The sequence below is a fragment of the Amaricoccus macauensis genome, assembly GCF_014201905.1.
In the GTDB taxonomy this organism is placed as follows: Bacteria; Pseudomonadota; Alphaproteobacteria; order Rhodobacterales; family Rhodobacteraceae; genus Amaricoccus; species Amaricoccus macauensis.
In genome coordinates this window covers 56142-113145 of record NZ_JACHFM010000006.1, presented here as the reverse complement: position 1 = coordinate 113145, position 57004 = coordinate 56142, and the positions used below count along the sequence as shown (strand labels likewise).

Here is a 57004-nt window from a genome sequence, read left to right as displayed (position 1 = left end):
GCGCACCGGGTTCCAGTGGATATCGTAGTTGATCAGGAAATCGCAGTCCTGAAGGTTCTGGCCTTCCGAGATGCAGTCGGTGCCGATGAGGATGTCCAGCTCTCCTGGCTCGTTCGGAAGGACGATGGCCTTCTCCTTCGACCGCGGGGAGAACAGCGTCAGAACGCTTTGGAAATCGTAGGACTTCTTGAGCGTCGTCTTGGGTGCGTCTGATCCCGTGACCTTGCCGACATGCAGACCGAGCTGTGCGGCGAAGGGTGCCAGGTTGTCGAAGAGGTAGTTGGCTGTATCGGCGAAGGCCGTGAAGACCAGAACCTTCCTGTTTCCGGGGTTCAGCGGCTCATCGACCTTCTGCCTGATGAGGGCAAGCAGGTGCTGGAGCTTGGCGTCGTCCGCCGGTTTGACCTTGTCCATCGAGGCGATCAGATCTTCGATTAGGACGAGGTCCGCAGCCAGGTCGTGTTTCCACGACGGCAGATCCATGTCGCCGAGGCTGATCTGGACCTTTTTCCCGACCGTGAATTCGTCGAGGCCGGAGAGGTCATCGTCCTCCGGATCGAAGTCGCTCACGTCTGCAAGGTAGTCACTGACGCTGTCGCCACGTCCAGTTTTCTCGAATTCGTCGATCGCATCGAGGGTGCGCGAGATGTTGGCGCCGAGAGACCGAAGCGTGAGCCGGAACGCGGCGACCGAGCTCTCCAGGCGTTTCAGGAGGTTGGTCGTCATGAGCGCCTGAAGGCTGCGCTCACGATCGGCCTGTCTAAGCTTGCCGCGTCCGCCTTCGACCTGCGTGTCGTAGATTTCCTCATACTTCCGCAGGCGGCTGGGCAGGATGTAGCTGATCGGGGCGTAGACCGCGAGCTTCAGCACCGAAAGCTGCGTGAAGATATCGTTGAACCCCATCACGTCCGACCGCTCGGTGATCGGGCGGTGATAAGAGAGCGGCTTGCGCCTCTGGGGGAACTTCCCGATGTCCTTCGTGTCGTAGAAGGTCTCGATGTGCTTTCGTGACCGGGCGATAGTGACGGCGTCGAGAAGCTCGAAAAAATCGAAGTCGAGTGCCTTCAGGATCGACGCGGCGGTCCTCTCCTCTGGCGGCAGAGACGACCATTCATTGAAGGCCTTCTGGGCACGGCGGAAAATCTCTTCGACACTGGCCTGGGTCTTCAGGTTCTTGCTGAGCGCTTCCGACTGCCCTTCATAGGCAAGAGCCAGCTGGTTCCGAAGATCGTTGAACCTGTTGTTCACCGGGGTCGCGGAAAGCATCAGGACCTTGGTCTTCACGCCGGCGCGGATGACCTTGTTCATCAGTTTCTGGTAGCGAGTCTCGCGGTCCTTGTAGACATCGTTGTTCCGGAAGTTGTGCGACTCGTCGATCACGACCAGATCGTAATTGCCCCAGTTCACTCGATTGAGGGGGATGCCGAATGACTCGCCGGAGGTGCGGGAGAGGTCGGTGTGGCAGAGGACGTCATAGTTGAACCGGTCCCTGGCGAAAATATTGGTGGTCAAGTTCGTGTTGTAGTTCCGCCAGTTGTCCGCGAGCTTTTTTGGACAAAGAACGAGAACGGAGCGGTTCCGCAACTCATAATATTTGACCACCGCCAAGGCGGTGAATGTTTTCCCGAGACCAACCGAGTCCGCGAGAATGCACCCATTGTAGGTCTCGAGCTTGTTGATGATGCCCGTTGCGGCGTCTTTCTGGTAGTTGAAGAGTTTGTTCCAGACCACGCTCTCCTGGTAGCCTGTCAGATCGTTTGGCAGGACGTCTTCGTCGACCTCGTCGAGGAAGTCGTGAAAGATGTTGTAGAGCATCATGAAATAGATGCGCTCGGGGGAGTTCTCTTGGTAGACAGACTCGATGTGTTCGCAAATGGCGGCGGTGACATCCTTTACTTTGTCCGGGTCCGACCAAATCTGATCAAATAGCTGAAGGTACACCTTGGCGTGCGCGGGATCGTCGAAGCGGGTCACGAAGTTGGAGACCGCATCGCCCTTCTGGTAGCCAAGATCCACGGCTGTGAAGCCGCTGATTGGCATGTAAGCCACTTCGCCTTCGGACCCGGCCAGATGCATGAATTGCTGCATCGGAGCCTTAGTCGTGTTGGAACGAAATCTCGCCTTCTTGCGGATCCAGTCAGCACACTCGCGAGCGACGGCGCGTTGAGTGAGCTTATTTCGCAGTTGGATCTCGAACTCGGTGCCGTAAAGACCGCTTTCCCGTCGCGCCTTGGGAATGAAAAACTCGCGACGTTCCTTCCGGAGGCGGTCGGTCACCTCGGTCGGCACAAACGTAGGAGCGGTGAAGATGAACTGCAGGCTGTCGATCTTCGAGAGCTCGGATTTCAGGGCTTCGAATGCGTAGATCGAGAAGCACGACGCCGCGATCCGCAGACGCGTCCCGCGGCCAACCGAAGCTTTGAGGTCATCTCCTAAAAGCTGGGAGGTGTTATCGATGATCTGCATCGATAGCCTCCCTGTTCAGAAGCACGATCTGTTGATCCTGCGGTCTCCTGGCGGCGGGGTCCGTGTCGAGCCCGAGCCGCCTGAGCGCGTAGTAGAGGAGCGCGCGTCGAACCTTGATCTTCGCCTTGCCGCCTCGCATCCCGTAGTCGAGCGCGATGACCTTTGCCTGAGTTTCCGACAGGGCGGGGTGGGGCCCGACCTCCAGCGTGACCTCGGAATGCCAGTCGCGATCATCGTCGGCTGACGCTTCGCTCTCACGCGATCCTCGAATCTCCAGCACCCGCGAGAGCAGGAAGTCCTTGAAGCAGTCATCGGTCAGGCAGAACGCCCGGGTGTGCCAGCGGAACCCGTTGAAAGCGATGGCGTGAGGCGCGATCCAGCGCCAGCGCGGCTCGGGGCTGGACAGGGACTGGTACTTCACCTCGATCGCCTCGGACCGGCGGATGGCGCCGACGACCGAGCGGAGCGTCACCGGATCGATGCCGCGCACAGGCGTCGGGGCGGATGCGTTGGGTGGCAGGTCAGGGATCCAGCAATCTTCGCGCTCCAGCACATCGTCGGCAACCAGGCGGATTTGGGCGAGGTAGTGCGCTGCGTCTGGCGGGCGGAACTTGCAGTCGAAGTCCGGGCCGCGGACGTAGGTCCGCGCGCTCTTGTCGTAGACCATGTTGTCCGGTGCCAGCGCGATGTAGCGGTTCAGGTCCGAGGATGCCTGGTTCACCGAGACGCCGAACTGCTGCATCACGTCGATACGATTGACGTGTCCCTCCCAGAACAGACGGAACTCGATGAACTCGAGGCGCTGCTCAATCCCCCAGCGAAGTTCGGCCTTGTCCCGGTCCACGTTGCGCTCCCACCCGGCCCTGCGCGCACGCGAACTGTGCGCGCCCAATTTCTGGGCTTTCTTGGAGGGTAGCCGCGCGGAACTGCGCGATCAATCGAAAAGGGACGTGGCGGGGCGCGATTATCCCAAGGATTGCCTGAGGTTCTGCGCCACCGCATCGGCAGCCATCCGCACCGGCTCGGCCGCCAGATGGGCGTAGCGCGCCGTGGTCTGGACCTGCGTGTGGCCAAGGAGCTTGCCGATCATGGGCAGACCCTGACCCGAGGCGACGGCGGTCGACGCGAAGGTGTGGCGCAGGTCGTGGATGCGGACGTCCTTGACGCCGGCGCGGGCACGGACGCGCTGCCAGAAGGGCTGCAGATCGCTCAGGCGCTTGCCCGGCAGGGTGCCGGTGATGACCCACGGGTTCTCGTCGATGCGCTGAGCGTCGCGGAGCAGATCGACGACGGGCTGGCCGAGATGGATGACCTTGGCGCCGGACTTGGAATCCGGCAGGCGCAGGACGCGCTCGGCCAGATCGACGTGGGTCCACTTCAACGTCATGATCTCGTTCAGGCGGCAGCCGGTCAGGATCAGCAGGCGCGCCGCGAGAATGGCCGAGGGCAGTTCGATCCCCTCCGCCTCCATCTCGCGCAGCACCTCGCCGATGCGGCGCAGTTCCGCCGCGCTGAGGAACCGCTCGCGCTTCTCTTCGGGATACTTCCGGATGTGCTTTCGCGGATTTGTGCCGTCCGGACGCAGCCCCCACATCTCGGCGAGGCTGAACATCTTCGAGACCACTTCGAGGCAGCGGTTCGCCTGATAAGGGATGTGACGCATGTCGTGATGGAACTTCGCCACGTCCGCCCGGGTGATGCCCGTGACCGTCAGCTGCCCGAGCGCGGGCAGGATGAAGCGTTCGAGGTTCCGGCGATATTCCTTGGCCGTGCTCGCCTTCACGCGGATCGCGATGTGCTCCTTGTCGAACCGCTCGGCCAGCTCCTTCACCGTGATCGCCCTGCGCCCCGCGTCCCGCTCGGCGGCGGGGTCCGCGCCATTGCGCGCGGCGGCGACAATGGAGATGGCGCGGTTGCGGGCCTGCTCGCAGGTCAGGACCGTGCTGGGCCCGAGGCTGATCCGCCGGGATCGGCGTCCGGCGCGATACTGGACCACGTAGCCCTTGCGCCCGCTCGGCAGCACGCGCAGCCCGAAGCCGGGGATCTCGCTGTCCCAGACGAAGTATTCGGCTTGGCGGGCTTCTGCGGCGTCGACGAGGCGTTTGGTGATCCTAGGCATGGCGCTCTTCGGTGGTTCTTTCGCCCTTCCACAGTGCTGAAGCGCGGGCGACAGTCAACGAACACATTGAAATCGCGAAGAAAAAGGAACTGGCACGCGTTTCCGCGCAAGGCGTTTCGGCGCGATGGTGCGGGAAATCGACGAGCCGCGCGAATCAGAACGCAGGTTCCGGTGCCCGCGGGCTGCTGTTAGGCTCAGGGAAAAGAAACTGGCGATCCGATGGCGTCGAAGACCACCCTCAATGCGAAGAACCTCGAAGCGCTGGGCGCAGAGCGCCTGGCGCAATTGCTGATCGAGGTCAGCACCGGCAACGCGGCCGCCAAGCGCAAGCTGCGGCTCGCGCTGGCCGGGGCCCAGAGCCCGAGGGAGGCGGCGCGGGAGATCACCAAGCGGCTGACCAGCATCGCCCGCGCCCGCAGCTTCATCACCTGGAAGAATCGCAAGGCGCTGGTCACGGATCTCGAAACCCAGCGGCGCGCCATCGTCGAGCAGATCGCGCCGGCCGATACTGACGAGGCGCTGGCGCTCATGTGGCGGTTCATGGCGCTCGCCACGCCCGTCTTCGAGCGCTGCGACGACTCCAGCGGCACGGTCATCGGCATCTTCCACCAGGCCTGCGCCGATCTGGGCCAGCTCGCCGCAAAGGTCCGACCGGTCCCGCAGGCGCTCGCCGGCACTGTCCTCGATGCGGTGCAGGACAACGGCTATGGCCAGTATGATGGCCTGATCGGCATCATGGCCCCGGCGCTCGGCGACGAGGGGTTGGCGGCCCTGAAATCGATGGCCGAGGACCTCGGTCGCTCGCCCGTGCCAGTGCCGCCGAAGGACCAATGGAAGGCCGTGGGCTGGGGCCCGGGTGGCACGACCTACGAGCACGAGATGCGGGCGCGCGAGCGCACGAGCACGGTCGCCATGGCGCTCAAGGACATCGCGGACGCGCAAGGCGACGTCGACGGCTTCATCGCCCAGTACGATCCGAAGACCCGCAAGGTGCCGCAGATCGCGGCCGAGATCGCGCAGCGTCTGCTCGCGGCCGGCAGGGCGGGTGAGGCGCTGGGGTTCCTCGAGCGCGCGGAGCTCGGCGACGGCTTGCGGGTTCCGCTGGCCTGGCAGGACGTTCGCCTGCAGACGCTGGAGGCGCTGGGTCGCGGCGAGGAGGCGCAGGCGTTCCGGTGGGACTGCTTCGAGCGCACGCTCTCAGGCAGCTACCTGCGGGCCTATCTCAAGCGGCTTCCCGACTTCGACGACATCGAGGCCGAGGAGCGGGCAATGGCGCACGCCATGGCCTATCCGAGCCTTCTTCACGCCCTGCAGTTCTTTCTCGACTGGCCGGCGCTGGATCGCGCCGCAGAACTCCTGGTAGCCCGGCACGACGAGATCGACGGCGACCACTACGAGTATCTCGCGCCCGCTGCGGAGGCCCTGTCAGAACGTCATCCGCTGGCCGCGACGCTGGTGTTCCGCGCGATGATCGACTTCACGCTCACCAGGTCGCGGGCGAAGCGGTATCGCTATGCCGCCGAGCACCTGGTCTCATGCTCCCGGCTCGCTCGCGACATCCTGGACTTCGGTGCGTTCGAGACGCACGACGCCTACGTCCCCCGGCTCAAGGAGGAGCACGGCAGGAAGTTCGGCTTCTGGTCGCTCACCGCCGCCTGATGGTCGTGCTACCGGAAAATCAGGTCTCGGCCCCTTGGAAGCATTGTGGAAGCACGCGGCCGAAAAACGCTGCGCAATCCTCACAGGTCGCGCGAGGCCGGGCCGCTTCGCCGGGACCGGCAAGTGTCGGAAACTGCGCAAGAACTCGCGGTTCCGAGCGATTGTTCATGGTTCGTTCGACACGACTCATAACCTGAAGGCCGCAGGTTCAAATCCTGCCCCCGCAACCACCGATAACGACAAACCCGTCGCGCCAGCGGCAGGTTTTGTCGTTTTGGCAGTCTTTCCAATGGCTTGACGATCCGTCCATTCGAGGATCGTCGCAAGATCGCCATGCAGGCGGGCGAAAATCTCGCCCCGCTCCGGGCCGGGAGTCAGCACGATCTTCTCGATCAGGGCGCGCAAATCCTGCGAGGCTTCCTGCCGATCTTCCTTGCGGTTCAGGGCCTTTGTGAGCGCCACGACCTTCTTCGCGTAGATGGCCGAAGCACTCGGCAGAATGTCCGGCGTGTCCGCCGGAGCATCGGCGAGCAGAGCCGTCAGCTCTCCTTTGCGCGCTTCCAGCCCGGTCATCTTCTCCTTCATCGACGGATGATACATGCCGTCCGCAATGGCCTCGACGATCTGCGCGATCTGCTTCTCGACTTTCACCAGTTCGGCTTTCCAGGAATCGCCGTTCGAGCGGCGTTCCCGGTTCAGCCGGTTCGTCTCTTCCGCATAGGCGCGCATGGCGTCCTCGACGATCTCCGGCGCCATCATCCGGTCCTTCAATCCGGCAAGCACACGCCGCTCCAAATCTTCGCGCGCAATGCCGCGGCTGTTGGAGCAGGAACCCTTGCTGATATGGTTGGAGCAGGCAAAGCGGTCTGCGCCGCGCAGCGAGTAGGGACCGCCGCAGCAGCCGCAGAACACCAGCCCCGACAGAAGCGACTTCGGACGCCGCGCGCCGTTCAGCCGGTTCTTCTTGTGATGCGCGCGCACGGCCTCGGTGACATTGGCGAACTTCTCGGCGATCTCGCCCTGACGCTCACGGACGGCCTTCCAGAGTTCGTCGTCGACGATCCGCAGATCGGGAACGTCCTTCACGATCCATTCCGATTCCGGGTTCAGCCGCGAGACGCGCTTTCCCGTCGACGGGTCTTTGAGATAGCGCAGCCGGTTCCAGATCAGGCGGCCGATATAGAGTTCGTTGTTCACGAGGCCCGTGCCGCGCTTCACATGGCCGCGAATGGTGGTGTCGCTCCAGAGCCGTCCTTCGGGGCCGGGGACGCCTTCTTCGTTCAATGTGCGGGCAATGGTGCGCGGGCCGATGCCCGCGGCAAACTCGCGGAAGATGCGCCGCACGACATTGGCCTCGGCTGCGTCGATCTCGCGGTCGCCCCGGATCGGGTCGCCGCGCGCATCGAGTTGCTTCACGACCTTGTAGCCATAGCACAGCCCGCCGCCCGACTTGCCATCCTCGACGCGGCCACGGATGCCGCGATGCGTCTTGGCCGCGAGGTCTTTGAGGAACAGCGCGTTCATCGTGCCCTTGAGGCCGACATGAAGCTCGCTGATCTCGCCCTCGGCGAGCGTGACGATAGGAACGCCGGCGAATTTGAGGTGCTTGAACAGCGTCGCCACATCGGCCTGATCGCGCGAGATGCGGTCCAACGCCTCGGCCAGCACAATGTCAAACTGGCCCGCCTGCGCGTCCTGCAACAGCATCTGGACGCCGGGCCGCAGGATCATGCTTGCGCCCGAAATCCCCGCATCCTTGTAGGTGCCGACGATCTTCCACTTCTCGCGCTTCGCCTGTTCGCGGCAGATGCGGAACTGGTCCTCAATGGACGCCTCGCGCTGGTTGTCAGAAGAATAACGGGCGTAGAGGGCAACGCGGGTCATCGGCCAGTCCTTTCAAAACTCCATGGTCAGCGGCGCACGGCGCCGCTCTTCTTCGCGCGGGCCAGTTCGAGGAAGCTGGCCCTGATCTTCGCAAACAGCCCTGGCGGAATGAAGCCATAGGCAAACGCGCCCCGCTTGCCGGGAACCGGCGACAGCCCGCCATTGGGCCATTCGTCGATATTATGCTCCGACACGATCACCCAGCTCGGCGCATCGTCGAGGCCGATGGCTTGCTTCACCTTCGCCGGGATCTCGATGCCGACCGTTTCGCCGGAGGGCGGCGTGTGGGTGATCGGCAGCAGCACCACATGGCGGGGGCGGACAAGCGCATCGGTCGCGGCGACGAGGCAGGCCGGGCGGTCCTTGCCCTGATCCTGGCCGGCGGCAGCCTCGTGCGTCCAGAGGTAATCGTAGCGGAGGACGAGGCCGGGCTTGGGTTCAGGGATCGCCACGTCGCCCGCCTCACTTCAGCAGATCGTCGAGGTGGGCGTGTTCGGGGTCCATCTCGGCCCGCTCCACGGCGTCGATCACCACATCGGCGGCATCCGCCGTGCGATGCGTCCGCTGCGCGGCGGCGCGGAGCCAGTCGTAGTGGTCGGCGGACATCAGCACGAACTCGCGGCGACCGTGCCGGGTGATCTCCACCGGCTCGCGCTGCGCCTGGTGCTGGAACTCGCCGAACTTGCGCTGGAATTCGAGGGAACCGACTGTCGGCATGGCAGGCATCCTTTCGGTTGGGATGCCTGAATTATACGTGTAATTCGTGTTTTTGCAAGGCTGGAGTTACGCATCCTCGCCTGCCGGACGCTTCTTCTGCGCCCTGCGTTCCAGCGCGATCTTGCGCTCGAACTGCTCACGGGCGATCTGGCGACCGATCAACCGGGCGAGGGATCGGATGGCTGCATCGGCACGCGCGGGATCGTTCCGCGCCGGTTCCGGCGCGGCCGAAGGTCCAAAGACCTCGATGTTGATCCTGTCGCGTTTGAGTGCCATCGTCTCCAGAAATCCCATGCCCGAAAGGGGCAGGGACCATCAAAGAACCGTCCGGCAGCAGAAGGAAAGACCCGCATCGTAGCCGTGCGGCATATGGGATACTGCAGAGTAAAAAGGGGTTGGTCTGCGATGGGGAGGGGCATCGCGCGTTCGAGGCCGTCAAGGTCATGATCGGCGACATGATTCTCGCCCTGCCGAGACGACTGCCCACAGCATGTCCGAGGTGGAAACAATGTTGCCGGGCACTTTGACGACTTGCGACAAAGACACTCGCCTCATCCTTCAACGGGATAAACGGTCGATCTGGTGAGTAAGGTTTGCTTGGGCGGCATCGGCAGTCATCTGACCGACAAGCACGGCCGTACCGAAGCCGTGTAGCAGACCGAGAAGAATGGCAGCTTCCGCCTCAACGTTCAGTTCCGGGCAAAACTCGCCATCGTCTTTTCCTTGAGCCAGTATTGCGGCGATGCGCTGGCGGATACGATTGGGGCCGTCGATCAGTGTACCGCCCGAGATTCCGGGGTCTGTCTGCGCTAAGATGACGTAGGAAACCCAGAGCAAATGAAATTCGCGGCTCGCTTCATCGGTCGGCAACGCTTCCTCGAATAGCGCGCGCAGGGTCAAACGTGCCGTAGGCGGTCGTGGTAATTCTGCGATACGGTTTGCCCATCGCCTATTGCTCTCCCTTTCCAGAGACATGAAACCGGACTGCATAAGACCGGCCTTCGTCTCGAAATAATATTGCACCAGACGCAGCGATATCCCGGCTTCCGCCGCCACTGCACGTAGAGAAACAGAGGCCAGACCCTCACGTGCCGCCACGCGCACGAAAGCCGCCAAGATCGAGGCGCGACGTTCTTCATGATTGGCGGTTCTTGGCATCGAAGGACTATCCCGAACTGTTGCAAGATGTTATGATACAACTGTACCATAACATCAATCTGGAATCATGTCGTCATCCGCTCCACCTATTCCTCTGCGCCTTTGGGCCGTGGCTGCGATCACGGGTTCCGGTGCGTTCATGGCGATGGCGGATTCTACGGTCGCCAATCTTGCCCTTGAAACGATCCGCATCGACCTCGGCGCTTCGCTTGCTAGCGTTCAATGGGTAGCGACCGGATATTTGATCGCTCTGGCTGTGTCGCTGCCTTTGACTGGATGGCTCGGCCGGCGCTTCGGTCAATCCCGGTTGTGGATTCTCACCACGCTCATCTTCATTGTGGCTTCGATCCTTTGCGCCCTGTCGAGTGAGCTATGGCAGCTCGTCGTTGCGCGCTGCCTACAAGGATTAGCGGCCGGACTAATGGTGCCGGTCGGACAGGCGTTGCTCTCGGCGCTCGCCGATCGCCGGCAACTCGGCCGACTAATGGGAACCGTGGGATTCGCTGTTGCGCTCGGACCTGCTCTCGGCCCCGGCTTTGGCGGGATGCTGATTGACGCGCTTTCATGGCGCTGGCTGTTCTGGATCAATATTCCTGTCGGGGTTCTGGCCCTGATTGCGGCTCGGACGATGTTGCCGCCCGATGAAGCCTCAAGAGAAAGCCCGCTGGATGGCCGGGGGCTGGTAGTGATGGGGTTCGGCCTGCCGCTCCTGCTCTATGGTGCCGCCGAAATCGGCGCATCTGGGTTGAGCTCGACCGCGCTCGTAGCTTTCGCGCTTGGCATGGTGTTGACGGCGATATTCATCCGTCATGCGAGGAAATCCACCGAGCCGTTGATCGACATGCGGCTGTTGGGCCGGCCGGGTTTCACGATGGCCGTGGTGACGGCCGGGCTGACAGGCGCGGCTATGTATGGCGGGCTGCTGTTCTTTCCTCTCTACTTTCAGGACGCATTGCAACAGACGCCTACGGAAGCCGGCCTGATGCTGCTCGTCATGGGGTTGGGGTCGGCCTTGGCGCTTCCATTCGCTGGTGCTCTGACCGACCAGCGAGGGCCTGCCCTCATATGCCTCGCCGGAAGCGCGCTTCTCGTGATCGGCACAGCGCCGTTTCTTGCGTTGCCACTCCTGCCGGTTGTCGGTTTAGCAATCCTGCTTCTTCTCCGGGGTATCGGTCTGGCCCTAGCGCAGATGCCCGCGATGACGGCCGCATATGGAGCGGTCGAAAAGAATGAGACAGGAGACGCGGCAACACTGGTCAACATTGGTCAGCGGCTGGGTGGCGCATTGGGTGCGATAACTGTCGTCATCATATTGGAGCAAGGCCCGCCCGGTGATGGCGCGGGCTTCCAATGGGCTCTGGTGGTGCTGCTGGCTTTCGCATCGGCTGCGCTGTTCACGTCGCGCGGGCTCCCGAGCAAGGAATGATCCTTCATTATTGTCGCGGAAGTTGCAAAACCCGAGACTGCTGCGTGTTCATATCGAGGGTAAGGTTTCCACGAAGGAGAGCGCAGCGGCAAGCAATCTGCGGTGGGTATTATCGCCATAGGCTCCTGATTCTGCACGAACCAGCAGCTTCTGCGCCGTCCCGCGGGGAATTATCGACCCAACTCCGCGACCTCCAAGGCCCAATCGCCGTTGTTCTTGCCGAGCCGGGCCAGCATGCGGTCATCGCGGGCCGCGCGAAGAAGATTATCGCCATGCAGCCAAGCTCAGTCACTGAGCATGGCCTCTCGGTCATCCCCGACCGTGAGTTGAGGTACTCCCACAAGATTTCTTCAAGGCCCTCATCTCGCGCCAAACTTTAAACCCTTCCTCCTGTCACAGAGTTTCCGCAACCGGGTTCCACGTTACTGAATCAGCGCCTTTCCTCAACCGCCTGTACCAGAATCCGACGATAGCCGATCTTCGTCATCCACTTTGCGCGGGTTAGGTGGCTTTCCCAACAATGCCGCGTGCGCGCCGGATCGAAGGCGGGATCACGGTGCAGGACGATCCGCGCCACTTCCGCCCAGTCCGCGCCTTCCTTGTCCGCATCGAGAAGGCGCAGATAGGTCACGAAATGCTCTTCGTCGTAGATGGTGATGTCGGAGCCGGTCGGGGCTTCATCCTCGACATCGGGATCGAGTTCCGGCCTGACACGCATCGGTTCGTCTCCCTGTTCTTCTGGATGGTGTCCGCGGTGCGCCCCCGCAAACCATCCTTGTCACCCTGGTGATCGGGGAGTTCGAAACCGTACCAGACGGCCCCGTGGCCTTTAGGCGGGCAGCCCTGGACATAACGCCACGGGCTCCCCGACCATAAGGTCAAGGAGTGTGGTGCCGTTCTGGCTGGCACCAGCCACTGGTAGGGGTTTCGACGCCCCGGAGCAGTGCGTCTGCTCTGCGGCCAATCTATCCGGTCGGCGGCGGAAAGTAACGTGGTTTCTGAAGGCAAGAGCTAAGGGCGCTGCCCTCGCGCACCGCAAGAAAACTCTTCGGCCTTTCGCGGCATAAACGGCCTGCTCCCCGCAAGCGGGTCCCCTCCAATTATTCCACGGTGCCAAAGACTTATCTTGCGCCTTGCTACCCCGGTCTCGCCGACGGGCAAGGGTTCAGGAGCGGCGCTTCGCTTCTCTGAACCCCAAAACCCGAAGGAAGAAAGACATGACCGAGACCGCCAGCACCCCCCGCAACGTGATCTTCAATGCCGATTGCATCCAGGCGATGCGCTCTTTTGACAGGGCATCGGTGGACTTCATTCTGACCGACCCGCCCTATCTCGTGAACTATCGGGATCGGAGCGGTCGGAAGGTGGCGAACGACGACAACGCCCGCTGGCTTCGCCCCGCGTTCAATCAGATGCACCGCGTTTTGAAGGATGGCGGTTTTGCCGTTTCGTTCTACGGCTGGAACAAGGTCGATTTGTTCATGGACGCATGGAAGGCGGCAGGCTTCCGCGTTGTCGGGCATATCGTGTTCCGCAAGCGTTATGCGTCGTCGGCGAAGTTCCTGCGCTACCAGCATGAACAGGCTTACTTGCTGGCGAAGGGCAATGTTTCCCTGCCCGAAAATCCCATCCCGGACGTGATCGACTTCCCCTATGCGGGCAACAAGCTGCATCCGACGCAAAAGCCGGTCGAGGCGTTGCGCCCGTTGATCGAGGCTTTCACGAAGCCCGCCGATCTTGTGCTGGACCCGTTCAGCGGCAGCGGCTCCACCCTTGCGGCGGCGCAGCAGCTCGGCCGCGACTGGATCGGCGTTGAACTGGACAGCCGACACCACGAAACGGCCAGCAAGCGGCTTGCAGCCATGCAGCAGCACGGCAGGGCGGCGGCATAAGCCAGCCGCCGAGAGCGCCCGCTAGCATGGTGGGCGCCGCATCCCAACACGACACGGAAAGGATTTCGATATGCGCTGGATTGTTACAGTTGACCATCATGGCGGTTGCCTTGGCATGGGAGAGGATGCGGACGGTGTGCCCGCTCGTGGGAAGCCGGAGCAGGGCGACGCCCTGCCGATGGAGTTCCGGCTTTGCGGTGCGAGGGAAAATGTGCTGTTCGAGGGCCGTTGCGGCGACATTGACGCCGACTGGTGGCACGGTTTCGAGCCGTTGATCGCGACCTGGAACACATTCCGTTGCCGCCGCCTGCACTACCGCCGTGCCGGAACAAAAGAGCTTTGGCGCTCGTTCAAACAATCTTGACCTAAATTGTAACCACGGGGCCGGCAAACCGGCCCCGTGCCTTTTGTCACCGATCAGGCCCTGAAAAATTTCGGCCGATCCCCGGGGTGGATCGGCCGTCGCCGCACGTCCAAGCCCGCGCGGCAAAAAAATTGCGTTTGCCGGCGGCACCGGCTCGCAACAGACAATATTTGCGATTGGTTGAACAGAAATTCCCCAAAGCTGGTCGCATCCACCACAGGCTTTTGCCGATACGACCAGCTTGAGGGATGGTAGGCCCTCATGTAGTTTCCGGGCAGGTAAAGGAACTCGACACGTGTACTTTCCTTCGACGGAGCTGGGCATGATTGTCCTGAACACGACCCGCCTGACACTCAGTCCTTGCAACCCGAGAGATCGGGTCGACTTCATCCGGCTTGAGACTGACCCGGAAGTGATGCGGTTTCTGAACAATGGTGCGGTTGATCACAGCAGGATCGATCCGGCGAACGCACCGTTTCTCATGCCACGAGGGAACGAGCCGAACGTCTGGACGGCACGAGGCAATACAGATGATGAGTTTGTCGGCTGGTTTTGCTTGTCACCGAAAGGAAGGGCAGTCGCAGAAATCGGATATCGCCTGCGCCGGAAGGCTTGGGGTCAAGGGCTGGCGTCTGAAGGTGCCGCAGCGCTCATCGGCTGGGGCTTCGAAGGCGGCGGATACGACAGCATCGTGGCTCATACAATGGCAGTTAATCAGGGATCGCGCCGCGTGATGGAGAAAATTGGCATGAAGCACACGCGGACGGATTTCCTGAATTTCCCCGACCCTATACCCGGCACTGAGCACGGTGAGGTGATGTATGAGCTGAGTCACTCGGAATGGCTCGGCATTTAAGCGGCTTTCCTGCTCTCAGCCACAACAAAGCGATTCCAAACGTTAGTGATGAGGTCATTCCCGGAGATAAGGCAGAACGAAACCCACCCGTTCAGTTATGCCAATTTTCGGCAAGCTCGCCGTAGGCTCCGTTTGGGTCGGCTAGCTGATCCGAACGATATTAAACACAAGACATCCATCGCATTCTTCAGGCCGGGCGATCCGGTTATCTGGAAATAGTGACTACCCCGACTGTCAGCTGTGAACGACGCTCTTTATCAGGGCGATGTCATGGGGTTCATGCACCGCCCTGCTTAGGGAGGTGACGCCATGCCGTTGAGCATAGACTGGCGTGCATCGGCGGACTACAAGCACACGAAAACCATTCCCGCCGCCGGTTTCGCTTGGGAATACCTGCGACGCGATGATGAGTATCATCACGATTTTCACGCGATCTCGCGTATGAAGAATCCGACTGGCCCCCGGCTCGATGCGTTCGCACGACGCTGGGGGCTGCGATTTCCCCTGCGATCCTGAAACGCTCGCCGACCGGCAATCACAATTCTGGATTCCGAACCTTCAGCCGCGGGCGGTGATGTTGTCGCCCGCCCCGGAGCCGGTCGGCCCGGAGGCGCCGACATTCACGCTTGCCCATCTGGATGGCCTCGATCTGCGTCGCGCCGGTGACGGCTGGCACGGGCTATGGCGGGTGGATGGCGTCGCACATCAGTTCTGGCTGCCCGAGGCCGTCCCCGACGCGGCAGCCTTCTATGTCGTCACCCTGCCGATGGATGCCTTTCTTGAATTGCGCGCCCATGCGGCGCGGCGCTTGTGGCGGTCCCTGAACGGTCGCGCGCCAGGCCCGGATTTCCGGGCTATACCTTCGCAACTGCGCCAGTTTCATATCCTGTCCTTGCGGGCGCTCGATGCGAAGCTGCGCGGTGAAAGCCATCGCACCATCGGCGAGACGTTACTCGGCTTTCGCGGCGATAAGACAGATTGGGAGGGTGATCCTCGCCGTAACAAAACCCGTCGCCTGGTCACTCATGGCATCGCCATGATGAAAGGTGGCTACAGGTTACTCCTGCATTATCCAGTCAAGCCTCGGCGCAAATAGTCCCGGCCAACATCCTGGTCGCAGCAAGGGGGGCCGTAAAAACATACACGCAAATACGGCCCGCTACAGGTCGCCGATCCCTCGCCATGGTTCGCCACAGCCCGCTGTCGCCGACGACAGCAGCATCAACGAACCCGAGGTGATCTCATGCCCGATCCGCTGGCGGACCTTCCGCCGAGATTCCTGCGCACCAAGGAAGCCGCCTATTTCCTCGGCCTTTCGCGCCGAACCCTTGAGAAGCATCGCACCTATGGCACCGGCCCGGTCTACCGGAAAGTCGGGGGCCGCGTACTCTATGCCATCCGCGACCTGGAAGCCTGGACCGAAATCGGCGCCCGCACCTGCACGCGGGACAGGGAGGCGGGCACGGTCTTTCCCCCGCACCCGCTGACACCCGAAGAACGGGACCAGCTCTGAATGTTGGGGGACGACGATCACAACCCCGCCCGGCCGAATGGCTCCAGCGAGCGCAGTCGCCTCGATCCGTTCATCGTGGCGACGGGAGACGCCCCGCCGCGCGACCAGCGCGACCTGATGGAGCGGCCCTTCTTCTCGCTGGCGAAATCCCCGCGCACCAAACCCATTCTCTACAAGGCCGCCGACGTCGAGGTTCAAGTACTCGGCATGCCCGAACACGGCATGGCGACGATCTGGGATGCCGATGTGCTGATCTGGGCCGCCAGCCAGATTGTCGCGGCGGAGAACAGCGGCTTTCCCACGTCGCGCTTCTTCCGCTTCATGCCCTACCAGCTTCTCCGCGCCATCGGGCGGGCCACCGGCAACCGGGACTATCTGTTGCTCAAGGCCGCGCTCGCGCGCCTGCAATCGACCGTCATCGCCACCTCTATCCGCAACGGGCCGCATTGGCGGCGCCGGCAATTCTCCTGGATTAATGAATGGGAAGAATTGACCACGCGCGCCGGGCGCGTCGAGGGCATGGAGTTCGTCCTGCCGGAGTGGTTCTACAACAGCGTCATCGACCGTTCGCTGGTCCTGGCCATCGACCCGGCCTATTTCCGGTTGAAAGGCGGCATCGAACGCTGGTTGTATCGCGTCACCCGCAAACATGCCGGGCATCAGCCCGACGGCTGGGCGTTCGAGGTTTCCCATCTTCACCGGAAATCCGGCAGCCTTGCCCGGCCATCCGACTTCGCGCTGGACCTTCGTCGGATCGCGGCCCGCCAGTCGTTGCCCGGCTACCGGCTTCAGAGCGAACGGGAGGACGGGCGCGAGCTACTGCGTTTTCTCCCTGAAAATCCATCCACAGTGCCTGTGGATAACCATGTGGAACCTATCGGGACATCAGGCGCACGCAGTATCGGGACATCAGGCGCAAATCGCGCAGCGCACTCTATAGAAGAATCTAACAAAGAATCTAACTCTTCTTCTTTGACGCGCACGCACGCGAGGCGTGGTGCCGGTGCCGTGCCGCGAGGTGCGCCATGATGCGCGCCCTCGACCTGTTCAGCGCGGCGGCGGGCGGCTGGTCGCTCGGCCTGCACCGCGCCGGCTTCGTCACCATCGCCGCCTGCGAAATCGTCGAATGGCGGCGCATCCTTTATGCAGAGAACAATCCACATGTCAGACTCTACGAGGACGTGCGCGGACTCACGGCAGCTCGCCTTGTTTCCGACCTTGGAATCCTGCCCGACATCATCGTCGGTAGCCCGCCCTGCCAGGACATCAGCAGCGCCAACACCAAGGGCAAAGGGATCGACGGCGAGCGGTCGGGCCTCTATCTCGAAGCCGTCCGCCTGGTCGGAGATTGCCGCCCTCGCTGGTTCGCTTTTGAAAACAGCCCTAATCTCCGAACTCGCGGCGCTGACCGGCTGCTCGATGAACTGGAAACGCTCGGCTACGCCGTCGAACCGTGCGTGGTGGGTGCTGATAATGTCGGCGCCAACCATGTCCGCAAGCGGTCCTGGCTCATCGGCTACGACCCCGAACAGCTTGCCGACACCCGTATCGCAATCCCAACAGGGTGGCATCCGTCTGGAGGGCGGTTCTGGCGCGCGCAGGGCGATGAAGGAATCGGGCCTCTACGACCTGTTCCGCAGTCAGACCTTGGCGACGCCGAGGAAATCGGATGCGGATCGCGGTGGCCGGGGCGACGTGTTGAGCCAGTTGCAGGGCCATGCCAGCCGCCATGCGGGCATGATGGGAACCCCGACAGCGAATGCCGCGCCGCGGGGGAGTGTCCTGCGCAAGCTCAAAGGCCGGATGACATCGGACCAGGATGGTTTCGACCGGGCGCCGACCATGAGCGAGGTGCTCCATTTCGACAGCCTGGAATTGCCCTATGGCATGATGCCGACGCCGGTGAAGCCGAACGGCGGGCGCCGGTTGAGCGCGCAGGAGATCGAGACGGGCAAGCGGGCGAACGGCGCGAAGGCGCAGATCGACACGCCGAACCTGCTGCGCCATGCGGCGGAAATCCTGCCGACGCCGACGAAGCGCGACAGCCGGATGGACGGCTGGAGTCCGGCATACGACCGGAGGAAGTCGCCGACGATGGACGCGGTGATGGATGGCGCGATGACGGGCCGCGCGCCGGACAAATGGGCTGGGGCGCGGGCGCTGGCGGCGATGCTGCGGAGCCATGGGCTGACTGGAACGGCGGCCTTGCCCATCACCTACGGGTGGATGATGGGCTTTCCGCCTGGGTGGCTGGCACGCGCATTGCGCTCGGCAGCCGCAAAGGGACGGCTGCGGCCAGTCTGATCGTCGAGGCTTTCGGCGATGCGGTTCTGCCGCAAATCCCCGAAGCCATCGGCCGCGCCATCCTGCGCACCGAAGCCGCGCTCGACGCTGTGCTTGCCCGCACATCCATCGACATTCCCGGAGACGAACCATGACCCGCCGCGCTCATCGCAGCGCGCACGGCCGTCCGCTGCCGGACGGCCCCGCGCCCTTCACCACCCTGGTCCAACTCACCTTCGAGAAACGAAAGGTCGAGCATTGGATAAGGTTCGGCCGCAAGAGCTACGAACAGATCATCGACCGCCGCCGCAGCGTCGTCGGCTTCGCGCCGGAGAGCATCTTTGCGTTCGTCCGATGGGCGAACGGCGAGCATGGCACGGTCGTTTCGCGCATCGACATCGTGCGCGCCATCGGCCGGGGCGAGCCGTTCCAGACATTGCCCTTCGTCCGGCCCGGCGGCGAAATCCTGTTGCGGCTCGACGGCTGGCCGAAGGTGCAGCGCGCGCTTGCCGTCATCGACGCCTTGGAAGCCCTCGGCCTCGATCCGGCGGACGTGTCGCCGGACTACTGGCGCCACGCCCACAACCGCCTGACCGCCGATCTGGAGCCGAGCGCCTACACGCCGGAACGACATGCGGCATGGATCGGGCGCCGAAGGATCGAGCCATGACGCGCCGCCGCACCCTCGCGGTGACTGCGCTCGCTGTCATCGGCATCGCCGCCGCCAGCGCCGTCGATTGGCCTTTGAGGCTCATCTGGAACGCCACGGCCAGCGCGCCCATCGGCTTCTACACCGTCGAGCCGGCCGACGCGCTCGACGTGCCCGAGTTGGTCGCCGTCATGCCACCCGAACCGCTCGCCGCCTTCATGGCCGAGCGCGGCTATATCGCGGGTGGCATCCCGCTGTTGAAGCGCGTCGTCGGCCTGTCGGGACAGCGGGTTTGCCGCAACGGTAGCACAGTCACGGTGGACGGGATCGAGATGGGCGAGGCGCTGGAGCGCGACAGCCTCGGCCGCGATCTGCCCATCTGGCAGGGCTGCCGCGTCATCGGCGACGACCAGCTTTTCCTCATGAATTGGGAAGTCCGCGACAGCCTCGACGGCCGCTATTTCGGACCCATCCCCGCAGCTTCCGTCATCGGGCGAGCGGTCCCGCTCTGGACCGATGAGGAAGGCGTCGGCCGCTACGAGTGGCGCGCGCCGACGCACTGATTTCCCCAACCACAAGGAGACTGACCATGCCCGCCAATATCTTTGAACCCACCGCCAACGGTTACGCTGGCCGCGTCCGGCTGTTCGGCATCGACGAGGCAATCGTTCTTGTCGCCATTGAGCCGGGCGACGGCGAGAACACGCCGGCCTATCGCATCCAGCTCGACGACGAGGACGGCCCCGACATCGGCGGGGCGTGGAAACGTGTCGGCGAACGCGCCGGCGACTACATCGCGCTGGAGATCGACAGTCCGCTTTTCCCTGCACTGTTTCGCCCGGCGCTGTTCCAGGCCGACGACGAGGGGCGCACCTTCCGGCTCGCATGGAAGCGGCCACGGGCGCGTGAGGATCGGGGCTGATCGGTGCGCGTTCCCGTCATCCCTTTGTTCGCGGGAAATCCGTCTCATCCCTTCGTCCCGCTCGGGCGCAGGACGGCCAGCGCCCGGAGCGAAGGTCAGGGGCGGCCCCCGGCCGGCGCTTGCGCCTTGCCCTTGACCGCAGCGAGGACGCTGGCAGGCTGGAGCCATTGTGGAGACAGGGTGGCATGGCGTTGTGCCGTTCTGCTGCTCGCCGGGGCGCTTGCCTTCTGCACGGGATCGGGCGTCGCGGTCGCGCAGTCCGCGCCGGTCGAGCGCCCGGCAGCCGCCCATCCTTATGCGGCCCACATCGCCGAGGCGTCGCAGCGGTTTGGTATCCCCGAGCATTGGATCATCGCCGTGTTGCGCGCCGAGAGCGCGGGCGACGTGCGCGCCATTTCCTCGGCCGGGGCAATAGGATTGATGCAGGTAATGCCCGACACATGGGCGGGCCTGCGCGTCCGTTACACGCTCGGCCGCGATGCCTACGACCCGCGCGCCAACATTATGGCTGGCACGGCCTATCTGCGTGAAATGTGGGATCGCTACGGCAATGTCGGTGCGATGCTCGCGGCCTACAATGCCGGCCCCGGCCGCTATGACGAACACCATGCGACTGGCCGCCCGCTGCCAGCCGAAACCCGTGCCTATGTCGCCGCGCTTGCGCCGGTCCTCGGCGGCGCGGCTCCATCGGATGCACCATCCCGGCAACCGGCGCTGCCGCCCGACTGGCGCGCCGCACCCCTGTTTGTCCAGCGCCCGGATGGCAGCCAATCGACGGTCGCGCCGTCATCCGACCCGCAATCGGGCGACCTGTTCGCCGCCGCTTCGGAGCCGGATCACCGATGAAGATCGCCTATGCCGACCCGCCCTATATCGGTTGCGCCCACCTTTACCGGGACCATCCAGACTACGCGGGCGAGGTTGATCATGTGCGCCTGATCGAGCGGCTGGAGCGCGACTATGACGGCTGGATATTGCACGCCGCCGCAACGCCGCGCTCCATCGCAACGCTTGCCCCGCTGGTCGAGCGGACGGGCGCGCGGTGGATGGCCTGGGTGAAGGGATTTGCCGCGTTCAAGCGCAATATCCCTGTCGCCTTTGCGTGGGAGCCGGTCATCGTGAAGGCCGCACGAAAGCCCGTTGTCAGCAAGCGGCTGGTGATGCGGGACTGGATTCAGGAGAGTATCACGCTGCGCCGCGGCCTTACTGGCGCGAAGCCTGAAGCGGTCTGCCATTGGGCTTTCGAGATGGTCGCCGCGCGTCCCGACGACACGCTCGACGATCTGTTTCCCGGCACCGGGGCGGTCACTGAGGCGTGGCGCACATGGCGGCTGAAATTCGCATTGCCGGGCGAGCCGGCGGCGCGCGTTGGGCCTGGTGGGGCGCGGGAACGGCCAGCGGAGGGGGCGGGATCATGAGGGCCGGAGGGGCGGAAAGGACGGGTTTTTACGAGGGCAAGATAAAGGAACATGGCACCATGTCGGGCCAGTTCTGGAAATTATTGTTGTCTGCACACTGGTTAGGGGAGTCGCGAGCGGCACCCTGTTTTCGGACCCCGCGTGCCGCGGTCTTGCGCAAAGCCTTGGCTTTGCAGGGTTTTGACCGGCACCATAGGCCCCTATCGGCCTGTTTTCGGCAATTTTGGGCGGAGCCGCGCCCATGAGCGCCGACGACGAAAACCGCTTTCGCCCGAAGCCCGGACGCATCCGATCCGACACGCCGAAGGCGGGCAGGACCAAAAGTTTTCTCACCCAGGCGAAGAAGCTCGCCCGGCAGCACAGCATTGCCTATCCCAAATACGCGCCGCGCCTCGAAACCCGCACGGCCGCGAAGGGCGGCAAGGCTTCCCGTTCGGCCAAGGGGCCGGGTGTCCGGCGCGGTCGCGGCGCGGCCTTCGTTCGCTCCCGCAGCTTGTCGGGCGGCTGGCGGCACAGCGCGCCGGGGATGCGCCGCGTCGTCGTCAAGACCCGCTACGTCAAGGACGCCGGCCGGAACGGCAGATCGGCGGCCCATCTTCGCTACATCCAGCGCGACGGGACATCCCGCGATGGCGAACGCGGTCAGCTCTATTCGGCGAGTGAGGATCGAGCGGATGGCGATGCCTTCGTCGAGCGCGGCAAGGAGGACCGTCATCAGTTCAGGTTCATCATCTCACCGGAGGACGGTGCGGATCTCGTGGATCTGACGGCGCACACGCGCGACCTGATGAGCCAGATCGAGGCCGATCTTGGCACGAAACTCGATTGGGTCGCGGTCAACCACTACAACACCGGCCATCCCCATGTGCATGTCATCGTCCGGGGCAAGGACGAGTTGGGCGAGAACCTTGTCATCAATGGCGACTATCTCGCCAACGGAATCCGCGAGCGGGCGAGCGAGTTGACCACGCTCGAGCTGGGGCAAGTGACCGAGATCGAGCAGAGCCGCAAGCTATCCGCCGAGATTGACCAGGACCGTTTCACCCGCATCGACCGGGCGATGATGGAGGAAGCCGACGAGCGGTTCCTTGATCTTCGCCATGAACCTGCCGAGCCTCGCCGCCAGTTCAATCGCGCGCTGCGTCTGCGCCGCCTCGCCAAACTGGAGAAGATGGGCCTCGCCACCCCGCATGCGCCGGGCGTATGGGAATTGAGCAAGGACATGGAGCCGGCCCTGCGCGAACTGGGAGAGCGCGGCGACATCATCCGCAACATGCACAAGGCGCTGAAGGCCGATGGTCTGGAGCGCGATCCGATGACCTTCCACATCCATGACGGGCCGCCGGCGGCGCCCATCGCCGGGCGCGTCGTGGACAAGTATCTGTCCGACGAGATGGGCGAGAACCTGACGGTCGTTGTGGACGGGATCGACGGGCGAACGCACCATATCGCCGGCGTCGCACCCGAGCGGCTGGAGGATGCCCGCATCGGCAGCATCATCCAGATCGGCCCGGCCGAAGCGGCAGCCCGGCCATCTGATCGCACCATCACGGCCATTGCAGAGGATGGCATCTATCGGCCGAGCCGCCATCTGGAACGGGCGAAATTCGAGGGTCGCGTTCCCGGCGGCGACTATGAGGGCTATGTCGATGCTCATGTCCGCCGGTTGGAGGCGCTGCGCCGGGCCGGGATCGTCGAACGGATCGACGCCGATCAATGGCGCATCCCCGACGATTTCCAGAGCCGCGCCACGGCCTACGATGCCGGCCGGAATCGGCAGGCCAGTGTGCGCGTGCTGTCGGCCTTCGATCTGGATAAGCAGATCGGCGCGGACGGCGCGACCTGGCTCGACCGCCGGATGTTGGCGAATGACGCATCGGATCTCGCGCCGGCAGGATTCGGCCAGCAGGTGCGCGAGGCGATGGACCAGCGCCGCGAACATCATGTCGAACAGGGCGATGCCACCCGAGCGCGGGACGGCCGCATTTTCTATCGGCGCAGCCTTCTCGCCACCTTGCGCGAGCGCGAGGTTGCCCGCGTCGGCGCGGAGATGGCCGAGAACAAGGGACTGCCGTTCCGTGCCGCCACGGACGGCGAGAACGTCAGCGGCAAGTTCACCGGCACCGTGCAGATCACCAGCGGTAAGTTCGCTATCGTCGAGAAGGCGCATGAGTTCACCCTTGTCCCTTGGCGGCCCGTCATCGACCGCCAGCTTGGCCGGGAGGTTATGGGCGTTGTGCAAGGCGGCTCGGTGTCGTGGCAGTTGGGGCGGCAAAGGGGGTTGGGACTTTAGAGCACCTGAAACGGCGTTGCGACACCGGCGCTATTCGGATAGGAGATAGATACTCGTATTGCCAAGTGTGGAGCTATCAGCATGGGAACCGCTAAGTCAGCAGACAAGTAAGCCGCAACAACAAACACTGTTGTTGCGGCGTTCTGTAAGACCAATCCCAATCTGATTGTTGACGAGCAGACGCCGCCCGGAATCCTTAATCGAGCGGTTGATTCGTCATGACTATCACACGCCCTGCGTGGGCCTATACGTTGCCGGCAGCCCTGCTGCTGATGGCTCCCTTCGACATCCTCGCGTCACTGGCGATGGATATTTATCTCCCCGTCGTTCCAGCGATGCCCGGCATCCTGAACACGACGCCATCCGTGATCCAGCTCACGTTGAGCCTCTACATGGTTATGCTCGGCGTGGGGCAGGTGATCTTTGGCCCAATGTCGGATCGCATCGGGCGACGGCCGATCTTGCTTGCGGGCGGGGCGCTTTTCATCGTCGCTTCTCTCGGAGCGGCATGGTCGTCAACGGCCGCAGCCTTCGTCGCGTTTCGCTTGCTACAAGCGGTCGGAGCGTCGGCGGGGTTGGTGGCGACGTTCGCGACGGTTCGCGACGTTTATGCCAGCGGCCCCGAGGGTGTCGTCATCTACGGTCTTTTCAGTTCGATGCTGGCCTTCGTCCCCGCCCTTGGTCCCATCGCTGGAGCGTTGATCGGCGAGTTTTTCGGATGGCGAGCGATATTCGTCACGCTGGCCGCACTTGCGTTGCCTGCACTCTTGAACGCCGGTTTCAGATGGCACGAAACCCGCCCGTTGGATGAAGCAAAGACGCGCCGATCCGTACTGCCGATCTTCGCGAGTCCAGCTTTTTGGGTTTATACGGTCGGCTTTAGCGCCGGCATGGGGACCTTCTTTGTCTTCTTCTCGACAGCCCCCCGCGTGCTCATAGGCCAAGCGGACTATTCGGAGATCGGGTTCAGCTTGACCTTTGCCACTGTCGCGTTCGTCATGATCGTGACAACGCGTTTCGCGAAGTCCTTTGTCGTAAGATGGGGCATTGCCGGATGCGTGGCGCGCGGGATGGCTTTGCTCATTTGCGGAGCGGCCCTGCTGGGGGTCGGCGAACTCTACGGCTCGCCGTCATTCCTCACCTTCATCCTACCGATGTGGGTTATGGCGATCGGCATTGTTGTTACGGTGTCCGTTACCGCCAACGGCGCACTTGCAAAGTTCGATGACATCGCAGGATCGGCAGTCGCGTTCTACTTCTGCATCCAAAGTCTGATCGTCAGCATCGTCGGAACATTGGCGGTGACGTTGTTGAATGGCGACACTACATGGCCCTTGATCTTCTACGCGATGACGATGGCGGTGCTGGTATCAACGGGTCTGGCGCTACTTCGCTCCCGTGACGTTCCTGTCGAGAGGTCGTCAGTCGTCTAACCGGCGATTGGCAGGACGGCTGTCACCCATACGGCGCACCCGTCATCGCAGGCTCGTGAATGGCGGTATCCTGCCCGGCAGGATACCGCTCATTTCACTTATTCAGTTTATGGCTGTTGCCGATGTAACGCAAACCGAATCGCTTGGAAACTTCCGTCCGAGATGAATGATGAATATAGTTACTACCATCGCCGGAAAGCGACACTTGAATTAACGCCGCCAAAGCCGAACCCGTTGGAAATGGCATGTTCCATGAGAATGGGTCGCGCAGATTGGTGAACGAGGTCGATACCAGCGGCAACAGGATCGGGGTTTTCTAAATTTCTCGTTGGGGGAGCGATTTGATCCCGTAGGGCGAGTATCGTGAAGATTGCCTCAATACCGCCTGCGGCACCAAGTAGGTGTCCGGTCGCCGATTTCGTGGCGCTCACGGCCACATTATGATTGCCAAAGACGGATTTAATCGCCGCTATTTCTCCGCGGTCACCTACGGGGGTGGAGGTCGAATGAGCGTTCAAATGTTGAATATTGACTGGCTTCAACCCAGCACTCTGGAGCGCGATTTTCATCGCACGGGCCGCGCCTCGACCGTCCTCTGGGCCGGCAGTCATATGGTGTGCATCAGCGCTAGTGCCGTATCCTACCAATTCGGCTATGGGTTTGGCACCCCGAGCGAGGGCATGTTCCAACTCCTCTATGACGATCAGACCAGCCCCTTCGGACATTACGAAACCATCGCGCTCGGTGTCGAATGGCCTCGACGCCAGTTCCGGGGTAGTATTGTAGCCGGTGGATAGTGCTCGCGCGGCAGCAAATGCCCCAAGACTAACCTTATCAATGCATGCTTCTGCCCCGCCGCACAGAGCGATGTCGGCCTCGTTGGAGCGTATCAGCCGTGCGGCGTCGCCGATGGCCTGAACGCTAGCAGCGCAGGCGGTTACAGGCGTGCCAATTGGACCTGTAAATCCATACCTGATGGTAACATGTCCTGCCGCGAGGTTGGCGAGAAACGATGGCACGGTAAAGGGTGAGAGCCTCCTTGCTCCCCGTGTATCCGTTATGCGAACTGCCGAAGCGATAGCAGGAAAGCCGCCTATACCAGAGGCAATAACTGTCGCCGTGCGCTCACATTCGTAGTCGCTCGCGGGATGCCATCCCGCCGTTTCGAGAGCCTCCTTCGCGGCCGCAAGTGCAAACAGAATGAAGCGATCCATTTTTCGTTGATCCTTTGTGTCAACGATCAAATCGGGATCAAAACCAGCCTCGGAATCTTCAATCGGGCTAGGAACGAGTCCGCCGATTTTCACCGGAAGATTTCTGGAAATTTCATCAGGCAAACTCTTAATTCCCGATTTCCCGTCGAGAAGTCTTTTCCAGCTTATTTCAACGCCACAGCCAAGAGGACCTACCAAACCCATGCCGGTTACAACAATTCGACGCATTGGATTATTCCGCTCCTTTTTCTGAGCTTATCCGCTTCACGCGATTTATGACGCGCATCGTTTCCTCCGTTGCCGCTGGGCCTGCTAGAAGAACGGTGTTTTCAGGAGTAATTTTTTCTCCAGTATCCGCATCGACCATGATGGCGTTTCGTTCCCTGCCGGTTTCTTTGTCGCCGAGCCGCATGGCTATTTCATGTGGCGCAAGGTTCCGGTTCCCCCATGCGAACAGGGCGATTGCTACGGGATAGAAATCCCGCCCTTTGTCGGTAAGGACGTATTCAAATCGAGGCGGATGATCATTGTATCGTTGCCTTTCAAACAACCCTTCCGCCGTGAGATGCTTCAATCGCCTCGCCAAAATGTTCGCGGAAATTCCGAGATTCTTCTCGAATTCATCGAATTTTCTAAGCCCTTGGAAGGCGTCTCGCAGGATCAAGATGCTCCACCAGTCACCGACGCTTTCCAGCGCTCGGGCTGCGGGACACTCGAATGACAGAAAGCTTGTTCGCTGCATCACACATTCATAACGATGTGACTTCCATTATGCAAGTTACATATGTGACAGCTGGCAACATAGCGTGAGGGCTATCCGATGCGTCATCAATCCAAGGAAGCCATGCTACTGCACCCACGGCCGGACGCAGCGAGACTGCTGAGAACGTGACTGATGCGGCGGCGATCGGCAGGTGCCCGGTTCACAGAGGCCGGACACCTCTTTGTCGAGCGCGCCACTGCCGGCGTCAATCGACTGCATCGAGGTCGAGACAACGGCGTCCCTGCCTTCAAGCGCAATTGCTATGTCGGCTCGGTTTCTGAGGTCTCCGCGCACCGTCTCCAGCCGCTCTCCCGCGTTTCGCAGCGCCGAGTTGTGAACGAATGCTCCGACCTTATGCCCGCGGGCGAGGCATTCGTCCACGCATAGCCGTCCAGTGGCGCCGGCAGCGCCGAGTATAAGGATGTTCATGCAACTTTCTCCTGTGATCAGTCGGATTGTGAGGAGCACACCTGCACGAGCTGCTTCCCGAGATTGCGTCCTTCGAACAGGCCGGCGAGCGCGGCGGGTGCCGTTTCGAGGCCGGGGCTGATGGTCTCCTCGTAGCGGATGTCGCCGGCCTGAACCCAGGCCAGCATCCGGTAGAGCGCCTGCGGAAACTGCGCCACGAAATCGAGGAAGATGAAGCCTTCCATGCGCGCGCGTTTGAATGCGAGCTGCATGTAGTTCGACGGGCCGCGGCCGTAGGCGTCGTTGCGGTAGCCGGAGGAAATGCTGCCGCACAGAACGACGCGCGCATGCGGCGCGATATGATCGAGTGCGGCTTCCAGCGTCGCGCCGCCGACATTGTCGAACACCACGTCGATGCCGTCGGGCGCCAGTGCGCCGAGCCTCTCGCGCATGTCTTCCGCGCGATAGTCGATGCAGGCGTCGAATCGCGCGACGTCGCGGGCCCAGGCGCATTTGCGTTCCCCACCGGCGGACCCGATGACGCGCGCGCCCAGCTTGCGGGCGATCTGGCCTGCGATCGACCCGACGCCGCCGGCGGCGGCGCTGACGAAGACGGTCTCGCCTTCGAGCGGCTTTGCGATTTCCGTCATCCCGAAATAAGCGGTCAGCCCGTTGACGCCGAGGACGCTCAGCATCGCTCTCGGTTCGACCCCTTCGGGAATGCGGGTGAACCCGTGGAGCCCCTCGCCGGCAGCCAGAGCGTAGTCCTGCCAGCCCGTCTCGCCGACGACCCAGTCGCCGACCTTGAAAAGCTCGCTTCTGCTGGCGACGACCTGCCCGACGCCGCTTCCCGGCATGACGCTGCCGATACGGGCGGGAGACGTGTAGGTCTCACGCTCGTTGAGCCATGTCCGCTGGGTGGCGTCGATTCCCAGCCAGTGCACGCGCACCAGCGCCTGACCCGCTTCGAGCGCCGGCACGGTCGAACGGCGCATCTCGAAATGCTCGGGGCCGACATTCGCGTCCGGACGCGCGATGAGGACGAGCTGGCGATTGAGGGTATCAGACATCTGCGCCCCCGGTAGCCGAAGTGTTAGGAAATGGGGCACCATGCACCGGAATGAAGGCGAACCTCAGGATGAGAACGACCATCAGCCCGGCGAGCGACCAGAACGGCAAGGTCTCGTTCCATTCATAGAGCATGGTGCTGGCGGCCGGACCGATGATGAAACCGATGCCCTGCGAAGCGGAGACGAGGCCCGCCGCCACCCCCTGATCGTCATGGCCGACGGCCAGAGATGCCCCGGCCATGATCCCCGGCAGGAGGAATCCGGCTCCAAGCCCCAGCAGCGTGTAGGCGAGATAGTATGCCGATGCGTTCGCCGTCGACAGGAGGAGAAGCAGCCCTGCGATCCAGCTACCCGCTCCGGAAAGCACGAGAGCACGCGGCGTGAACCCCATGATTCTGACCTGCAGGAATTGCACGACGAACATCGCAATTCCGACGAGGGTGAGCGCGACAGAGAGCATCCCTGCAGCGGTCTCTCCGTCCAGATTGAGCCTGTCCTGAAAATAGAACCCTGCGCTGATCTGAACGGTCGCGATCGCGACCCAAAGCAGGATGCCGGCAACGAGCCAGGGTTGCAGAGCGGCGGAGAACAGGCTTGTCCGCTGCGGACGGACCGGCGAAGCCACAGGCGGAGCCTTCAGGAAGAACAGGGCCGCGAGCGCGCCGGAGGCACAGAGCGCAGTCGCCGCATAGAGCGGCCACGTGATGCCGCCGGCCACGAGGACGCCGCTCACCGCGGGACCGACAATCAGGCCGAGACCGGTTGCGCCTCCTATGATGGCCATGCCTCCGGCCCGCTCGGACGGGCTCGTGATATCCGCCATCAACGCCTGGGCGCCCGACGGCACGGCAGACAGGAAAGCGCCGACGAAAGCGCGCGACGCCGTGAGCGCAAGGAAGATGGCGGTCACGGACATGGCACCCGAAAGACCGCCGACCACGACCAACGTATAGACCGCGTAGCCCGCGAAGACGCCGAGAAAGCCGGCGACGATGGTTTTCTTGCGCCCGTAGCGATCGCTGACGATGCCCCACAAAGGAGCCGCGACCACCATGGCGACGGAGCCGATCGAAAGCATCAACCCGCCCTGAACGACGGAAAGATGCAGCTCCCGGATGAGAGGAGCCAGGATGGGCAGGATGAGCGTCGTCGCCACGATGGACAACGCGATGCTGATGGCGATCGTGGCCTTAGTCCGGTTCATGGGAAGCTCCCTTGATCTCGTTTGACCGATGGCTCAAATATGTGACGAATCCATCATATTTTGTATTCGCATTCGGACGACCGATGCCCGGCACCGCACAAGTGAATGTAAACCCACGAAAAATCCCCCGGCAGGCGCGCGCTCAGGCCACCGTGGAGGCGATCATCGTCGCCACCGCTCAGCTTTTGACGGAGCAGGGGTTCGTGAACCTCACGACGGCGCGGGTCGCGGAGCGCGCCGGCGTGAGCATCGGTTCGCTCTACCAGTATTTCCCCAACAAGCAGGGGCTCGCGGCCGCCGTCGTCGATCACTACAGCGACGAGGTCCTCGCGCGCTTCACCGCGATGGTCCGGGCGCGGCCAGGGAAGACGCTGGTGGATACCGTGGATGCGATGATCGGGTTCGCGCTCGTTTCCCATCCGCATGAGCCGGAAATGCATCGCGCGTTGAACGATCTCGCACCGCGCATCGGCCGCGAGGAAAAGACGCGCGCCATCAGCCGGGGGATGGCGAAGGTGATCGAGACGGAACTGGAGCGACATCGGCAGGAAATCTCGCCCGATCTCGACCTTGCGGATGCGGCCGCCATGATCGAGACGGTGCTGGAAACGGTCGCGCACCGGGCGATCCAGCGGCATCCCGTCAGGGTCGGCGCCGATGGGCTGATCGGCCAGTGCCGCAGGCTGATCATCGGCTATCTGAGAAGTCCATCACCAAGCTAATATGATGCTAGACTAGGGGAAGATGCTGAGCTTACGTCAGAAGCCTTATTGCACGCAATTGCCGTCGCTACTCTCCCGAGGCAGGCATTGCTGTTCGCTTGGCATTTTCACCTGGTTGCACGCTCTTGCTTTCGCGAAATAAAGTATGTGGCCAGCGTGTTGGTTCCGGTCATCGGCTCCCTCCATCAAGCGAGACCGTGAGTCATGCCTCAACCCAAATTAGTAGGTCTTGATCCTAATTTGTTGTACATGAACGCAGCCGCTCGAAACCGGCGATGAGGCTGTCGAGTCCAAAGTTGAACGCAGCATCCATGCTGTCTGTTTCCAACTCGTGAAACAGACCGTGTAGGAAGGACGATGGTGCTTGCTCGGATACATCTGACCTGTCCGAAATTCTCTCATCGGCATCAGATGCCTGCTGTTCGAGAACGGAACCGACTACATAGTTGCTGACCGCCAAAAGCGTCCAAACGGCATGCTTCGGACTAAAGCCCGCCGTGCAGAGAAAGCGTATTTGTGCCTCGGCGGTGCCAAAATTCGGTTCTGTCGGTCGAGTTCCCGCATGGATACGCGCGCCGTCGCGATAAGAGAGCAACGCCATTCTGAAACTCAGGGCGTTTTCTTTCAGGTACACCCGCCAGTCCTCGTTTTCCTTGGGTAGGGACCGAGTGTGGCGTTCCGTCAGCATCGCCTCGGCCAGTGCGTCAAGCAGCGCACGCTTGTTTTGGAAATGCCAGTAAAGCGCTGGCTGCTGAACCTTGAGGCGTTCAGCGAGCTTTCGCGTCGTCAGGTTGTCCATGCCAACCTCGTTCAGCAGTTCCAGCGCCGTCGCGATCACGGTGCCCTTGTCCAGTTTGGTCATTCATGCTCCTTCGTCAACGCTTGACAATTTATCACCGATAAGTTCTATGTCCATATACTTATCGATGATAAAGTCGCTCGCGCTTGAGCGGCACTGGAGTTTCAGGTGCACAGCTCTGCCATCATTGCCCTGCTGATCGTGGGTCTCGACGCCATGGGTCTCGGCCTCATCATGCCGGTCCTTCCAGCGCTTCTGCGCGAGCTTGTGCCGACGGAGCAGGTCGCTGGTCACTATGGTGCCTTGCTGTCGCTCTATGCGTTGGTGCAGGTCGTCTTCGCGCCCCTGCTTGGACAACTTTCGGATGCTTACGGTCGGCGTCCGGTGCTTCTGGCTTCTCTCGCGGGAGCCGCAGTCGATTACACGATCATGGCATCTGCGCCGGTCCTGTGGGTGCTTTATATCGGCCGACTCGTCTCCGGCGTCACGGGAGCAACCGGAGCCGTAGCTGCTTCAACCATTGCCGATTCGACGGGGGAAGGTTCGCGCGCACGGTGGTTCGGCTACATGGGGGCCTGCTATGGTACGGGCATGATTGCCGGGCCAGCTCTTGGTGGTATGCTCGGCGGTATTTCTGCTCATGCTCCGTTTGTCGCCGCTGCCCTTCTCAACGGGATCGCGTTCCTGCTTGCCTGCATTTTCCTCAGGGAGACTCGTCGCGGTCATGGCAAGACCGGAAAGTCGGTTCACATCGAACCATTGGTTCTGTTCCGGCTGGACGATGCGTTGCGTGGGCTAACTGCGCTTTTCGCAGTTTTCTTCATTATTCAACTGATTGGCCAAGTGCCGGCGGCCCTATGGGTCATATATGGTGAGGATCGTTTTCAGTGGAACACCACGACCGTCGGCTTGTCGCTCGCGGCGTTTGGAGCAACACATGCGATTTTTCAAGCGTTTGTTACCGGCCCTCTTTCAAGCCGACTTGGAGAACGGCGCACGCTGCTGTTTGGCATGGCCGCGGATGCGACTGGCTTCATTCTTCTGGCTTTTGTCACGCAGGGATGGATGGTGTTTCCGGTTCTGTTGCTGCTTGCCGCCGGGGGTGTCGGCATGCCGGCCTTGCAGGCAATGCTTTCGAATAATGTCAGCAACAACAAGCAGGGAGCCTTGCAGGGAACGCTTACGAGCCTCACCAATTTAAGCGCCATCGCGGGACCGCTTGGCTTTACGGCACTCTATTCTGCCACCGCCGGAGCATGGAACGGTTGGGTTTGGATTGTCGGTGCGTTTCTTTATGTAATGTGCTTGCCAATGCTCCGCAGGCCTTTCGCCACTTCGTCGTGATTGAGATCGTAGCGGATAGGCATGGGCAGGCTGAAGAAAAAGAGCAGGTTAAATCCGCCAAGCCATCAACTTAGTTTGGGGCGCATTCCACTTGCATCGTTGATCCAGACGCTTGCCGTCGCCGAACATCTCAGCTTCTACCGCGCCGCTCAGGCGCTCGGCACCAGCCAGTCCAACGTCAGCGCGAGGATCAAGGCGCTGGAGCAAGACCTCGGCATCCTTCTGTTCGAGCGCAATACCAGAGGCGTCCGCCTTACCGAGGCCGGGCGCCTCTTTGTCGAGCGGGTCGCCGCCGGCGTCGATCAACTCGACCATGCGGTGAAGACTGCTGGTATGGCGGCGTCGGGAGAGTGCGGCCGACTGCGCGTCGGTATCCATGCTCTGATGCCGCGCAGCTTTCTTGCCGAACTGATCGCGCAATTCCGCGAAGACCATCCTGGCATCGACGTCGAGATCACCGAAGGCACAGCCCGCGAGGCGGTGATGCAGCTTCGCGCCGACCGGTTGGATGTGGCGTTCGTGGCGGGGGCTCCCGAACTGCCCGACTACCACGCCCGTCCGATCTGGACCGAGCCGCTGGTGGTTGCGCTGCCGGAGAATCATCGCCTTGCCGGACGACCGGAGATCACCTGGGCCGATCTGGTGGGAGAGACGTTCCTTGTTCGGCATGGCGGCACTGGACCGCAGGTTCATGACCATATCGTGCTGCGTCTGGCAGGGCTTTGGCCCGCACCGTCGATCCAGCGCTTCGACGTAGGGCGGGGAACGCTACTGTCCATGGTTGGGCAGGGTTTCGGCGTCACCATCGTCAGTGCCGCCACGGCGCAACTGCCGTCAACGGGCATCGTGTTCCTGCCGTTGGCCGATGAGCCAGAGCCAGTCCCTTTCTCGGCTGTCTGGTCGCCGTTCAATCGCAACGCCGCGCTGCGCAACCTGCTTATGCTCGCAGGCACGATGGGCCGCGATTCGCGAAGCCGTCTGCGCAGTAGTAGCAGGGTGACCGTGAACACCGAAGCAACCCGTCCTATATACCGCCGATAGTATCCGGCAGCCCTCTCGCATCATCTTTGCTGTTGCCTGTCCCGATTTTGCCTACTCTCTGATCGGCTCTGTCTCTCTTGCCGACTGGAGCCCGTATGCGCGGAGGCCGAATTTTATGGGGTCAGATCGCTGTCGTCTTCACCATCGTTCTGGTGATGGTGTGGGCAGCGACGCAATGGACGGCGTTCCGCCTCGGCTTCCAGCCGCAGCTTGGAGCACCGTGGTTCGAGTTGGCGGGCTGGCCGGTCTATTGTCCGCCGGCCTTCTTCTGGTGGTGGTTTTCTTTCGACGCCTATGCGCCCGCGATCTTCGTAGAGGGTGCAATCATCGCCACGTCCGGCGGCTTCCTCGCCATCGCCGCCGCCATCTTCATGTCGATCATCCGGGCGCGGGAAGCGCGCAACGTCGCCACATACGGATCGGCGCGATGGGCCGAGGACAAGGAAATCCGCAGCGCCGGCTTGCTCGGCTCCGATGGCGTCGTGCTCGGCCGATACGAACGGGACTATCTACGCCATGACGGTCCCGAGCATGTCCTATGCTTCGCCCCGACGCGCAGCGGCAAAGGTGTCGGGCTGGTAGTGCCGACGCTGCTGACATGGCCGGCATCCGCTATTGTCCACGACATAAAAGGGGAAAACTGGACACTGACAGCCGGCTTTCGTGCGAAGCACGGCCGCGTTTTGCTGTTCGATCCGACCAACGCCAAATCGGCCGCCTACAACCCGCTGCTGGAGGTCAGGCAAGGCGAGTGGGAGGTCAGGGACGTTCAGAATATCGCGGATATTCTGGTCGATCCTGAAGGCAGCCTCGACAAGCGCAACCATTGGGAAAAGACTTCCCATTCGCTTCTGGTCGGCGCGATCCTGCATGTTCTCTATGCGGAGAAAGACAAGACGCTGGCGGGCGTCGCCAACTTCCTGTCCGATCCGCGCCGCCCGGTCGAGGCGACCTTGCGCGCCATGATGGACACGCCGCATCTCGGCGAGGCGGGCGTTCATCCCGTCATCGCGCCGTCGGCTCGCGAACTGCTGAACAAAAGCGAGAACGAGCGCAGCGGCGTGCTGTCCACCGCCATGTCGTTTTTGGGATTGTATCGTGATCCCGTGGTGGCGCGCGTCACCGCACGATGCGACTGGCGCATTGCCGATCTGGTCGGCAGCTGCCAGCCGGTCACGCTCTATCTGGTCGTGCCGCCGTCCGACATAAACCGCACCAAGCCCCTCATCCGCCTGATCCTCAACCAGATCGGCAGGCGGTTGACGGAGGAATTGACCACCTCCGGCAAGCGCCATCGGCTGCTGTTGATGCTCGACGAGTTTCCGGCGCTCGGCAGATTGGATTTTTTCGAGTCCGCCTTGGCCTTCATGGCGGGCTACGGAATCAAAGGTTTCCTGATCGCGCAGAGCCTCAACCAGATCGAGCGCGCCTATGGGCCGAACAACGCCATTCTCGACAATTGCCATGTGCGCGTCAGCTTCGCCACGAATGACGAACGCACCGCCAAGCGGGTGAGTGACGCGCTCGGCACCGCGACCGAACTGCGCGATTCCACCAACTATGCCGGGCACAGATTGGCCCCGTGGCTCGGGCATCTCATGGTGTCGCGGCAGGAGACGGCCCGGCCGCTGCTCACGCCGGGCGAGATCATGCAGCTTCCGCCAACGGACGAAATCGTGATGGTCGCGGGCACGCCGCCGATCCGCGCGACCAAGGCACGCTATTTCGAGGATGCGCGGTTTCAGGAACGCATCCTGACCCCGCCCGATCTGGTCGCCGCTCCGCTGGCGCCCAGCCCATCCGCCGATGATTGGTCCGGCCGCGTGGTCGCGGCGGAAAGCCGTTCCGCTCCGGCTGCCGCAGACGGGAACGAGGGTGATCCAGCCAATGCCGGCATCCGCCGCGAGCCGGAATTGCCCGAGCATGAGGAAGTCGTCGCCCCGCCGCCGTCGCCCGAACAGGAGTTCGAGTTTCTGGACGACGAGCCGGATGTTGACGCGGCCAAGGCCCGCGCCATGCGCCAGCGCATGAGGATGGTCGCGCGGCAGGTGGCGCTGAACCCCGATGATGGAATCGACCTTTGAGGATACGCCCATGGCAACCAGAACCCGCATGAACGTCTATTTCGACCCGGAGCTGCTTAAACAGGTTGAAATGCTGGCCCTGCGCCGGCAAGTCTCGAAATCCGCCATCATCGAGGCTGCCGTCGCTTCCTTCTTGTCCGGCGACGCGGCGGATCGGCTGGAAGCGGCCATGTCGCGCCGCCTGGACAGGATCGGGCGCCAGATCGACATACTCGACGAAGATCTCGCCGTGCTCGGCGAAACCGTCTCGCTGTTCGTCTACTTCTGGCTTGCCGCCACGCCTCCGCAGCCCGAAAGCGCACAAGCCTCGGCCCGCGCCAAGGGGGCCGAACGGTTCGAGGGATTCATGCAGACCCTCGGCAAGCGGCTGGCAACCGGCGACAGGTTCCTGAAAGAGCTTTCGCGCGACGTTGATTCGTTTCCGCAGGACCAGTCCGGCGCGGACGGCGACCGATCCTGACTCCGCATCCTGTCCTATTTTCCGCAGATCACCGCATCCCGCCGCATGCGCTTAAATACTTGTTGAAGCGGCCCGATTCCGGGCTTTCTTAATCGACCCCGATCCGGGGACCACCTGTTGCGCCCCGCCAGAAACCGGGGCCGACATGACCTTCACCGACCACAGACAGGAAATCATCGGGCGCGGGGCACGGATGTTGCGCACCGCGCTCGGCCCGGCCATTGCCCGGTTTCTGGAAGACCCCTCCGTCATCGAGGTCATGCTGAACCCCGATGGCCGCATCTGGATAGATCGGCTTTTGGAAGGTCTGGCCGATACCGGCGAGCGCCTGTCTGCTGCCGATGGCGAGCGCATCGTGCGCCTGGTCGCGCACCATGTCGGCGCGGAGGTCCATGCCCGCAGCCCGCGCGTCTCCGCGGAACTGCCGGAGAGCGGGGAGCGCTTCGAGGGTTTGCTGCCGCCTGTCGTCGATGCGCCGGCCTTTGCCATCCGCAAGCCCGCCGTCGCGGTCTTCACGCTGGACGACTATGTGGCGGCTGGCATTATGACCCGGTTTCAGGCCGAGGCATTGCGCCTGGGCGTTGCCACACGCGCCAACATCCTCGTGGCCGGCGGGACATCGACCGGCAAGACCACACTCACCAATGCGCTCCTGGCGGAAGTCTCGAAGGGCGCCGATCGTGTCATTATCATCGAGGACATGCGCGAACTGCAATGCACCGCCGAAAACAAGGTGCCGATGCGCAGCGTGGACGAGGTGATCGATCTCCTCGAGCTGTCGCGCGCGACCATGCGCTTCCGGCCTGACCGCATCATAGTCGGCGAGGTGCGCGGCCCGGAAGCACTCGGGCTCCTGAAACTTTGGGGCACCGGCCATCCCGGCGGCATCGGCACCCTCCATGCTGGTTCCGCGCTCGGCGCACTCCACCGCCTCGAACAGCTTGTCCAGGAAGCCGTCATCACGGTCCCCCGGTCGCTGATCGGGGAGGCCATCGACCTTGTTGCTGTCCTGTCCGGGCGCGGTTTCGCGCGCCGGCTCGCCGAACTTGCCCGCATCGACGGGCTCGATCCCGCCGGCAACTACCGCATTACCCCGATCATCCCCGATCCAGAAGGAGATTCCGAATGATCCGTCATGCCATGCGCCTGCGTCGCCACGTCGCCACGGCCACCACCTATGTCAGCCTGTTCATGGCACCGGCCGCCCATGCGTCCGGCTCGTCGATGCCGTGGGAAGCGCCCCTCGAAAGCATCCTCCAGTCCATCGAGGGGCCGGTCGCCAAGATCATCGCCGTCATCATCATCATCGTCACCGGCCTGACGCTGGCCTTCGGCGATACGGGCGGCGGCTTTCGCAAGCTGATCCAGATCGTGTTCGGCCTGTCCATCGCCTTTGCAGCGTCGAGCTTCTTCCTGTCGTTCTTCTCCTTCGGTGGCGGGGCTCTCGTTTGATGGCGGGCGGACTCGAACAGCTCGACGCGGTGCCGGGATTCTCGATCCCGGTCCACCGGGCGCTGACCGAGCATATCCTGCTCGGCGGCGCACCGCGCTCCATCGCCATCATGAACGGAACGCTGGCGGGGGCCGTGGGCCTCGGCCTGCGCCTCTGGCTGGTCGGCATCGCCATTTGGGCAATCGGCCATTTCGCGGCCGTGTGGGCGGCGAAGCGCGATCCCCAATTCGTCGAGGTCGGGCGCAGGCATCTGCGCGTCCCCGGCCATCTGGCGGTTTGAGGGAGGCGCGTCGATGATGAACCTTACCGAATACCGCCGCACCACCACCCGGCTCGCCGACTATCTGCCATGGGCCGCGCTGGTCGGCTCCGGCGTCGTCTTGAACAAGGACGGGAGTTTCCAGCGGACGGCGAAGTTTCGCGGTCCCGATCTGGATTCCGCCGTCGCGGCCGAGCTGGTCGCCGTCGCCGGCCGCATCAACAACGCCGTGCGCCGTCTCGGCTCCGGCTGGAGCATCTTCGTAGAGGCGCAGCGTAGCGAGGCAGCGACATATCCCGACAGCATCTTTCCCGATGCCGCGTCGGCGCTGGTCGATGCCGAGCGGAAAGCCGGTTTCGAGGAAGCGGGCACGCATTTCGTGTCGGGCTACTTCCTGACCTTCCTCTGGCTGCCCCCGGCCGAGGAAGCGGCCCGCGCGGAAACATGGCTCTACGAGGGCCGAGAGAAAACCGGCGTGGACCCGTGGGAGCTGCTGCGCGGCTTCATCGACCGCACCGACCGCGTGCTGGCCTTGCTCGACGGCTTCATGCCCGAGTGCCGTTGGATGGATGACGGCGCGACGCTTACCTATCTCCATTCCACCATTTCGACCAACCGGCATCGCGTGCGCGTGCCCGAGGTGCCGATGCACCTCGACGCGCTGCTGGCCGACCAGCCCTTGACCGGTGGGCTGGAGCCGCGCCTTGGCGACGCGCATCTGCGCGTCCTGACCATCGTGGGATTCCCGACCGCGACGACGCCAGGCCTGCTCGACGAAATGAACCGCCTGCCGTTCCCCTACAGATGGAGCACGCGCGCGATCCTGCTCGACAAGACCGATGCGACGCGGCTGCTGACCCGCATCCGCCGCCAATGGTTTGCGAAGCGCAAGAGCATCGCCGCGATTCTGAAAGAGGTGATGACCAACGAGGCGTCCGCCCTTGTGGACACCAATGCGGCCAACAAGGCGCTCGACGCCGACATGGCCTTGCAGGAGCTTGGGGCGGATGTTGCGGGCATGGCCTATGTCACGGCCACCATCACCGTTTGGGATGCCGACCCGCGCATTGCCGACGAGAAGCTGCGCCTTGCCGAAAAGGTGATTCAAGGCAGAGATTTCACCGCCATGCCGGAAACCGTCAACGCGGTTGACGCATGGCTCGGCAGCCTGCCCGGACACGCCTACGCGAATGTGCGGCAGCCGCCCATCAGCACTTTGAATCTCGCCCACATGATCCCGCTTTCGGCGGTGTGGGCGGGGCCGGAACGGGACGAGCATTTCGGCGACGCTCCACTGCTTTACGCCAGGACCGAAGGCTCTACCCCGTTCCGGCTAAGTCTCCATGTCGGCGACGTAGGCCACACCCTTGTCGTCGGCCCAACAGGCGCGGGCAAGAGCGTTCTCCTTGCTCTCGCCGCACTCCAGTTCCGCCGTTACGCACGAAGCCAGATCTTCGCCTTCGACTTCGGCGGCAGCATCCGGGCCGCTACGCTCGCCATGGGTGGCGACTGGCATGATCTCGGCGGCGAACTGACCGCCGCCGGGGTTTTCAGCCCTGACAGTTCCGTGGATCGGGATTTGCGCATTTCTCTCGCTCAGGACATTGCCGGGGTCGCCCTGCAACCACTGGCGCGAATCCACGAGACTGCGGAACGTGCCTGGGCCGCCGACTGGATCGCGGCAATCCTCTCGCGCGAGACTGTTCAGATCACCCCCGAGGTCCGGGAGCATATCTGGACGGCGCTGACGTCGCTGGCCTCGGCACCGGCTGGGGAGCGGACCATCACCGGGCTGAGCGCGCTGCTCCAGTCCAACGATCTGAAACAGGCGTTGCGTCCCTATTGCATTGGCGGAGCTCATGGCCGGCTGCTCGATGCCGAGGCCGAATATCTCGGCACGGCGGACGTGCAGGCCTTCGAGATCGAGGGGCTGGTGGGGACTGGCGCGGCTCCTGCCGTGCTGTCCTACCTGTTTCACCACATCGGCGACAAGCTGGACGGACGGCCGACGCTGCTCATCATCGACGAAGGCTGGCTTGCGCTGGACGACGATGGCTTCGCCGGCCAGCTCCGCGAATGGCTCAAAACGCTGCGCAAGAAAAATGCCAGCGTCATCTTCGCCACGCAAAGCCTGTCGGACATCGACAATTCGCCCATAGCGCCGGCGATCATCGAGAGCTGCCCGACACGGCTCCTGCTTCCCAACGAGCGCGCCATCGAGCCGCAGATCACCGAGATTTACAGGCGGTTCGGTCTCAATGACCGCCAGATCGAAATCCTCGCGCGGGCCACACCCAAGCGCGACTATTACTGCCAAAGCCGCAGGGGCAATCGCCTGTTCGAGCTGGGCCTGTCCGAAGTCGGCCTCGCGCTCTGCGCAGCATCCGCCAAATCAGATCAGGCTGACATCGAGCGCATCCATCTCGCCAACGACCGCGACGGGTTTATGGCAGCCTGGCTGCGCCATCGCGGCGTCGCTTGGGCAGCCGACCTGATCCCGAGCCTCACCAATCTCGCCCCGTGGGATGAAGCCCCACCCATCGACGCCGCCGTCGGCGACGAGATCGAACTCACCCTGGACGAAAAGGAGATTTCCCCATGACGCGCAAAATGCCCCGCATCACCCATATGGTCGGCGCCTCCGCACTGGCCCTCACACTTGCCGCACCGCTGGCGCTGGCCCCGGTGTTCACGACACCGGCCCATGCCTTCTTCGGTGGGTTTGGCCGGATCGTCTATGACCCGACCAACCACGCCGAGAACCTGCTGACCGCCGCCCGCACCCTTGAGCAGATCAACAACCAGATCGCCAGTCTCCAGAATGAGGCCCAGATGCTGATCAACCAGGCTCGCAACCTTGCGAGCCTGCCGTATTCCTCCCTCCAGCAGCTTCAGCAGAACGTCCAACGCACGCAGCAGCTTCTCGGGCAGGCGCAGAACATCGCCTTCGACGTGCAGAACATCGACCAGATGTTCCAGCAGGATTACGGCAATCTGTCTCTGACCGCGACCGACCAGCAGCTCATCGCGGATGCGCGCAGCCGGTGGGAGAACACCGTTGGCGGCTTGCAGGACGCCATGCGCGTCCAGGCGGGTGTTGTCGGCAATATCGATAGCAATCGCGCCGAGATGGCCGCGCTGGTCGGCCAGAGCCAGGGCGCGACCGGCGCGCTGCAAGCCACGCAGGCCGGCAACCAGCTTCTCGCCCTGCAATCGCAGCAGCTTTCGGATCTGATCGCGGTCATGTCGGCCAACGGCCGGGCCGAGGCGCTGATCGAGGCGGAGCGCGCGACCGCTGCCGAACAGGGCCGCATCCAGCGCGAGCGGTTCCTGACGCCGGGCACCGGCTACCAGCCCGGCAACGCGCAGATGTTCAACGGCAACAACTGACGGGAGGCTCGCCATGGACGGCAAGATACTGGCCCGCCTCGGGGCCGTGGTGTTCGTCGCCATCGCCGTTACGGCGACCGCAATCGACATGGCGCGGAAGGACGAGCCTTCCGCGCCAAGGCCAGCATCGGCCCTCCAGCCCCCGGCCGATCCGCTGCGCGAAACCTTGCGCCGTTGCCAGCAGCGCGGCGAGGCGGCGGCGAATGACGCCGGCTGCCTCGCCGCCTGGGCTGAATCCCGCGACCGCTTCCTTGGCAGGACTCCTGCGCCCGAAGCTCCGCAGCAGACCGGAGGACAGTGAGCTATGGGGGGAACGGGGGTCATCGACAACTTCCTGGGCATCTTCACCAGCTATATCGACAGCGGGTTCGGGCTGCTCGGCGGCGAAGTCGCCTTCATCGCCACGACGCTGATCGTCATCGACGTGACGCTCGCCGCGCTCTTCTGGGCATGGGGCGCCGATGACGATGTGGTCGCGCGGCTGGTGAAAAAGACCCTTTCCGTCGGCGTCTTCGCCTACATCATTTCCAACTGGAACAATCTCGCGCGGATCGTCTTCGAGAGCTTCGCCGGCCTCGGCCTGATGGCCTCGGGCACCGGCTTTTCCGTCACCGATCTGATGCGGCCGGGTCGCGTGGCGCAGACCGGCCTCGACGCGGGCCGTCCATTGCTCGAATCCGTTTCCGACCTGATGGGCTGGATCGCGGTTTTCGAGAATCTGGTCCAGATCGTCTGCCTTCTCTTTGCCTGGGCGCTGGTGATCCTTGCTTTCTTCATCCTGGCCATCCAGCTTTTCGTGACGCTGATCGAGTTCAAGCTGACCACGCTCGCCGGCTTCGTGCTGATCCCTTTCGGCCTTTTCGGCAAAACCGCCTTCATGGCCGAGAAGGTTCTGGGGAACGTGGTTTCTTCCGGTATCAAGGTGCTGGTGCTGTCGGTCATTATCGGCATCGGCTCGACGCTCTTCTCGCAATTCACAGCCGGTTTCGGTGGGGCGACCCCCACCGTGGACGACGCTATGGCGATTGTTCTGGCAGCCCTGTCGCTGCTCGGCCTCGGCATCTTCGGTCCCGGCATCGCCAACGGCATTGTTTCGGGCGGACCCCAGCTTGGCGCAGGCGCAGCTGTGGGAACCGGGCTTGCGGTCGGCGGCGCGGCCATCGCCGCTGGCGGCGGGGCCATGCTTGCCGCCAAGGGCGGTGCCGCTGCCCTGTCCGGTGGAGCCGCTGCCGTTCGTGGCGGCGCGGCAACCGCAGGCGCTGCCTCCGCTGCCTATAGCGTCGGATCGCTCGGTCAGTCCGGTGCGGCTGGTGTTGCTGCCGGCATGGGCGGTTTGGCGCGCGCCGCTGGTTCCGCCGCTATCTCGCCCCTGAAACGCGCCGTCGCGCGTGCCGGTGAATCCGTCAAATCCAGCTTTTTCGATGGCGTGAAGGGCAGCTTCGGGGCCAGCGGCGGCAGTTCCACCATGGGAACGGTCGGCGGCGCAAGCGCCGAACCCGCAGCCGCGCCATCCAACCCGGCCGGCAGCTCTCCGGCTTGGGCGCAGCGGATGCAGCGCCGGCAGGCCCTCAATCATGGCACCACCATGACCGCCCATGCCGTCCGCTCCGGCGACAGCCACGGCTCCGGTTCCTCCGTCAACCTTTCCGAAAGTGACCGCTCATGAGCATCTTCAAACGACCAGCAACCCATTACGGCAAGACGCCGGAACCCGAGACGCCCTATCAGCGCGCCGCGCAAGTCTGGGACGAGCGTATCGGCTCGGCTCGCGTGCAGGCGCGGAACTGGCGGCTCATGGCCTTCGGCTCGCTGATCCTGTCTGTCGGCTTCGCTTCGGCATTGGTCTGGCAATCGGCGCGCGGCACCGTGGTGCCTTGGGTTGTTCAGGTGGACAATCTCGGTCAGGCGCAAACCGTCGCGCCCGCCAATGCCGACTATCGCCCGACCGATCCGCAGATTGCTTTCCATCTTAGCCGATTCATTGAGCAGGTCCGCGCGATCCCGGCCGACGCCATCATTGTCCGCCAGAACTGGCTTCGCGCCTATGAATGGACCACGGATCGCGGCGCGGCGGCGCTGAACGATTATGCCCGCGCCAATGACCCCTTCACCAAGGTTGGCCGCCAGCAGATCGCCGTCGAAGTGTCATCGGTCATCCGGGCATCGCCGGATTCCTTCCGGGTGTCGTGGGTGGAGCGGCACTACGAGAACGGCCAGCTTTCCACTACGGAACGATGGACCGCCATCCTGACCATCGTGATCCAGACCCCGCGCGATGCCGAGCGACTGCGCGCCAATCCGCTCGGCATCTACGTCAATGCAATTTCGTGGTCGCGGGAGATGAGCCAATGAAAGCCTCAGCTTGCATCAATCACCTCGCTGATCTTTCCCTCGGAGATCATGAAGAACGAGGTGCCCGTCATCTTGATCTCCTGCCCGGCCTTCCAGCCATTGGGCAGGTCGGTTTTGACCTTGGCGCGATAGCCGATGCGCACGGCTGCACGGTCGTCTATCGCGATACAGTCGAGGATCGTCTGTTCTCTTTCAGCAAACAACTGGACGCCCTGTTCCGCCAGCGCGCGAAATGCCTCGATCCCGTGCGTTTCGTTCGTCGTCTCTCCGTTCGATCTGTTGATAAACCGAACGTCGTCCGACAGGCAGTCGAGCATCGCCTGAACATTCATCCTGTTGTAGGCGTCGATATACCGGGCAACAATCGTCGGCACAGAATCCATTCTGTCGGTTCCTCCTTACTGATCCTGAAGTCGCTAACCTATGCGATTTTTGCGACGGCGTTTGCAATTACTTTGGCAGGCTGCGCGACCAACCGGACGCCGCAATTCAGCTACGACGCCAGCGTGCCGCCGCTGCCAACCATGCAGGCGGCGGCAACCGACAACACGCCTCGGCCGCTGCATGTGCCCCCGGCATGGACCGTGGCGCGCGGCGGCACCGCCGCCGGCACGCCGACCGGCCGCGTTGAGAACGCCAATGCCGCCGCCCGCGTCGAGCCGCGCCGGGAAGGCTACTACAACGCCATCCAGATATATCCGTGGTCGGAAGGCGCGCTCTATCAGGTCTATGCCGCAGTCGGGCAGATCACCACCATTGCGCTGGAGCCGGGCGAGAGCCTGACAGGCGCGGGGCCGATCGCGGCCGGCGATACGACAAGGTGGATTATTGGCGACACCGAGAGCGGCAGCGGCGCAAACCGCCGTGTCCATATCCTCGTGAAGCCCACGCGGCCGGACATTTCCACCAACCTTGTCGTCACCACCGACCGGCGCACCTACATGATCGAGCTGCGCGCGCGGGAATCGCTCTACATGCCGGCCGTGGCATGGGCCTATCCGGCACCGCCTGCCGGCCAGCGCCAGACGGTCCCGGTCGCGCCGATCATTCCGGCCGACGCAGCGCGGAACTATCGCTACGCCTTGCAGGTGCAGGGCGACAGCCCGCCATGGCGGCCGGTTTCCGTCTTCGACGATGGACGCCGCGTCTATGTCGTTTTCCCGGCCGGGATCGTGCAGGGCGAAATGCCGCCGATCTTCGTGCTTGGCGCGAACGGCGAGCCGCAGATCGTCAATTCCCGCATCCACCAGAACGTCCTGATCGTGGACCGCCTGTTCGGCGCGGCCGAGCTGCGCCTTGGCAGCGGCAATCGCCAGCAGGTCGTCAGGATCGTTCGCACCAACCCGACGCAGGCCGCCGCCGCGCAGCCCGCCAGCGCGACCGGAGACACCCCGTCATGAGCGACAATACCATCACCGACACCATCGCACCCATGCGCCTGCGCGCCGAGCCGCCCCGCGTTACGCGCCTGTCCCGCAAGATGCTGGCAGGCGTCGGGGCCGTCGCGCTTCTCGGCATCGGCGGGGCGCTGATCTACGCGCTCCAGACCCGCGATGCAGGACCGGGCGGCGACGAACTCTATTCGACCGAGAACCGGCCCACGGCGGACGGCCTGTCCGGCCTGCCGAGCGACTATAGCGGGCCGGCGCTCGGCCCGGCGCTGCCCGGCGACCTCGGCCGCCCGATCCTCGACGCGCAGAATCGGGGACAGCCCATTGTAACGCCGGCAATCACGACGCCCGCCGTCGATCCAGAGGAAGAACGCCGCAGGGCCGAGGAAGAAGCCGCGCGCTTGAGCAACGTCTTTTTCCAGTCCGGCCCGCGCACGGGATCGCCGGCAGGAACGGCCATGCCCGGCCTTGCCGGTCTTGGCCTCGGCGGGCAGCCCGCGACACAGGATCGCCACGCGGCGTTTCTCAACGGGCCGGTGGACCGGCAGACCGTCGCCCCGGATCGCGTCGTGCCGCCGGCATCACCCTATATCCTTCAGGCCGGGGCCGTGATCCCGGCCGCGCTCATCACCGGCATCCGTTCCGACCTTCCGGGCCAGATCACCGCACAGGTGACGGAGAACGTCTATGACAGCCCCAGCGGCTCGCTGTTGCTGATCCCGCAGGGCACGCGCATCATCGGCCAATACGATGACGGCGTGACCTTCGGCCAGCGCAGGGTGCTCTTGGTGTGGAACCGCCTGATCCTGCCGGGCGGCCGCTCCATCGTCCTTGAGCGCCTGCCGGGCGCGGACGCCAGCGGCTATGCCGGACTGGAGGATGGCGTCGATTATCATTGGTGGGATCTGATGAAGGCCGCAGGGCTGTCCACGCTGCTCGCAGTCGGCACGGAGCTGGCGACCAGCGACGAGGACCGACTGATCCGCGCCATCCGCGAGGGGGCGCAGGATACCGTCAATCAGGCCGGCCAGCAGATCGTTCAGCGCCAGTTGCAGGTCGCGCCGACGCTCACCATCCGACCGGGCTTCCCGGTCAGGATCATCGTCACCCGCGACCTTGTATTCGAGCCGGCAGGAGGTTGACCATGACCAAGCTGAAACTCGGCCCCATCGTCGAGGACAAGCCGGTCAAGGTGATGCTGGAGCTGCCGGGGCCGCTTCATCGCGATCTTGTCGCCTATGCCGAGGTGCTGGCCCGCGAGAGCGGCCAGCCCGTCGCCGATCCCGTCAGGCTGATCGTGCCGATGCTGCATCGGTTCATGGCCACGGATCGGGGTTTTGCAAAGGCTCGGCGTGTCCAACAGCACGCCAAGACAGCTTAAGTAATGATACGCGATGATGACGTTTGCTCGGTATGCCGGGCCAGCAAACAGTTCAGTTGATCGAGGGGCCAGTTGCCAAGATCTCCTGGCGGTCGGGCCGCGAAGCGCGCTCCGCTCTTTGTCGAGGTCGGGCGCTGGCAACTGTGTATCCTAGGTCATCTGCCGGTGTGAGTCGACCTTAGTTGTCCAGAACCAGAATGACACCGGCGCGCTGCAAGCGACCCAGGTCGGCAACCAGCTTCTCGCTACGCAAAGCCAGCAGCTTTCCGACCTGAGCTCGCTCATGTCGGGCAATGGCTGAACTGCCCGTCGTATTGGGCATTTCGCGATAGGGGGTTCCGCCACAAAAGCATTGACCGTACTGGAAGTTGTAGAGACACTCGTGGTTGTTTCCGGGGGGCAGATGATGCGTTTAGTTGGTCTTACAGTTGAGAATTTTCGTTGTTACTCAGCACCTGTCACGGTGCGCTTTGGTAACCTGACCGCGCTCGTTGGTAGAAATGACGTAGGTAAATCTACCCTCATGGACGCGCTGGCGATCTTCTTTGAGACTGCTTCGCCTGATAAGGACGACGCCTGCAAGGCAGGTGATCCGAAACAGATGCGCATAACATGCGAATTCGATCAGCTTCCTGAACAGCTGGTAGTGGATGCTGAATTTCCTACCACGCTCTCTGGTGAGTATCTTCTGAGTGCGAATGGAACGCTCGTCATTCGGAAGACCTACAATGGAAGTCTAGGGACGCCGAAGATTACTGCGATCGAAGCCTTGGCGGACCATCCGACGGCAGCGGGGTATAGCGACCTTCTCACTCTCAAAAAGGCCGAACTTGCCAAGCGGGCGGCCGATCAAGGTGTAAATTTGGATGGCGTGGACAAGAGGGCGAACGCTCTCGTGCGAGCGGCGATCTGGCAGAGCTGTGGCGACCTCAAACTAGCAACGGCCGCGGTGTCGCTGGATGCAGAGGGAAGCAAACAGGTCTGGGCCGAGTTACAGCAATACCTGCCGACATTTGCGCTATTTAAGTCAGATCGAGCTAGTACGGATCAGGATGCGGAAGCTCAAGACCCTCTGAAGGCCGCAATCAGAGAGGCGATCAAGGCCGTCGAACCGAAATTGCAAGAAGTTCGAGATTATGTTGAAAGTGAGGTAAAGAAAATTGCTGCTGCGACTGTAGATAAATTGCGGGAAATGGATGCATCCGTTGCTGAAACCCTAAACCCAGTCATAGCGACTAAAAAATGGGATACGTTGTTTTCTACGAGTATTACAGGTGATGAGGGTATTCCTCTCAATAAACGTGGGAGCGGCGTGAAGCGCCTCGTTCTTCTCAATTTTTTTCGTGCGAAAGCTGAGAAGTCCGCAGCGGAAAAAAGCTCATCTTCGGTGATCTATGCCATCGAGGAACCCGAAACCAGCCAGCATCCTAGAAACCAACGCCTGTTATTGAACGCTCTTCGGGAACTCTCAGATGGGGACGGTAAGCAAGTCATAGTCACCACGCATACTCCCATGCTGGCTCGTTATCTGGACGAGACTGATCTTCGCTTCATCCAGCGGGGAGAAGATGGAATTCGTTTGATCAGCGAAGGTAGCGAAGCGACCTCGGCTGAGATTGCAAAATCGCTTGGAGTGCTTCCTGACCACAATGTGAAGATCTTCATCGGTGTCGAAGGTCCGCATGATATTTCGTTTCTCAAAGGTGTGTCGCGGGTACTCATCGCCGCAGGCGAAGATGTGCCCGACCTCGAACAGCTCGAATTAGATGGTGAGCTCATTTTCGTGCCCCTCGGGGGCAGTAATTTAGCTTTATGGGCTTCACGGCTGGCTCCGTTCAACAGACCAGAGTTTCACATTTGTGATCGCGATAATCCACCGCCAGGTCAACCAAAGTATGTGGATCATATGAATGCGGTTAACGCCCGTGCCGGATGCCGTGCTGTGGCAACCCAAAAACGTGAGTTGGAGAGTTACCTACACCATGAGGCTATTTGTGAAGCCTACGCCCTGAACCAAATAAACATCGCCTTTGGGGTGCCTTTTGGCGATTTCGATGATGTCCCCCAAATTGTGGCGCAGGCGGTCCACGCGGTTAATGGTGCTGACCCTTGGGGCAACCTTGACGAGGAGAAGCGTCGGAAAAAGGAAAGCGCAGCGAAGCGCTATCTCAACAACACGGCGATATCTCGGATGACCGTCGATAGGCTAGCCGTAGCAGACCCTCAGAATGAGATCAGAGGTTGGCTTGCTACGATTTCACAAATGATGGTCGCGGGTGCTGCGTAATCATTCTAGCTAGCGACGGACTGCCTCGGGCGAAAACCATATGCCACTGTCTATAAATCCCTCTCCAACTACAGAATGTAATTTTTCGGAATGGATAATTGGCAAAAAAAATCGTGCCAAGCTGATCGAAATTATCGCCTATCTCTATTTGCGACAGGAGGAAAACGCTCAGCGAGTGATCAATGCTTTGGAACCGCGACGGCGCGTTTCAAAAGGCAGGGTCGCTCAGAATGTCGTGAGGAAGCTGACGGCTCCGCGTGCCGAAGACGTTGAGCTTTTCCGGTCGGGAACCGACGAACAGAAGGAGGCGGCAAGAAAGCGGATAAGGACATCCGTTATTCACCGGGACGGACTGTTATTTCAGCATATCTCCTGGGTTGCGGCGCGGCTAGCTCTTCCGAACGGCTATATGACATCGCCTCATGTCCGACAGGCAGACAAGGGATTCGACGGCTTTATAATCGAACTGGAAGATGGTGGGCGCGAGATCAAGCGCATTGTGCTTTGTGAGGACAAGGCTTCGAAATCGCCGCGCAGCCTTATAAGCTCCAGCGTATGGCCCGAGATCGGAACTATTCTGTGCGGTGATCGCGATGATGAAATCCTCGCCGACCTCGTAACCTTGCTAAAGAGTGTCCCTGACATCGATGCTGAGGCAGCGGTCGACGAAATGTTTTGGGAAGGTGCTCGCGAGTTCAGAGTTGCCGTGGCCACCGGCGAAGATCAGCGCAAGGCCGGAAATTTTCTGCATATCATAGCTGGTTTTGAAACGGTCGCTGGTGGTGAGCTCGAAAGTCGCACGGCCGGAGTGCTGGCTTTCGAGGACGTGCGCAAAGGGTTAGCTCTTCTCGCCGGCGAGGTGGCGGCTAAAATCCAGGAGATCGCCGGTGTTTGATCCAAGTTCCCGCGCTCTTCTACGGGAGGCTCCTGATCTACCGGGTCTCGATCCTGAAACGCTGGATGAGTTGTTGACGGCGGCTCACATTGAGTTGGCGACAGTTCGCCTTCTGTCCCGTGAAGGTGAATCTGAGCCTGCAAGCGGAGTGATCGACCGGGTAAGGCGTCTTGCTTCGACTTTTGAAGCCTATGTTGCACTCAATCTTCGACCGGAGCAGACGCGTGCCGCAGCTTTCGTCGCAGCTAGTGCTCATCAGATCTTGAGCCGCGTTCGTGAAACTGCATTGGATCGTCCAACCGTTATTTCGAGTGATGCTATTGGATCATCAATCTCCGCAACGCTACTGTTCCTGATTGCTGATCGGGCGGCGGACGCAGCGGAAGTGGCGGGGCAGCTCAGGGCCAGAGGCGAACGGCGGGCGGTTAGACGATCTCTGATCCTGAGTCTTCGGGAATTGGCAACTGGCAATCTCACGACGCTGATAGAGCGTGACCTCGGCGAAGACTCCATCGCCATGGGAGATAGCCGAGAAGTAGCCACTGATCTTCTTCTAAGGGAATGTGCCTACGTGGTTCAGGGACTTGGACAGGAGGCGCGCGGGAGCGCTGTGTCCGACCCTGATATCCGCTCAAGGCTCAAGCGTGTTATCCGCTTGTCGGAGGCCTCAGCGGTGGAGATCAACGTAGCGCTGGAAGGAACCGTGCAGCACCAGTTTGCCGGTCCACATCATCTGGCCACACTGTTGAGTCGGCTTGTTGATGGAATGCAGGCCGCGATGCTGGTTCGACTCCCAACACCATCTGGAGCGCAAGCTAAGGCATGGGCCGACTGGCTTCTGTCTCAGACGCAATCGCACCCATTTCTATGGATCAATCATCTGAAAGCTGTCAGGACGGGATACTTGAACCGTGGCAGGTCCATGGTGATGACATCGCCCACTGGTTCGGGGAAGACCACGCTATCTGTCCTGAAAATCGCAGCAACCCTATGCGCGGGCGAGAGCGTCGTCTACCTGGCTCCTACTCACGCTCTCGTAGATCAGGTAGAGACCGATCTCTCTGCACAAATCGGAGGCCTAGAGGCGGTCAGCGTTGTTGAAGACGTTGCGCTCGAAGAGCTTGGGGACAAGCTGCCACCATTCTCCGTCATGACACCCGAGCGTTGCCTTGCCCTCCTTGGTTTCGCGCCTGAGCTTTTCGACAAGGTCGGCCTCCTCGTCTTCGATGAGTTCCATCTCATCAGTGCCGACGATCCGGCTACGTCATCGAAAATCAGCGCACGCGCCATTGATGCGATGTTAGCGCTCCTGACGTTTCTCCGCCATCGCAAGGAAGCAGACCTGCTGCTGCTGTCTGCTATGGTCGCCAACGGCGCCGAAATCGCTCGTTGGCTGCGGGCCGTGACGGGAAGGGAGGTCGAAGCGTTCGACGATCCTTGGAAGCCAACACGGCAACTTCGCTCTTGCGTCATCTATGATCGCTCTGACGTGCTTGAGGCTGTGCAAGCGGCATCGAAGGCGAAGACCCAGTCCGCGCGGAGTCGGGTCCCCGCACAGCCTCTTGGACTCTTTTCGTTGATTTCTGGATGGCACCCCAAAAGGTCGGAGAAGCTGGTCGTGCAGGCGCTCACGGATCAACGGCCGCCGCTCGTGAAAAATGCCAAGGGGAAATTGACATCGAACAGGAACGAAGTCGCTGCGCGGATCGCGGCCGACTATGCGGCCGTAGGAAAGCGCGTGATCGTCTTCTGCAACGATACTAAAGCATGCGGGAGCGTTGCGGATCAGATCAATGGACTACTGGCCCCGGCCACCATCGCTCTGGATGAGACGCAGGAGGAAATGCGCAAGTCAGTTCTCAGGGATGTGGGAGCGGCCGAAGCCACATTCGATCCCATGGGGTGCAGAGCAGCGGTGCATCATGGTGATCTGCTGCCATTGGAGCGGCGGTTGACGGAAAGCGTTTTTCGGGTTCGCAGGGATTCTGAGAGTGAGGATCTGGGCCTTGATGTGGTTGCCGCGACATCTACAATTGCGCAAGGGTTGAATCTGCCGTGCGATGTCGTGATTCTTGCAGGAACCGACAGGAGCGCGATTGATGACCCAAGCGGCAATCCTCGCACGGACTTGCGTCCTCACGAGATACTCAATGCGCTCGGGAGGGCTGGACGCGCGGCGTATGCTGCAACCGGTCTGGCAATCGTTGTTCCCGCAAAACCCATCGGTGTGGAAAGAGGGAACCTCTCTCTTCCGTCCGAAGGAATTCTGAAGACCGTTTTCTCCGAGCAGGATGCCTGTGAGGAGGTTTATGATCCGATAGAGTTGCTTCTTGATCGGATCGAGGTATCCGCTAACCCTGATCCAAAAGTGCAGTCGATAATCCGGCGTTTGTCTGCTGTCACCACAGCAGGAGAGAGTGGCTTCGACGATATCGTTCGCCGTTCGCTGGGGTTTTTCCGGCGTAGGGAAGCTAATGCTTTGGGGGCGGACAAATGGCTAGAACGTCGCCGAACCGCGCTCAGGGCTGCCGAGGAACAACTGGAAGATCCGCCCGTTCTTGATTGGCAACGGGAAATTGCTGTCCGCAATGGTGTTCCGCCAAGGCTGATCGAAAGATTGGTCGAGGCGTTTGATCATGCGCCAGTTGAAAAGACGGCTACCGAGGACTGGATCAACTGGCTGCTGGATATAGTGGCCGAACATCCTTTGGATTTGACGATCTTCGTCAGGGAAACAGCTCTTGAGTCCGTTTTCGGCCGCGCCTACACGAATACAACAATACCTAAGGCCACCGCTAAGCGGATATTGGGAGCGCTCAAGACGTTGGTTTCAATGTGGTGCGCAGGACGCACGCTGGTCGAGATCGAGGCTTGGCTTCTCGCGTTCATTCGGAAGCACGAAGGAGAGGTCAAACAGCGAGCAAACCAATCCTCAACAGCACAACGGGCTCGCCGCTTCGCCATACGCATCGCCCCTGATCTCGGCTTTCTGTGTGGCGTGCTTGGGCAGATCGCCGCTTACAAGAACGCTGAAGAGGGCGGGGTTTCACTTCCCGTGGTTGATATGTTGCCACAGATGGTAAGAGTTGGGGATCATGATCGTCATCATACGGCCTTAAGACAAATGACAACAAACGCCTCGCGGGTTGAGACTTTTGGAGCATATGTTTCATTGCGTGGGTCATTCAAGGCGGGTGCATCCGCCGAAATGGATGTTGTACGAGACGAGGTTACTACGGCAATGTTGCTCCAGTCATTCACGGATTTGGACGACGAGGAATAGGCGTCAAAACGATCCAAGCGCCGATTGCTCCATTTCAGACAGTGACTTGTAGTGAATGTCGGTATCGGTAGTTGCACGCCCCCGCAACCAACGATACCAAACGCCGCGTGCCGAAAGGCCGCGGCGTCTTGCGTTTGTAAGCCAACGGACGGCCCATCCCGCCCCGCAGCACGACGCCGCAGCCCGTATCCGTCCTCGAATCCGCCGCAAGCAGCACACGCAGAAACCTCAGCCCGCGCAGCGGCCACTGACCTGCCCCCTTCCCGATCCCTCGATTTGAGTGAGGGTCCGTCACCCGAAGGAGACAGACGTGAAGAAGAGCAGTCTACGGAAGCACAGCAGGAAGCGGGCGGCACGACAGACGTCGCCGATCGGCACGCCCTCGTCGGTCCGCTTCAGGATGAACAACTGTCTCGCGCGTCCGAATACCTACTCGGCTTCATTGTTCCTCCGCTTCTCACCGGCCGTTCAAGCGTAGCCGGATTTCCAGAAGCGGGCGGTCCAGTTTTCAGGGGGCAGAGGACCTCGTCATGGCGGCGGGCCGGCCTCGCCGCCTCGTCCTGCAGCATTCCCTGTCGAGACTCAGCTCGGCAACGAGCTATTTCGGCCGCGCGGTCTCGTCTTTCAGCGCCTTCAGCCGCCTCATCTCCGTCGGCACCCGCAAGCGCCGGCCGGCCCATAGCGATCGTTACCGGGTTACCGTAGTAGGTATGGGACTTTGCTTCAATTTGGTCCAAAGACTGTGCGGTCCTATTTAACTGACTGCCTGGAAAGAGCGCGGCACAAGAGGGCGGCCTCGAGCATCCCGCTGCCTGCCACATGCTCGATGTCGCCGCAGTAGCGGAAGTCCTGCTCGCCGCATCAGATCCCGACCTTCCCGCGGGAAGGCGTGACCTTTTCTGCCTGCTCGTGGCACTCCACGACCTCGGCAAGATCGGGGCTCAATTCCGGAGGATGCTCCACGGCGAGGGGGCCCAGACCTGGCGCCACTGGCAGGTGACGGAGGCCTGGCTGCGCGCGGAAGCCATGGAAGATCTGATCTGCAATCGGATTGGCGGTAGCCATCTCACTCTCCAGCCGCTCGTCGCCGCCATTGCGGGGCACCACGGTGGGCCCCCGAGCGATACGGCCGCGGACCATCGCAGGATGCGGGTGATGGCGGGACCGGAGGCGGCGGCAGATGCGCAGGCTTTCGTGGAAGTCTGCCTCGACCTCTGGCCAGAGGCCTCGCTCGGCGGGATTGACAGCGCGGAAGCCAGGGCGCTCAGCTGGCGGCTTTCGGGACTGACCGTGGTCGCCGACTGGATAGGGTCGAACCCGGAGTGGTTCCCGCCGGCGCAGAGCCCTGCATCGGCGGCCGCATATCTGGTGGAGACACGGCGGCGGGCAGCCAGAGCGGTGGAGGAGGCCGGGTTGCTGCCGCCTGCCCCGGCGGGGGACTGGCCATCCTTCGCCTTCGCCCGCGTCGATGTCCGGCCCATGCAGAAGGCGGTGCTGGAGGTTCCCCTGCGCGACGGCCCTATGCTCGCCTTCGTGGAAGACGAGACGGGCGCCGGCAAGACCGAGGCGGCGCTCCTGCTGGCGCAGAGGATGCTGTTGGCAGGCAAGGGGCGGGGTCTCTATTTCGCGCTCCCCACCATGGCCACTGCCGACGCCATGTTCGAGCGGGCGCGCAAGGTCATGCGCGCGTTGTTCGCCGCGCCGCCGTCATTGACGCTGGCACATGGCCGAGCCGCGCTCTCGCCGGAGTTCCGCGAGGTGAGGGAGCAGACCGGCTGGTCCGACACGGTGGTCTGCGGCCCGTGGCTTGCCGACAGCCGCCGCCGGGCGCTGCTGGCGGATATTGGCGTGGGCACGATCGACCAGGCGCTGCTGGCGATCCTGCCGACCCGCTTCGCCACCCTGAGGATTCATGGGCTGGCGGCGAAAATCCTGATCGTGGACGAAGTGCACGAATTGGGTGATCCCTATCTTGCCGAGGAGCTGGAGGCGCTGCTTCGCCTCCACGCCCAGGGCGGAGGCTCGGCGATCTTGCTGACCGCGACCCTGCCGCTCGGCCAACGGGCGCGGCTCGCCCGCGCGTTCGAGGAGGGCGCGGGACGAGACTTTTCTCCTGACCCGGAGCCCGCCTATCCCGCCCTATCAATACCCGGCGCGGCGGCGGTACGGGATTTTCCCGGTGTCATCTCGCCCAAGGGCTCGGTCAAGGTTGCCCGGCTCACGATGCCGGACGAGGCCGTGACGCTGATCGCCCGAGCCTCGGAAGCGGGGGCCGCCTGTGCCTGGGTGCGAAATGCGGTGGACGACGCGATCGCTGCGGTCGAGGCTCTGCGCGCGGCCGGCGTGGAGGCAGAGCTGCTTCACGCCCGCTACGCTTTCGCCGACCGCAAGCGGATCGAGGCCGCCGCCCTGGCCGCCTTCGGGCCAGAGGGCGAGCGGCGGGGGAGAGACGGGCGTGGTCGGGTAATCGTGGCCACCCAGGTTCTGGAAATGAGCCTCGACTACGATTTCGATGTTATGGTCTCTGATCTCGCCCCGGTTGCCGCGCTTGTCCAGCGCGCGGGACGGCTCTGGCGTCATATGTCCCGGCGTCCCGCCCCTGGGCGTCCCGTTCCCCGCCCCGTCCTGCATGTGATCGCCCCCGACCCTTCTCGCCCGGCGGATGCCCACTGGCTGGCCGAAGTGCAGCCCCGCGGCGCGTGGGTCTATGGCCTGGCGGCGCAATGGCGCACGGCTGAGGTCCTGTTCCGGGCCGGCGAGATCGTGGTGCCCGGTGGCCTTCGCGCTCTGATCGAGGCGGTGCATGGAGAGAATCTGCTGAGAGTCCCCGAGGGGATCCGGGCGTCGGAGGACAGGGCCGCGGGGGAGGCTTATGCCGCGGCCGGCCTCGCCCGGCTGAACATCGTAAAGATCGCGAAGGGCTACCGCGAGGGCGGTGGCGCGAATGACGATCGGGATTACCCCACGCGCCTCGGCCGGCCGACCCGGGCCCTGCTGCTGGTGCGCCGCACGCCCGCGGGCCTCAGCCCCTGGGCCGAGGCCGCCTCCCGCGCGGAGGCGGAGCTGCTGAGCGAGGTCAGCGCCCGGGAGACCCGTTTCCGCGGTCTCGCCCTGCCGGACCAGTCGGCGCCGGAGATCGCGGCTTTCACCGCCGACTGGCCGGAGTGGAAACGCGCCGGCCTGACGGTCTGTCCGGTGGGGGAGAATGGGGGGATCTGCGAGGGGCTGCGCTATGATCCACGGCGGGGCCTGCTGTTCACCTCAACGACGAGCGGGGCGTGACGGACTTTCTGCGCGATTTCAGCGTAGTGGGCATTTGGCGGCCAGCAGCTCACTGAAACAGAGAGAAAAACACAAACGGACAGCGGTTTACCAATTTCGCCGATTGGTCACGCGAGGCGATTGCTCGGAGGACGGAGCAGGGGCAGCGTCCGATGAACCACCGACAGCCGTTTGGCTCCAGCAAGTGAATCTGCCCGCCAAGGCGCGTTAACCGTCCATAGGATTTCGCTTACAACCATGAAGATGCATCGCTAGGCTCACATCAAACCTATGCGATTGAGGTCGAGTCGCTGCGAAATGCCACTGAACCTTATCCGGGACCCCTGGATCCCCGTCGCCACCGCCTCCGGCGCCCGAACCATCCGGCCTGACCAGATCGCGGAGCCGGACGTGCGCTTTCCGGCCTGGCCCCGTCCCGATCTCGACATCGCCTGCCTCGAGCTCCTGATCGGCCTCGTCGCCCTCGCCGACCCACCGGCCGGTCGCGAGGACTGGCTGGCCCGGCGCGTGCCCGATCCGGAGCGGCTGAGGGCACGGCTCGCACCCCTCGCACCCGCCTTCGAACTCGACGGCGAGGGGCCGCGGTTCCTGCAGGATCTGGAGGCGCTGCCGGGCGCGCCAGCGTCGCCGGACATGCTCTTCATCGACTCGGCCGGCGAGAGCACGGCGAAGAAGAACGCCGACCTGATGGTCCGGCGCGACCGATATCCGACGCTCGATCCCGCGCTGGCGGCCATGGCGCTCTATACGCTGCAGGCGCACGCGCCTTCGGGGGGCGCGGGCAACCGCACCTCCATGCGCGGTGGCGGACCGCTCGTAACCCTGGTGGAGCCGCGACCGGATTGCCCGCTCTGGGAGCTGGTCTGGGCA

The 57004-nt window shown here is 62.6% G+C and carries 54 protein-coding genes (2 of these 54 only partly in view); 38 read left to right on the top strand and 16 right to left on the bottom strand.

Annotation, left to right across the window (positions count from 1 at the left end):
- From HNP73_RS21240 to HNP73_RS21230, 3 genes are all read right to left on the bottom strand, one after another.
- Nucleotides 1-2466, bottom strand: the 5' portion of a protein-coding gene (locus HNP73_RS21240) for a helicase-related protein (RefSeq protein ID WP_184154881.1). The gene continues 807 nt to the left of window position 1, outside the view; 2466 of the gene's 3273 nt are visible here — the first part of the coding sequence; it begins with the start codon at nt 2464-2466; its stop codon lies off the left edge, out of view.
- Nucleotides 2450-3310, bottom strand: a complete 861-nt coding sequence (locus HNP73_RS21235) for a BrxR family helix-turn-helix transcriptional regulator (protein ID WP_184154878.1) — start codon at nt 3308-3310, stop codon at nt 2450-2452. The genes HNP73_RS21240 and HNP73_RS21235 overlap by 17 nt, the downstream gene beginning before the upstream one ends.
- A 120-nt stretch (nt 3311-3430) precedes the next feature.
- Nucleotides 3431-4585 (bottom strand): tyrosine-type recombinase/integrase, encoded by a 1155-nt coding sequence (locus HNP73_RS21230; RefSeq protein ID WP_184154875.1) that lies wholly within the window; start codon nt 4583-4585, stop codon nt 3431-3433.
- A 219-nt stretch (nt 4586-4804) separates the two neighbouring features.
- On the opposite strand from HNP73_RS21230, the gene HNP73_RS21225 reads away from it, so the two are divergent.
- Nucleotides 4805-6244, top strand: a complete 1440-nt coding sequence (locus tag HNP73_RS21225) for a DUF6880 family protein (protein WP_184154872.1) — start codon at nt 4805-4807, stop codon at nt 6242-6244.
- Nucleotides 6245-6430: 186 nt separating this feature from the next.
- Here the strand turns inward: HNP73_RS21225 and HNP73_RS21220 are convergent, their stop codons facing one another.
- The 5 genes from HNP73_RS21220 to HNP73_RS21200 all read right to left on the bottom strand — a co-directional run bounded on the left by HNP73_RS21220 (nt 6431) and on the right by HNP73_RS21200 (nt 10003).
- Nucleotides 6431-8128 (bottom strand): recombinase family protein, encoded by a 1698-nt coding sequence (locus HNP73_RS21220; RefSeq protein ID WP_184154868.1) that lies wholly within the window; start codon nt 8126-8128, stop codon nt 6431-6433.
- A gap of 26 nt (nt 8129-8154) precedes the next feature.
- Nucleotides 8155-8580 carry a hypothetical protein gene (locus tag HNP73_RS21215; protein WP_184154865.1) on the bottom strand — a complete coding sequence of 142 codons (426 nt, stop codon included), beginning with the start codon at nt 8578-8580 and terminating at the stop codon, nt 8155-8157.
- A gap of 10 nt (nt 8581-8590) precedes the next feature.
- Nucleotides 8591-8845 (bottom strand): type II toxin-antitoxin system prevent-host-death family antitoxin, encoded by a 255-nt coding sequence (locus HNP73_RS21210; protein ID WP_128238287.1) that lies wholly within the window; start codon nt 8843-8845, stop codon nt 8591-8593.
- Nucleotides 8846-8911: 66 nt separating this feature from the next.
- Nucleotides 8912-9121 carry a hypothetical protein gene (locus tag HNP73_RS21205; RefSeq protein ID WP_246400015.1) on the bottom strand — a complete coding sequence of 70 codons (210 nt, stop codon included), beginning with the start codon at nt 9119-9121 and terminating at the stop codon, nt 8912-8914.
- A 282-nt stretch (nt 9122-9403) separates the two neighbouring features.
- Nucleotides 9404-10003, bottom strand: a complete 600-nt coding sequence (locus tag HNP73_RS21200; protein WP_184154859.1) for a TetR/AcrR family transcriptional regulator — start codon at nt 10001-10003, stop codon at nt 9404-9406.
- 139 nt (nt 10004-10142) lie between these two features.
- Between HNP73_RS21200 and HNP73_RS21195 the strand changes: the two genes are divergently transcribed.
- Nucleotides 10143-11429 carry a DHA2 family efflux MFS transporter permease subunit gene (locus tag HNP73_RS21195; RefSeq protein WP_221288949.1) on the top strand — a complete coding sequence of 429 codons (1287 nt, stop codon included), beginning with the start codon at nt 10143-10145 and terminating at the stop codon, nt 11427-11429.
- A 430-nt stretch (nt 11430-11859) separates the two neighbouring features.
- On the opposite strand, the gene HNP73_RS21190 is transcribed toward HNP73_RS21195, so the two are convergent.
- Nucleotides 11860-12147 (bottom strand): DNA -binding domain-containing protein, encoded by a 288-nt coding sequence (locus HNP73_RS21190; RefSeq protein WP_184154854.1) that lies wholly within the window; start codon nt 12145-12147, stop codon nt 11860-11862.
- A 499-nt stretch (nt 12148-12646) separates the two neighbouring features.
- Here HNP73_RS21190 and HNP73_RS21185 point away from each other — a divergent pair, with 499 nt between their 5' ends.
- From HNP73_RS21185 to floR, 15 genes are all read left to right on the top strand, one after another.
- A complete protein-coding gene (locus tag HNP73_RS21185) occupies nt 12647-13321 on the top strand; it encodes a DNA methyltransferase (RefSeq protein WP_184154852.1) in 675 nt (224 codons plus the stop codon).
- 70 nt (nt 13322-13391) lie between these two features.
- Nucleotides 13392-13685, top strand: a complete 294-nt coding sequence (locus tag HNP73_RS21180) for a hypothetical protein (protein ID WP_184154849.1) — start codon at nt 13392-13394, stop codon at nt 13683-13685.
- 322 nt (nt 13686-14007) lie between these two features.
- The gene (locus HNP73_RS21175) at nt 14008-14541 is read left to right on the top strand and encodes a GNAT family N-acetyltransferase (RefSeq protein WP_184154846.1); all 534 of its coding nucleotides are present in this window, start codon (nt 14008-14010) and stop codon (nt 14539-14541) included.
- Nucleotides 14542-14850: 309 nt separating this feature from the next.
- Entirely contained in the window at nt 14851-15057 is a 207-nt protein-coding gene (locus tag HNP73_RS24130) for a transcriptional regulator domain-containing protein (RefSeq protein ID WP_081973107.1), read from the top strand.
- Nucleotides 15011-15637 (top strand): DUF2285 domain-containing protein, encoded by a 627-nt coding sequence (locus HNP73_RS21170; protein WP_184154843.1) that lies wholly within the window; start codon nt 15011-15013, stop codon nt 15635-15637. The genes HNP73_RS24130 and HNP73_RS21170 overlap by 47 nt, the downstream gene beginning before the upstream one ends.
- Before the next feature lie 147 nt (nt 15638-15784).
- Nucleotides 15785-16054 carry a helix-turn-helix transcriptional regulator gene (locus tag HNP73_RS21165; RefSeq protein WP_036703296.1) on the top strand — a complete coding sequence of 90 codons (270 nt, stop codon included), beginning with the start codon at nt 15785-15787 and terminating at the stop codon, nt 16052-16054.
- Nucleotides 16055-17083: a replication initiator protein A gene (locus HNP73_RS21160; protein ID WP_036703297.1), complete on the top strand. Its 1029-nt coding sequence runs from the start codon at nt 16055-16057 to the stop codon at nt 17081-17083. It begins immediately after the preceding gene.
- Nucleotides 17080-18492 carry a DNA cytosine methyltransferase gene (locus tag HNP73_RS21155; RefSeq protein WP_184154841.1) on the top strand — a complete coding sequence of 471 codons (1413 nt, stop codon included), beginning with the start codon at nt 17080-17082 and terminating at the stop codon, nt 18490-18492. The genes HNP73_RS21160 and HNP73_RS21155 overlap by 4 nt, the downstream gene beginning before the upstream one ends.
- Entirely contained in the window at nt 18489-19007 is a 519-nt protein-coding gene (locus HNP73_RS21150; protein WP_184154838.1) for a DUF2840 domain-containing protein, read from the top strand. Before HNP73_RS21155 ends, HNP73_RS21150 begins: the two co-directional genes overlap by 4 nt.
- On the top strand, nt 19004-19549 hold the full coding sequence (locus HNP73_RS21145; protein WP_036703299.1) for a S26 family signal peptidase: 546 nt from the start codon (nt 19004-19006) through the stop codon (nt 19547-19549). Before HNP73_RS21150 ends, HNP73_RS21145 begins: the two co-directional genes overlap by 4 nt.
- Before the next feature lie 26 nt (nt 19550-19575).
- Nucleotides 19576-19908, top strand: a complete 333-nt coding sequence (locus HNP73_RS21140) for a DUF736 domain-containing protein (protein WP_036703300.1) — start codon at nt 19576-19578, stop codon at nt 19906-19908.
- 180 nt (nt 19909-20088) lie between these two features.
- A complete protein-coding gene (locus tag HNP73_RS21135) occupies nt 20089-20754 on the top strand; it encodes a lytic transglycosylase domain-containing protein (RefSeq protein WP_231555346.1) in 666 nt (221 codons plus the stop codon).
- On the top strand, nt 20751-21326 hold the full coding sequence (locus HNP73_RS21130) for a hypothetical protein (protein ID WP_052171889.1): 576 nt from the start codon (nt 20751-20753) through the stop codon (nt 21324-21326). Before HNP73_RS21135 ends, HNP73_RS21130 begins: the two co-directional genes overlap by 4 nt.
- A gap of 241 nt (nt 21327-21567) precedes the next feature.
- Nucleotides 21568-23619: a relaxase/mobilization nuclease domain-containing protein gene (locus HNP73_RS24005; protein ID WP_036703301.1), complete on the top strand. Its 2052-nt coding sequence runs from the start codon at nt 21568-21570 to the stop codon at nt 23617-23619.
- Between the two features lie 218 nt (nt 23620-23837).
- A complete protein-coding gene (floR, locus tag HNP73_RS21120; protein WP_036703303.1) occupies nt 23838-25052 on the top strand; it encodes a chloramphenicol/florfenicol efflux MFS transporter FloR in 1215 nt (404 codons plus the stop codon).
- Nucleotides 25053-25234: 182 nt separating this feature from the next.
- Here floR and fabF read toward each other — a convergent pair whose 3' ends face one another.
- From fabF to HNP73_RS21095, 5 genes are all read right to left on the bottom strand, one after another.
- Nucleotides 25235-26494 carry a beta-ketoacyl-ACP synthase II gene (gene fabF / locus HNP73_RS21115; RefSeq protein ID WP_081973111.1) on the bottom strand — a complete coding sequence of 420 codons (1260 nt, stop codon included), beginning with the start codon at nt 26492-26494 and terminating at the stop codon, nt 25235-25237.
- 4 nt (nt 26495-26498) lie between these two features.
- Nucleotides 26499-27008: a winged helix-turn-helix transcriptional regulator gene (locus tag HNP73_RS21110; RefSeq protein WP_043619017.1), complete on the bottom strand. Its 510-nt coding sequence runs from the start codon at nt 27006-27008 to the stop codon at nt 26499-26501.
- A gap of 105 nt (nt 27009-27113) precedes the next feature.
- Complete coding sequence (locus HNP73_RS24125) at nt 27114-27458, bottom strand: NAD(P)H-binding protein (RefSeq protein WP_052201851.1); 345 nt, start codon at nt 27456-27458, stop codon at nt 27114-27116.
- Between the two features lie 17 nt (nt 27459-27475).
- Nucleotides 27476-28507 (bottom strand): NADP-dependent oxidoreductase, encoded by a 1032-nt coding sequence (locus tag HNP73_RS21100; protein ID WP_043619020.1) that lies wholly within the window; start codon nt 28505-28507, stop codon nt 27476-27478.
- Complete coding sequence (locus tag HNP73_RS21095) at nt 28500-29711, bottom strand: MFS transporter (RefSeq protein ID WP_052201852.1); 1212 nt, start codon at nt 29709-29711, stop codon at nt 28500-28502. The genes HNP73_RS21100 and HNP73_RS21095 overlap by 8 nt, the downstream gene beginning before the upstream one ends.
- Nucleotides 29712-29794: 83 nt before the next feature.
- Here HNP73_RS21095 and HNP73_RS21090 point away from each other — a divergent pair, with 83 nt between their 5' ends.
- Nucleotides 29795-30433 (top strand): TetR/AcrR family transcriptional regulator, encoded by a 639-nt coding sequence (locus HNP73_RS21090; protein WP_036703309.1) that lies wholly within the window; start codon nt 29795-29797, stop codon nt 30431-30433.
- A gap of 235 nt (nt 30434-30668) precedes the next feature.
- Here HNP73_RS21090 and tetR read toward each other — a convergent pair whose 3' ends face one another.
- Complete coding sequence (gene tetR, locus HNP73_RS21085) at nt 30669-31295, bottom strand: tetracycline resistance transcriptional repressor TetR (protein WP_043619023.1); 627 nt, start codon at nt 31293-31295, stop codon at nt 30669-30671.
- A 105-nt stretch (nt 31296-31400) separates the two neighbouring features.
- Between tetR and tet(G) the strand changes: the two genes are divergently transcribed.
- From tet(G) to trbF, 12 genes are all read left to right on the top strand, one after another.
- A complete protein-coding gene (gene tet(G), locus HNP73_RS21080) occupies nt 31401-32576 on the top strand; it encodes a tetracycline efflux MFS transporter Tet(G) (RefSeq protein ID WP_043619026.1) in 1176 nt (391 codons plus the stop codon).
- Nucleotides 32577-32597: 21 nt separating this feature from the next.
- Complete coding sequence (locus HNP73_RS21075; RefSeq protein ID WP_052171892.1) at nt 32598-33617, top strand: LysR family transcriptional regulator; 1020 nt, start codon at nt 32598-32600, stop codon at nt 33615-33617.
- 95 nt (nt 33618-33712) lie between these two features.
- Complete coding sequence (locus HNP73_RS21070; RefSeq protein ID WP_043619029.1) at nt 33713-35701, top strand: conjugal transfer protein TraG; 1989 nt, start codon at nt 33713-33715, stop codon at nt 35699-35701.
- Between the two features lie 10 nt (nt 35702-35711).
- Nucleotides 35712-36161: a ribbon-helix-helix domain-containing protein gene (locus HNP73_RS21065; protein WP_043619078.1), complete on the top strand. Its 450-nt coding sequence runs from the start codon at nt 35712-35714 to the stop codon at nt 36159-36161.
- Between the two features lie 193 nt (nt 36162-36354).
- On the top strand, nt 36355-37290 hold the full coding sequence (gene trbB, locus HNP73_RS21060; protein ID WP_425486653.1) for a P-type conjugative transfer ATPase TrbB: 936 nt from the start codon (nt 36355-36357) through the stop codon (nt 37288-37290).
- Entirely contained in the window at nt 37287-37613 is a 327-nt protein-coding gene (locus HNP73_RS21055) for a TrbC/VirB2 family type IV secretion system protein (protein ID WP_043619035.1), read from the top strand. Before trbB ends, HNP73_RS21055 begins: the two co-directional genes overlap by 4 nt.
- Nucleotides 37613-37894, top strand: a complete 282-nt coding sequence (locus HNP73_RS21050) for a VirB3 family type IV secretion system protein (protein ID WP_043619038.1) — start codon at nt 37613-37615, stop codon at nt 37892-37894. The genes HNP73_RS21055 and HNP73_RS21050 overlap by 1 nt, the downstream gene beginning before the upstream one ends.
- A gap of 13 nt (nt 37895-37907) precedes the next feature.
- Nucleotides 37908-40475, top strand: a complete 2568-nt coding sequence (gene trbE / locus HNP73_RS21045; protein ID WP_043619041.1) for a conjugal transfer protein TrbE — start codon at nt 37908-37910, stop codon at nt 40473-40475.
- Between the two features lie 8 nt (nt 40476-40483).
- Nucleotides 40484-41263: a P-type conjugative transfer protein TrbJ gene (gene trbJ / locus HNP73_RS21040; protein ID WP_197067154.1), complete on the top strand. Its 780-nt coding sequence runs from the start codon at nt 40484-40486 to the stop codon at nt 41261-41263.
- A 13-nt stretch (nt 41264-41276) separates the two neighbouring features.
- A complete protein-coding gene (trbK-alt, locus tag HNP73_RS21035) occupies nt 41277-41564 on the top strand; it encodes a putative entry exclusion protein TrbK-alt (RefSeq protein ID WP_043619047.1) in 288 nt (95 codons plus the stop codon).
- Between the two features lie 3 nt (nt 41565-41567).
- A complete protein-coding gene (gene trbL, locus HNP73_RS21030) occupies nt 41568-42929 on the top strand; it encodes a P-type conjugative transfer protein TrbL (protein WP_043619050.1) in 1362 nt (453 codons plus the stop codon).
- The gene (gene trbF / locus HNP73_RS21025; protein WP_043619053.1) at nt 42926-43615 is read left to right on the top strand and encodes a conjugal transfer protein TrbF; all 690 of its coding nucleotides are present in this window, start codon (nt 42926-42928) and stop codon (nt 43613-43615) included. Before trbL ends, trbF begins: the two co-directional genes overlap by 4 nt.
- Nucleotides 43616-43620: 5 nt before the next feature.
- Here the strand turns inward: trbF and HNP73_RS21020 are convergent, their stop codons facing one another.
- Nucleotides 43621-43998 carry a nuclear transport factor 2 family protein gene (locus HNP73_RS21020; RefSeq protein ID WP_043619056.1) on the bottom strand — a complete coding sequence of 126 codons (378 nt, stop codon included), beginning with the start codon at nt 43996-43998 and terminating at the stop codon, nt 43621-43623.
- 18 nt (nt 43999-44016) lie between these two features.
- Between HNP73_RS21020 and trbG the strand changes: the two genes are divergently transcribed.
- From trbG to casA, 8 genes are all read left to right on the top strand, one after another.
- On the top strand, nt 44017-45015 hold the full coding sequence (trbG, locus tag HNP73_RS21015) for a P-type conjugative transfer protein TrbG (protein WP_221288975.1): 999 nt from the start codon (nt 44017-44019) through the stop codon (nt 45013-45015).
- Entirely contained in the window at nt 45012-46148 is a 1137-nt protein-coding gene (locus HNP73_RS21010) for a TraB/TrbI/VirB10 family type IV secretion system protein (protein ID WP_043610845.1), read from the top strand. Before trbG ends, HNP73_RS21010 begins: the two co-directional genes overlap by 4 nt.
- A gap of 2 nt (nt 46149-46150) precedes the next feature.
- Nucleotides 46151-46387 carry a DUF2274 domain-containing protein gene (locus HNP73_RS21005; protein ID WP_043610843.1) on the top strand — a complete coding sequence of 79 codons (237 nt, stop codon included), beginning with the start codon at nt 46151-46153 and terminating at the stop codon, nt 46385-46387.
- Nucleotides 46388-46739: 352 nt separating this feature from the next.
- Nucleotides 46740-48674: an ATP-binding protein gene (locus HNP73_RS21000; protein ID WP_156133934.1), complete on the top strand. Its 1935-nt coding sequence runs from the start codon at nt 46740-46742 to the stop codon at nt 48672-48674.
- Nucleotides 48675-48714: 40 nt separating this feature from the next.
- Nucleotides 48715-49569 (top strand): hypothetical protein, encoded by an 855-nt coding sequence (locus HNP73_RS20995; RefSeq protein ID WP_043610840.1) that lies wholly within the window; start codon nt 48715-48717, stop codon nt 49567-49569.
- The gene (locus HNP73_RS20990) at nt 49562-52852 is read left to right on the top strand and encodes a DEAD/DEAH box helicase (protein WP_043610839.1); all 3291 of its coding nucleotides are present in this window, start codon (nt 49562-49564) and stop codon (nt 52850-52852) included. The genes HNP73_RS20995 and HNP73_RS20990 overlap by 8 nt, the downstream gene beginning before the upstream one ends.
- Before the next feature lie 819 nt (nt 52853-53671).
- A complete protein-coding gene (gene cas3 / locus HNP73_RS20985; protein WP_184154835.1) occupies nt 53672-56134 on the top strand; it encodes a CRISPR-associated helicase Cas3' in 2463 nt (820 codons plus the stop codon).
- Between the two features lie 297 nt (nt 56135-56431).
- Nucleotides 56432-57004, top strand: partial view of a type I-E CRISPR-associated protein Cse1/CasA gene (gene casA / locus HNP73_RS20980; RefSeq protein ID WP_184154832.1) — the start only. 912 nt of this gene lie beyond the right edge of the window; only the first 573 of its 1485 coding nucleotides appear in the window; it begins with the start codon at nt 56432-56434; its stop codon lies beyond the right edge, outside the window.

Coding starts and splice junctions, on each gene's coding strand:
- HNP73_RS21230 (WP_184154875.1), bottom strand. CDS start 4,585: ATGCCTAGGATCACCAAACGCCTCGTCGACGCCGCAGAAGCCCGCCAA.
- HNP73_RS21225 (WP_184154872.1), top strand. CDS start 4,805: ATGGCGTCGAAGACCACCCTCAATGCGAAGAACCTCGAAGCGCTGGGC.
- HNP73_RS21220 (WP_184154868.1), bottom strand. CDS start 8,128: ATGACCCGCGTTGCCCTCTACGCCCGTTATTCTTCTGACAACCAGCGC.
- HNP73_RS21210 (WP_128238287.1), bottom strand. CDS start 8,845: ATGCCGACAGTCGGTTCCCTCGAATTCCAGCGCAAGTTCGGCGAGTTC.
- HNP73_RS21205 (WP_246400015.1), bottom strand. CDS start 9,121: ATGGCACTCAAACGCGACAGGATCAACATCGAGGTCTTTGGACCTTCG.
- HNP73_RS21200 (WP_184154859.1), bottom strand. CDS start 10,003: ATGCCAAGAACCGCCAATCATGAAGAACGTCGCGCCTCGATCTTGGCG.
- HNP73_RS21195 (WP_221288949.1), top strand. CDS start 10,143: ATGGCGATGGCGGATTCTACGGTCGCCAATCTTGCCCTTGAAACGATC.
- HNP73_RS21190 (WP_184154854.1), bottom strand. CDS start 12,147: ATGCGTGTCAGGCCGGAACTCGATCCCGATGTCGAGGATGAAGCCCCG.
- HNP73_RS21185 (WP_184154852.1), top strand. CDS start 12,647: ATGACCGAGACCGCCAGCACCCCCCGCAACGTGATCTTCAATGCCGAT.
- HNP73_RS21180 (WP_184154849.1), top strand. CDS start 13,392: ATGCGCTGGATTGTTACAGTTGACCATCATGGCGGTTGCCTTGGCATG.
- HNP73_RS21175 (WP_184154846.1), top strand. CDS start 14,008: ATGATTGTCCTGAACACGACCCGCCTGACACTCAGTCCTTGCAACCCG.
- HNP73_RS24130 (WP_081973107.1), top strand. CDS start 14,851: ATGCCGTTGAGCATAGACTGGCGTGCATCGGCGGACTACAAGCACACG.
- HNP73_RS21170 (WP_184154843.1), top strand. CDS start 15,011: ATGCGTTCGCACGACGCTGGGGGCTGCGATTTCCCCTGCGATCCTGAA.
- HNP73_RS21165 (WP_036703296.1), top strand. CDS start 15,785: ATGCCCGATCCGCTGGCGGACCTTCCGCCGAGATTCCTGCGCACCAAG.
- HNP73_RS21160 (WP_036703297.1), top strand. CDS start 16,055: ATGTTGGGGGACGACGATCACAACCCCGCCCGGCCGAATGGCTCCAGC.
- HNP73_RS21155 (WP_184154841.1), top strand. CDS start 17,080: ATGATGCGCGCCCTCGACCTGTTCAGCGCGGCGGCGGGCGGCTGGTCG.
- HNP73_RS21150 (WP_184154838.1), top strand. CDS start 18,489: ATGACCCGCCGCGCTCATCGCAGCGCGCACGGCCGTCCGCTGCCGGAC.
- HNP73_RS21145 (WP_036703299.1), top strand. CDS start 19,004: ATGACGCGCCGCCGCACCCTCGCGGTGACTGCGCTCGCTGTCATCGGC.
- HNP73_RS21140 (WP_036703300.1), top strand. CDS start 19,576: ATGCCCGCCAATATCTTTGAACCCACCGCCAACGGTTACGCTGGCCGC.
- HNP73_RS21130 (WP_052171889.1), top strand. CDS start 20,751: ATGAAGATCGCCTATGCCGACCCGCCCTATATCGGTTGCGCCCACCTT.
- HNP73_RS24005 (WP_036703301.1), top strand. CDS start 21,568: ATGAGCGCCGACGACGAAAACCGCTTTCGCCCGAAGCCCGGACGCATC.
- floR (WP_036703303.1), top strand. CDS start 23,838: ATGACTATCACACGCCCTGCGTGGGCCTATACGTTGCCGGCAGCCCTG.
- fabF (WP_081973111.1), bottom strand. CDS start 26,494: ATGCGTCGAATTGTTGTAACCGGCATGGGTTTGGTAGGTCCTCTTGGC.
- HNP73_RS21110 (WP_043619017.1), bottom strand. CDS start 27,008: ATGCAGCGAACAAGCTTTCTGTCATTCGAGTGTCCCGCAGCCCGAGCG.
- HNP73_RS24125 (WP_052201851.1), bottom strand. CDS start 27,458: ATGAACATCCTTATACTCGGCGCTGCCGGCGCCACTGGACGGCTATGC.
- HNP73_RS21100 (WP_043619020.1), bottom strand. CDS start 28,507: ATGTCTGATACCCTCAATCGCCAGCTCGTCCTCATCGCGCGTCCGGAC.
- HNP73_RS21095 (WP_052201852.1), bottom strand. CDS start 29,711: ATGAACCGGACTAAGGCCACGATCGCCATCAGCATCGCGTTGTCCATC.
- HNP73_RS21090 (WP_036703309.1), top strand. CDS start 29,795: ATGCCCGGCACCGCACAAGTGAATGTAAACCCACGAAAAATCCCCCGG.
- tetR (WP_043619023.1), bottom strand. CDS start 31,295: ATGACCAAACTGGACAAGGGCACCGTGATCGCGACGGCGCTGGAACTG.
- HNP73_RS21075 (WP_052171892.1), top strand. CDS start 32,598: ATGGGCAGGCTGAAGAAAAAGAGCAGGTTAAATCCGCCAAGCCATCAA.
- HNP73_RS21070 (WP_043619029.1), top strand. CDS start 33,713: ATGCGCGGAGGCCGAATTTTATGGGGTCAGATCGCTGTCGTCTTCACC.
- HNP73_RS21065 (WP_043619078.1), top strand. CDS start 35,712: ATGGCAACCAGAACCCGCATGAACGTCTATTTCGACCCGGAGCTGCTT.
- trbB (WP_425486653.1), top strand. CDS start 36,355: ATGTTGCGCACCGCGCTCGGCCCGGCCATTGCCCGGTTTCTGGAAGAC.
- HNP73_RS21055 (WP_043619035.1), top strand. CDS start 37,287: ATGATCCGTCATGCCATGCGCCTGCGTCGCCACGTCGCCACGGCCACC.
- HNP73_RS21050 (WP_043619038.1), top strand. CDS start 37,613: ATGGCGGGCGGACTCGAACAGCTCGACGCGGTGCCGGGATTCTCGATC.
- trbE (WP_043619041.1), top strand. CDS start 37,908: ATGATGAACCTTACCGAATACCGCCGCACCACCACCCGGCTCGCCGAC.
- trbJ (WP_197067154.1), top strand. CDS start 40,484: ATGCCCCGCATCACCCATATGGTCGGCGCCTCCGCACTGGCCCTCACA.
- trbK-alt (WP_043619047.1), top strand. CDS start 41,277: ATGGACGGCAAGATACTGGCCCGCCTCGGGGCCGTGGTGTTCGTCGCC.
- trbL (WP_043619050.1), top strand. CDS start 41,568: ATGGGGGGAACGGGGGTCATCGACAACTTCCTGGGCATCTTCACCAGC.
- trbF (WP_043619053.1), top strand. CDS start 42,926: ATGAGCATCTTCAAACGACCAGCAACCCATTACGGCAAGACGCCGGAA.
- HNP73_RS21020 (WP_043619056.1), bottom strand. CDS start 43,998: ATGGATTCTGTGCCGACGATTGTTGCCCGGTATATCGACGCCTACAAC.
- HNP73_RS21010 (WP_043610845.1), top strand. CDS start 45,012: ATGAGCGACAATACCATCACCGACACCATCGCACCCATGCGCCTGCGC.
- HNP73_RS21005 (WP_043610843.1), top strand. CDS start 46,151: ATGACCAAGCTGAAACTCGGCCCCATCGTCGAGGACAAGCCGGTCAAG.
- HNP73_RS20995 (WP_043610840.1), top strand. CDS start 48,715: ATGCCACTGTCTATAAATCCCTCTCCAACTACAGAATGTAATTTTTCG.
- cas3 (WP_184154835.1), top strand. CDS start 53,672: ATGCTCGATGTCGCCGCAGTAGCGGAAGTCCTGCTCGCCGCATCAGAT.